Source organism: Enterobacter hormaechei subsp. hoffmannii, from assembly GCF_001729745.1.
Taxonomy (GTDB): domain Bacteria; phylum Pseudomonadota; class Gammaproteobacteria; order Enterobacterales; family Enterobacteriaceae; genus Enterobacter; species Enterobacter intestinihominis.
In genome coordinates, this window is sequence record NZ_CP017186.1 from 170912 (window position 1) to 228302 (window position 57391).

55 protein-coding genes and 1 tRNA gene (1 of these 56 only partly in view) are annotated in these 57391 nt (G+C 56.2%); 37 read left to right on the plus strand and 19 right to left on the minus strand.

Annotation, left to right across the window (positions count from 1 at the left end; translation table 11 throughout):
* The 3 genes in view from hemX to hemC are tightly spaced (at most 20 nt apart) and all read right to left on the minus strand, a layout consistent with a single transcriptional unit that may run on beyond the window.
* Positions 1-687 carry the 5' portion of a uroporphyrinogen-III C-methyltransferase gene (gene hemX / locus BFV65_RS00835; RefSeq protein WP_022646657.1) on the minus strand. 507 nt of this gene lie to the left of the window's left edge, so only the first 687 of its 1194 coding nucleotides appear in the window; the start codon lies at positions 685-687; its stop codon lies off the left edge, out of view.
* Positions 688-707: 20 nt separating this feature from the next.
* A complete protein-coding gene (gene hemD, locus BFV65_RS00840; protein WP_023299041.1) occupies positions 708-1448 on the minus strand; it encodes a uroporphyrinogen-III synthase in 741 nt (246 codons plus the stop codon).
* A complete protein-coding gene (gene hemC / locus BFV65_RS00845) occupies positions 1445-2386 on the minus strand; it encodes a hydroxymethylbilane synthase (protein ID WP_058646809.1) in 942 nt (313 codons plus the stop codon). The genes hemD and hemC overlap by 4 nt, the downstream gene beginning before the upstream one ends.
* A 350-nt stretch (positions 2387-2736) precedes the next feature.
* On the opposite strand from hemC, the gene cyaA reads away from it, so the two are divergent.
* Positions 2737-5280 (plus strand): class I adenylate cyclase, encoded by a 2544-nt coding sequence (cyaA, locus tag BFV65_RS00850; protein ID WP_022646660.1) that lies wholly within the window; start codon positions 2737-2739, stop codon positions 5278-5280.
* 91 nt (positions 5281-5371) lie between these two features.
* Here the strand turns inward: cyaA and cyaY are convergent, their stop codons facing one another.
* Complete coding sequence (gene cyaY / locus BFV65_RS00855) at positions 5372-5692, minus strand: iron donor protein CyaY (protein ID WP_006812374.1); 321 nt, start codon at positions 5690-5692, stop codon at positions 5372-5374.
* Positions 5693-5827: 135 nt separating this feature from the next.
* On the opposite strand from cyaY, the gene lptM reads away from it, so the two are divergent.
* The 8 genes from lptM to corA all read left to right on the plus strand — a co-directional run bounded on the left by lptM (position 5828) and on the right by corA (position 12759).
* Positions 5828-6031: an LPS translocon maturation chaperone LptM gene (gene lptM, locus BFV65_RS00860; RefSeq protein WP_006812373.1), complete on the plus strand. Its 204-nt coding sequence runs from the start codon at positions 5828-5830 to the stop codon at positions 6029-6031.
* 35 nt (positions 6032-6066) lie between these two features.
* On the plus strand, positions 6067-6891 hold the full coding sequence (gene dapF, locus BFV65_RS00865) for a diaminopimelate epimerase (protein ID WP_022646661.1): 825 nt from the start codon (positions 6067-6069) through the stop codon (positions 6889-6891).
* Positions 6888-7595: a DUF484 domain-containing protein gene (locus tag BFV65_RS00870; RefSeq protein WP_023295731.1), complete on the plus strand. Its 708-nt coding sequence runs from the start codon at positions 6888-6890 to the stop codon at positions 7593-7595. Before dapF ends, BFV65_RS00870 begins: the two co-directional genes overlap by 4 nt.
* Positions 7592-8494: a tyrosine recombinase XerC gene (xerC, locus tag BFV65_RS00875; RefSeq protein ID WP_069596133.1), complete on the plus strand. Its 903-nt coding sequence runs from the start codon at positions 7592-7594 to the stop codon at positions 8492-8494. The genes BFV65_RS00870 and xerC overlap by 4 nt, the downstream gene beginning before the upstream one ends.
* Complete coding sequence (yigB, locus tag BFV65_RS00880) at positions 8494-9210, plus strand: 5-amino-6-(5-phospho-D-ribitylamino)uracil phosphatase YigB (RefSeq protein ID WP_022646664.1); 717 nt, start codon at positions 8494-8496, stop codon at positions 9208-9210. The genes xerC and yigB overlap by 1 nt, the downstream gene beginning before the upstream one ends.
* A gap of 79 nt (positions 9211-9289) precedes the next feature.
* Positions 9290-11452: a DNA helicase II gene (uvrD, locus tag BFV65_RS00885; RefSeq protein ID WP_017383586.1), complete on the plus strand. Its 2163-nt coding sequence runs from the start codon at positions 9290-9292 to the stop codon at positions 11450-11452.
* A gap of 149 nt (positions 11453-11601) precedes the next feature.
* Positions 11602-11658 carry a YsgD/CorL family protein gene (gene ysgD, locus BFV65_RS23340; RefSeq protein ID WP_212743980.1) on the plus strand — a complete coding sequence of 19 codons (57 nt, stop codon included), beginning with the start codon at positions 11602-11604 and terminating at the stop codon, positions 11656-11658.
* 150 nt (positions 11659-11808) lie between these two features.
* Positions 11809-12759, plus strand: coding sequence for a magnesium/cobalt transporter CorA (gene corA / locus BFV65_RS00890; RefSeq protein ID WP_003860807.1), 951 nt, complete (start codon positions 11809-11811; stop codon positions 12757-12759).
* A gap of 43 nt (positions 12760-12802) precedes the next feature.
* Here corA and rarD read toward each other — a convergent pair whose 3' ends face one another.
* Both rarD and yigI read right to left on the minus strand, forming a co-directional pair.
* Positions 12803-13699 (minus strand): EamA family transporter RarD, encoded by an 897-nt coding sequence (gene rarD, locus BFV65_RS00895; RefSeq protein ID WP_023299047.1) that lies wholly within the window; start codon positions 13697-13699, stop codon positions 12803-12805.
* A gap of 51 nt (positions 13700-13750) precedes the next feature.
* On the minus strand, positions 13751-14218 hold the full coding sequence (gene yigI, locus BFV65_RS00900) for an acyl-CoA thioesterase YigI (protein ID WP_006812366.1): 468 nt from the start codon (positions 14216-14218) through the stop codon (positions 13751-13753).
* A 160-nt stretch (positions 14219-14378) separates the two neighbouring features.
* Between yigI and pldA the strand changes: the two genes are divergently transcribed.
* The 3 genes from pldA to rhtC all read left to right on the plus strand — a co-directional run bounded on the left by pldA (position 14379) and on the right by rhtC (position 17850).
* The gene (pldA, locus tag BFV65_RS00905) at positions 14379-15248 is read left to right on the plus strand and encodes a phospholipase A (RefSeq protein WP_022646666.1); all 870 of its coding nucleotides are present in this window, start codon (positions 14379-14381) and stop codon (positions 15246-15248) included.
* A 90-nt stretch (positions 15249-15338) separates the two neighbouring features.
* Positions 15339-17168: an ATP-dependent DNA helicase RecQ gene (gene recQ / locus BFV65_RS00910; protein ID WP_032626543.1), complete on the plus strand. Its 1830-nt coding sequence runs from the start codon at positions 15339-15341 to the stop codon at positions 17166-17168.
* 61 nt (positions 17169-17229) lie between these two features.
* Positions 17230-17850 carry a threonine export protein RhtC gene (gene rhtC, locus BFV65_RS00915; protein WP_006179256.1) on the plus strand — a complete coding sequence of 207 codons (621 nt, stop codon included), beginning with the start codon at positions 17230-17232 and terminating at the stop codon, positions 17848-17850.
* On the opposite strand, the gene rhtB is transcribed toward rhtC, so the two are convergent.
* Positions 17847-18467, minus strand: coding sequence for a homoserine/homoserine lactone efflux protein (gene rhtB / locus BFV65_RS00920; RefSeq protein ID WP_038415047.1), 621 nt, complete (start codon positions 18465-18467; stop codon positions 17847-17849). The genes rhtC and rhtB overlap by 4 nt on opposite strands.
* Positions 18468-18578: 111 nt before the next feature.
* On the opposite strand from rhtB, the gene pldB reads away from it, so the two are divergent.
* The 3 genes from pldB (at position 18579) to BFV65_RS00935 (ending at position 21385) form a co-directional block, all read left to right on the plus strand.
* Positions 18579-19571, plus strand: a complete 993-nt coding sequence (pldB, locus tag BFV65_RS00925) for a lysophospholipase L2 (protein WP_022646668.1) — start codon at positions 18579-18581, stop codon at positions 19569-19571.
* Between the two features lie 31 nt (positions 19572-19602).
* Positions 19603-20403 (plus strand): sugar/pyridoxal phosphate phosphatase YigL, encoded by an 801-nt coding sequence (yigL, locus tag BFV65_RS00930; protein WP_023299050.1) that lies wholly within the window; start codon positions 19603-19605, stop codon positions 20401-20403.
* 82 nt (positions 20404-20485) lie between these two features.
* Positions 20486-21385: a carboxylate/amino acid/amine transporter gene (locus BFV65_RS00935; protein WP_003860795.1), complete on the plus strand. Its 900-nt coding sequence runs from the start codon at positions 20486-20488 to the stop codon at positions 21383-21385.
* Here BFV65_RS00935 and metR read toward each other — a convergent pair.
* Complete coding sequence (gene metR, locus BFV65_RS00940) at positions 21273-22226, minus strand: HTH-type transcriptional regulator MetR (protein WP_015570000.1); 954 nt, start codon at positions 22224-22226, stop codon at positions 21273-21275. The two genes, BFV65_RS00935 and metR, sit on opposite strands and share 113 nt — an antisense overlap.
* Before the next feature lie 115 nt (positions 22227-22341).
* Between metR and metE the strand changes: the two genes are divergently transcribed.
* On the plus strand, positions 22342-24603 hold the full coding sequence (metE, locus tag BFV65_RS00945; protein WP_069596134.1) for a 5-methyltetrahydropteroyltriglutamate--homocysteine S-methyltransferase: 2262 nt from the start codon (positions 22342-22344) through the stop codon (positions 24601-24603).
* A gap of 47 nt (positions 24604-24650) precedes the next feature.
* On the opposite strand, the gene BFV65_RS00950 is transcribed toward metE, so the two are convergent.
* Positions 24651-25457: a dienelactone hydrolase family protein gene (locus tag BFV65_RS00950; RefSeq protein ID WP_023299052.1), complete on the minus strand. Its 807-nt coding sequence runs from the start codon at positions 25455-25457 to the stop codon at positions 24651-24653.
* Between the two features lie 259 nt (positions 25458-25716).
* On the opposite strand from BFV65_RS00950, the gene udp reads away from it, so the two are divergent.
* The 9 genes from udp (at position 25717) to tatD (ending at position 33627) form a co-directional block, all read left to right on the plus strand.
* Positions 25717-26478, plus strand: coding sequence for a uridine phosphorylase (gene udp, locus BFV65_RS00955; protein ID WP_003860792.1), 762 nt, complete (start codon positions 25717-25719; stop codon positions 26476-26478).
* A gap of 139 nt (positions 26479-26617) precedes the next feature.
* A complete protein-coding gene (gene rmuC, locus BFV65_RS00960) occupies positions 26618-28075 on the plus strand; it encodes a DNA recombination protein RmuC (protein ID WP_023299053.1) in 1458 nt (485 codons plus the stop codon).
* A gap of 66 nt (positions 28076-28141) precedes the next feature.
* Positions 28142-28897 carry a bifunctional demethylmenaquinone methyltransferase/2-methoxy-6-polyprenyl-1,4-benzoquinol methylase UbiE gene (ubiE, locus tag BFV65_RS00965; protein ID WP_022646673.1) on the plus strand — a complete coding sequence of 252 codons (756 nt, stop codon included), beginning with the start codon at positions 28142-28144 and terminating at the stop codon, positions 28895-28897.
* Between the two features lie 13 nt (positions 28898-28910).
* Positions 28911-29516, plus strand: a complete 606-nt coding sequence (ubiJ, locus tag BFV65_RS00970) for a ubiquinone biosynthesis protein UbiJ (protein ID WP_022646674.1) — start codon at positions 28911-28913, stop codon at positions 29514-29516.
* A complete protein-coding gene (gene ubiB / locus BFV65_RS00975; protein WP_022646675.1) occupies positions 29513-31153 on the plus strand; it encodes a ubiquinone biosynthesis regulatory protein kinase UbiB in 1641 nt (546 codons plus the stop codon). The genes ubiJ and ubiB overlap by 4 nt, the downstream gene beginning before the upstream one ends.
* A 76-nt stretch (positions 31154-31229) precedes the next feature.
* Positions 31230-31484, plus strand: a complete 255-nt coding sequence (gene tatA / locus BFV65_RS00980) for a Sec-independent protein translocase subunit TatA (RefSeq protein WP_022646676.1) — start codon at positions 31230-31232, stop codon at positions 31482-31484.
* Positions 31485-31487: 3 nt separating this feature from the next.
* A complete protein-coding gene (gene tatB, locus BFV65_RS00985) occupies positions 31488-32030 on the plus strand; it encodes a Sec-independent protein translocase protein TatB (RefSeq protein WP_038415050.1) in 543 nt (180 codons plus the stop codon).
* Positions 32031-32032: 2 nt separating this feature from the next.
* Positions 32033-32803: a Sec-independent protein translocase subunit TatC gene (gene tatC, locus BFV65_RS00990; protein WP_022646678.1), complete on the plus strand. Its 771-nt coding sequence runs from the start codon at positions 32033-32035 to the stop codon at positions 32801-32803.
* 41 nt (positions 32804-32844) lie between these two features.
* Positions 32845-33627 carry a 3'-5' ssDNA/RNA exonuclease TatD gene (tatD, locus tag BFV65_RS00995; protein WP_069596135.1) on the plus strand — a complete coding sequence of 261 codons (783 nt, stop codon included), beginning with the start codon at positions 32845-32847 and terminating at the stop codon, positions 33625-33627.
* Here the strand turns inward: tatD and rfaH are convergent.
* Positions 33624-34115 (minus strand): transcription/translation regulatory transformer protein RfaH, encoded by a 492-nt coding sequence (gene rfaH, locus BFV65_RS01000; protein WP_032626529.1) that lies wholly within the window; start codon positions 34113-34115, stop codon positions 33624-33626. The genes tatD and rfaH overlap by 4 nt on opposite strands.
* A 172-nt stretch (positions 34116-34287) precedes the next feature.
* On the opposite strand from rfaH, the gene ubiD reads away from it, so the two are divergent.
* From ubiD to BFV65_RS01015, 3 genes are all read left to right on the plus strand, one after another.
* On the plus strand, positions 34288-35781 hold the full coding sequence (gene ubiD / locus BFV65_RS01005; RefSeq protein ID WP_088581798.1) for a 4-hydroxy-3-polyprenylbenzoate decarboxylase: 1494 nt from the start codon (positions 34288-34290) through the stop codon (positions 35779-35781).
* A 39-nt stretch (positions 35782-35820) separates the two neighbouring features.
* Positions 35821-36522, plus strand: a complete 702-nt coding sequence (fre, locus tag BFV65_RS01010; RefSeq protein WP_003860778.1) for an NAD(P)H-flavin reductase — start codon at positions 35821-35823, stop codon at positions 36520-36522.
* A gap of 217 nt (positions 36523-36739) precedes the next feature.
* Positions 36740-38359: an ABC-F family ATP-binding cassette domain-containing protein gene (locus BFV65_RS01015; RefSeq protein ID WP_069596136.1), complete on the plus strand. Its 1620-nt coding sequence runs from the start codon at positions 36740-36742 to the stop codon at positions 38357-38359.
* A gap of 38 nt (positions 38360-38397) precedes the next feature.
* Here BFV65_RS01015 and BFV65_RS01020 read toward each other — a convergent pair whose 3' ends face one another.
* Positions 38398-38685: an HTH-type transcriptional regulator gene (locus BFV65_RS01020; RefSeq protein ID WP_003860776.1), complete on the minus strand. Its 288-nt coding sequence runs from the start codon at positions 38683-38685 to the stop codon at positions 38398-38400.
* A 330-nt stretch (positions 38686-39015) separates the two neighbouring features.
* Between BFV65_RS01020 and BFV65_RS01030 the strand changes: the two genes are divergently transcribed.
* Both BFV65_RS01030 and cspE read left to right on the plus strand, forming a co-directional pair.
* Positions 39016-39726: a DUF3053 domain-containing protein gene (locus tag BFV65_RS01030; protein WP_023299059.1), complete on the plus strand. Its 711-nt coding sequence runs from the start codon at positions 39016-39018 to the stop codon at positions 39724-39726.
* A gap of 243 nt (positions 39727-39969) precedes the next feature.
* The gene (gene cspE / locus BFV65_RS01035; protein ID WP_003860775.1) at positions 39970-40182 is read left to right on the plus strand and encodes a transcription antiterminator/RNA stability regulator CspE; all 213 of its coding nucleotides are present in this window, start codon (positions 39970-39972) and stop codon (positions 40180-40182) included.
* Between the two features lie 58 nt (positions 40183-40240).
* On the opposite strand, the gene ghrB is transcribed toward cspE, so the two are convergent.
* The 6 genes from ghrB to BFV65_RS01065 all read right to left on the minus strand — a co-directional run bounded on the left by ghrB (position 40241) and on the right by BFV65_RS01065 (position 46270).
* Positions 40241-41215 (minus strand): glyoxylate/hydroxypyruvate reductase GhrB, encoded by a 975-nt coding sequence (gene ghrB / locus BFV65_RS01040; protein ID WP_022646684.1) that lies wholly within the window; start codon positions 41213-41215, stop codon positions 40241-40243.
* Between the two features lie 26 nt (positions 41216-41241).
* A complete protein-coding gene (locus tag BFV65_RS01045) occupies positions 41242-42522 on the minus strand; it encodes an MFS transporter (protein WP_001089079.1) in 1281 nt (426 codons plus the stop codon).
* 117 nt (positions 42523-42639) lie between these two features.
* Positions 42640-43578 carry a sugar kinase gene (locus tag BFV65_RS01050; protein WP_069596137.1) on the minus strand — a complete coding sequence of 313 codons (939 nt, stop codon included), beginning with the start codon at positions 43576-43578 and terminating at the stop codon, positions 42640-42642.
* Positions 43579-43581: 3 nt separating this feature from the next.
* Positions 43582-44331: a sugar phosphate isomerase/epimerase family protein gene (locus tag BFV65_RS01055; protein ID WP_023305240.1), complete on the minus strand. Its 750-nt coding sequence runs from the start codon at positions 44329-44331 to the stop codon at positions 43582-43584.
* A gap of 102 nt (positions 44332-44433) precedes the next feature.
* Positions 44434-45450, minus strand: coding sequence for a LacI family DNA-binding transcriptional regulator (locus BFV65_RS01060; protein WP_032626516.1), 1017 nt, complete (start codon positions 45448-45450; stop codon positions 44434-44436).
* 157 nt (positions 45451-45607) lie between these two features.
* On the minus strand, positions 45608-46270 hold the full coding sequence (locus tag BFV65_RS01065) for an OmpA family lipoprotein (RefSeq protein ID WP_022646688.1): 663 nt from the start codon (positions 46268-46270) through the stop codon (positions 45608-45610).
* Between the two features lie 122 nt (positions 46271-46392).
* On the opposite strand from BFV65_RS01065, the gene BFV65_RS01070 reads away from it, so the two are divergent.
* Positions 46393-48762 carry a molybdopterin guanine dinucleotide-containing S/N-oxide reductase gene (locus BFV65_RS01070; RefSeq protein WP_069596138.1) on the plus strand — a complete coding sequence of 790 codons (2370 nt, stop codon included), beginning with the start codon at positions 46393-46395 and terminating at the stop codon, positions 48760-48762.
* On the opposite strand, the gene BFV65_RS01075 is transcribed toward BFV65_RS01070, so the two are convergent.
* Both BFV65_RS01075 and tag read right to left on the minus strand, forming a co-directional pair.
* Entirely contained in the window at positions 48731-49171 is a 441-nt protein-coding gene (locus BFV65_RS01075; protein WP_045621357.1) for an N-acetyltransferase, read from the minus strand. The genes BFV65_RS01070 and BFV65_RS01075 overlap by 32 nt on opposite strands.
* Entirely contained in the window at positions 49149-49730 is a 582-nt protein-coding gene (gene tag, locus BFV65_RS01080) for a DNA-3-methyladenine glycosylase I (RefSeq protein ID WP_045621359.1), read from the minus strand. The genes BFV65_RS01075 and tag overlap by 23 nt, the downstream gene beginning before the upstream one ends.
* Positions 49731-49890: 160 nt before the next feature.
* Between tag and BFV65_RS01085 the strand changes: the two genes are divergently transcribed.
* The 6 genes from BFV65_RS01085 (at position 49891) to dppB (ending at position 57384) form a co-directional block, all read left to right on the plus strand.
* The gene (locus BFV65_RS01085; protein ID WP_023299064.1) at positions 49891-50433 is read left to right on the plus strand and encodes a lipase; all 543 of its coding nucleotides are present in this window, start codon (positions 49891-49893) and stop codon (positions 50431-50433) included.
* Between the two features lie 236 nt (positions 50434-50669).
* Positions 50670-51872 (plus strand): L-lactate MFS transporter, encoded by a 1203-nt coding sequence (locus tag BFV65_RS01090; RefSeq protein WP_023299065.1) that lies wholly within the window; start codon positions 50670-50672, stop codon positions 51870-51872.
* A gap of 239 nt (positions 51873-52111) precedes the next feature.
* Positions 52112-53806: a kdo(2)-lipid A phosphoethanolamine 7''-transferase gene (gene eptB, locus BFV65_RS01095; RefSeq protein ID WP_022646694.1), complete on the plus strand. Its 1695-nt coding sequence runs from the start codon at positions 52112-52114 to the stop codon at positions 53804-53806.
* 91 nt (positions 53807-53897) lie between these two features.
* A tRNA-Pro gene (locus tag BFV65_RS01100) sits at positions 53898-53974 on the plus strand.
* 621 nt (positions 53975-54595) lie between these two features.
* Positions 54596-56203: a dipeptide ABC transporter periplasmic-binding protein DppA gene (gene dppA / locus BFV65_RS01105; protein ID WP_022646695.1), complete on the plus strand. Its 1608-nt coding sequence runs from the start codon at positions 54596-54598 to the stop codon at positions 56201-56203.
* 161 nt (positions 56204-56364) lie between these two features.
* Positions 56365-57384 carry a dipeptide ABC transporter permease DppB gene (gene dppB, locus BFV65_RS01110; RefSeq protein WP_022646696.1) on the plus strand — a complete coding sequence of 340 codons (1020 nt, stop codon included), beginning with the start codon at positions 56365-56367 and terminating at the stop codon, positions 57382-57384.
* Positions 57385-57391: the final 7 nt, after the last annotated feature.

Consider the following 57391-nt stretch of genomic DNA (forward strand, 5'->3'; position numbering starts at 1 on the left):
ATCGTCGTTGTTATCGGCCAGCTGAAGGTTATCAATCTGATTGGAGAGCTGATTTACCTTAAGGATGATACCGTCGTAGTCGACCTGAGAAACCGCAGACAGGCTGGCGATATCTTCCGTAATAGCGCGGCGTGCGTTGATGAGGCTCGGATCGTTCATATCGGCCAGGCTTGCGTCGGCGCTTTTCAGCAGCGCGGCGGCGGTGGTGACATCCTGATCGCTCCAGAGCTTGCGCCCGGCCAGCTTCACCAGAAAATCGGCCTGTGAGAGCAGCCAGGTTTTGGCATCGGTTCCCGAAATCGTGGCGACTTTCTCCTGCACTTCGCTCAGCTGTTTGGTCAACTCTTCACGTTTGCTGTTCGCGTCGGCGAGGGCGGCAGCCTGCTGTTTGATCACGCCTTCCAGCTCAGCTTTTTGCGTCTCCTGCGCTTTCTGTAGGGCGGTGATTTGGTTAACCAGCGCGTCGCTGGTGGCCGTCTGGTTGGTGCCTTGTTTCTTCACCAGTCCGTAGAGACCCACGCCTGCGGCCAGCGCAATCGCGATGGCAATCACGCTCAGCGTGAGGCTGGTTTTATTGCTGCCGTTTTTCTTCTCAACGGTTTTGTCTGTCGTCTCTGGCTGTGACGTGGTGTCCACAGTCTCCCTGGTCTCTTCAACCACGGCGGAGGATTTTTCGTGTTCCGTCATTATGGCTTCCCATTTGAGAGTTATTGTAATGCGCGCAGCAGCGCATCGTTGTCGGCGTTATCAGCGATCCGAATATCCTGCCAGCCCAGTTCCCGGGCGTGGTTCGCCAGACGCTCGCTGACGACCAGAAGCCGACAGCGGAGTAACCAGTTTTCGCGATACCAAAGCGGAATCAGCGACCAAAGCTGTTGTAACATTTCACCGCTGGTAACCACCAGCGTATTAATGCCGCGCGCATGCCAGCGCATGGCTTCTTCCGCGCCATCATAGTGTTTCGCACAGCGCTGATAGCACTCCACAAACGTCACGTCTGCGCCGCGTTCGCGCAGCGTCTCGCCCAGCAGTTCGCGGCCACCGTTGCCGCGCAAAATGAGCGCACGCTTTCCGGCAATAGTTTGTAATTCAGGTAATTGTAGCAAGACTTCGCTGATTTCCCGATCTAACGGGTAACGAACATCGATTCCGCTCGCGGTATGTAAGGCCAGCGCCGTGGTGCGCCCGATGGCGAAATAGCGGGGTGCGTGGGGCCAGTTAACGCCCTGCTGTTGTAGCTGCGCATGGGCAAATTCCACGGCATGCTGCGATAGCGCAAAGAGCAGATCACCTTCCTGCAAGGCACGCATCTGGTCAGCGAGCGTAGGCAGCTCGCGACCGGGGGAGAATTCAATCAACGGAAAACTCCAGGCCACCTGCCCCAGTGCGCGCAGACGGCTCACTAACTGCTCTCCTGCGGGAGAAGGGCGGGTGACAAGTATGCTCATGCAGGGGGCTCTCCGTTATAGACCTCAGCCAGAATTTCACGCGCGCCGTTACTCAGCAGCTCTTCCGCCAGCGATACGCCAAGCGCCTCGGCATCCCGCGGCTTGCCGCGACGTTCACCGCGAACCATCTGCGAGCCGTCCGGCGCGCCAACCAGCGCACGCAGCCACAGCTCACCGTCAGTTAATTCAGCATAGCTGCCAATTGGCACCTGACAGCCTCCTTCGAGGCGAGTATTCATCGCGCGCTCGGCTTTTACGCGAACGGCGGTATCGTCATGATTCAGCGGCGCGAGCAGTGCCTGAGTACGCGCATCATCCAGACGACACTCAATGCCGACGGCACCCTGGCCGACGGCGGGGAGCGACAGCTCCGGCGGCAACGCCACGCGAATACGTTCTTCCAGCCCCAGGCGTTTCAGGCCCGCAACCGCAAGAATAATGGCATCGTAGTCGCCGTTATCCAGCTTGCCAAGGCGTGTGCCGACGTTCCCACGCAGCGAGCGAATCACCAGATCCGGGCGACGTTCAGCCAGCTGACACTGGCGGCGTAAACTTGACGTGCCGACCACGCTGCCTGCCGGCAACGCATCAAGCGAGTCATAGCGATTAGAGACAAACGCATCGCGCGGATCCTCGCGCTCGCAGATGGTCACCAGCCCCAGCCCTTCCGGGAACTCAACGGGCACATCCTTCATCGAATGCACGGCGATATCGGCGCGGTTCTCAAGCAATGCCAGCTCCAGCTCTTTGACAAACAGACCCTTTCCGCCCACTTTGGCCAGCGGCGTATCAAGAATGACATCGCCACGCGTGACCATTGGCACCAGCTCAACGCGTAATCCGGTGTGGCAGGCTTCCAGGCGCTGCTTAACATAATGTGCCTGCCAGAGCGCAAGAGGACTTTGGCGTGTGGCAATTCTCAAAACATTGTCTAACATGCTTGTTACCGTCATTATCAATCGCTAACCATCCTAACATTGTTGACACTCGGATGGCAGTTTTACGGTTGATGAAGAGTGAGAGGGACAGGGCGGCGTTCGCGTCAGCCACCGCCGTATTCAGGAATTTACACGTACAGAACGGTGCTACACTTGTATGTAGCGCATCTTTCTTTACGGTCAACCGGCAAGGTGTTAAATTGATCACGTTTTAGACCATTTTTTCGGCTGTACCACCAGAAAAGCAAAAGGCGAAAAAAGGGTAACGGTTATTTTTTGAAATACTGCGGGTCCGCTGCTTTTTCTGTTCTGACTGGCATGCGACACCCGGAAACATCAGGCGATACGTCTTGTACCTCTATATTGAGACTCTGAAACAGAGACTGGATGCCATCAATCAATTGCGCGTGGATCGCGCGCTTGCTGCCATGGGCCCTGCTTTCCAGCAGGTATACAGTCTTCTGCCGACATTGTTGCACTATCACCATCCGCTAATGCCGGGTTACCTTGATGGTAACGTTCCCCAGGGCATTTGCCTCTTCACGCCTGATGAAACCCAACAGCATTACCTGACTGAACTTGAACTTTACCGTGGTATGCCGCCGCAGGTTTCGCCGAAAGGCGAGCTGCCGATTACCGGGGTTTACTCCATGGGCAGCACGTCATCGGTTGGGCAAAGTTGTTCTTCTGACCTGGATATCTGGGTCTGCCATCAGTCCTGGCTCGACAATGAAGAGCGCCAGCTGTTGCAGCGTAAATGCAGTCTGCTGGAGAGCTGGGCGGCGTCGCTCGGCGTGGAAGTGAGCTTCTTCCTGATTGATGAAAACCGTTTCCGCCATAACGAAAGCGGCAGTCTGGGTGGTGAAGACTGCGGCTCGACTCAGCATATTCTGTTGCTGGATGAGTTTTACCGTACAGCGGTTCGCCTGGCCGGAAAACGTATTCTGTGGAATATGGTGCCGTGCGATGAAGAAGAGAATTATGACGACTACGTCATGTCGCTTTACTCGCAGGGCGTACTGACGCCAAACGAGTGGCTGGATCTGGGCGGTCTGAGCTCCCTGTCCGCCGAAGAGTACTTTGGTGCAAGCCTCTGGCAGCTCTATAAGAGCATTGATTCACCGTACAAAGCGGTGCTGAAAACCCTGCTGCTGGAAGCCTACTCCTGGGAATACCCCACCCCGCGTCTGCTGGCGAAAGATATTAAGCAGCGTCTGCACGATGGGGAGATCGTCTCCTACGGGCTTGATGCCTACTGCATGATGCTGGAACGCGTCACCGAATACCTGACGGCCATTGATGACGCCACGCGTCTTGACCTGGTGCGTCGATGTTTCTATCTCAAAGTCTGTGAAAAACTGAGCCGCGAGCGCGCCTGCGTTGGCTGGCGCCGTGAAGTGGTCAGCCAGTTAGTCAAAGAGTGGGGATGGGACGAAGCGCGTCTCGCCATGCTCGACAACCGCGCCAACTGGAAAATCGATCAGGTGCGCGAGGCGCACAACGAGCTGCTTGATGCGATGATGCAGAGCTACCGCAACCTGATCCGCTTTGCCCGCCGTAACAACCTTAGCGTTTCTGCCAGCCCACAGGATATCGGGGTGCTGACCCGTAAACTGTACGCCGCGTTTGAAGCGTTGCCGGGCAAGGTAACGCTGGTGAACCCACAGATTTCGCCTGACCTGTCTGAACCGAATCTGACCTTTATCTACGTGCCGCCGGGCCGCGCAAACCGCACCGGGTGGTATCTGTACAACCGTGCGCCAAGCATGGATTCGATCATCAGCCATCAGCCGCTGGAGTATAACCGCTACCTTAACAAGCTGGTGGCCTGGGCCTGGTTTAACGGCCTTCTCACCTCACGCACCCGGTTGTTTATCAAGGGCAACGAGGTGGTCGATTTAGCCAAGTTGCAGGAGATGGTGGCTGATGTCTCGCACCACTTCCCACTGCGTCTGCCTGCGCCGACGCCAAAAGCGCTCTACAGCCCGTGTGAGATTCGCCATCTGGCGATCATCGTCAACCTGGAATACGACCCGACGGCGGCCTTCCGCAATCAGGTGGTTCACTTTGACTTCCGTAAGCTGGACGTCTTTAGCTTCGGTGAGCAGCAAAACTGCCTGGTGGGCAGCGTGGATCTGCTGTACCGCAACTCGTGGAACGAAGTGCGTACCCTGCACTTTAACGGCGAGCAGGCGATGATCGAGGCGCTGAAAACGATCCTCGGCAAGATGCACCAGGACGCCGCGCCGCCGGACAGCGTGGAGGTGTTCTGCTACAGCCAGCACCTTCGCGGCCTGATTCGTACCCGCGTGCAGCAGCTGGTGTCTGAGTGCATCGAATTGCGTCTTTCCAGCACCCGGAATGAAACCGGACGCTTTAAAGCGCTGCGCGTCTCCGGCCAGACCTGGGGGCTGTTCTTTGAGCGCCTGAACGTGTCGGTGCAGAAGCTGGAGAACGCCATTGAATTCTACGGCGCGATTTCACACAACAAACTGCATGGCCTGTCGGTTCAGGTGGAAACCAACCACGTTAAGCTGCCGCAGGTGGTGGATGGCTTTGCGAGTGAAGGGATTATTCAGTTCTTCTTCGAGGAGTCGGGCGATAACGCCGGGTTTAATATCTACATTCTGGATGAAACCAACCGTGCCGAGGTGTATCACCACTGTGAAGGCAGCAAAGAGGAGCTGGTGCGCGACGTCAGCCGGTTCTATTCATCCTCGCACGATCGCTTTACCTACGGCTCAAGCTTTATCAACTTCAACCTGCCGCAGTTCTACCAGATTGTGAATGTGGATGGACGAGCGCAGGTGATCCCGTTCCGTACGCAGGCGATTACCCCTGCGGTGCCCGCTAACCAGGAAACTGCGCCGCTGTTGCAGCAGTATTTCTCCTGACCCTTTTCGCCGGTTGGCGCTCACGCTTACCCGGACTATGGTTCGAGCCGTTGTAGGCCCGGTAAGGCGTAGCCGCCACCGGGCAACAAAACTACCTGAAACTCACTGCCTCGCCCGCCTGCGCGGTCGCCGCCTGCTCCAGCAGATCCCAGAACGTTTCGCCGCTGCGGTCGCAGACCCACTCGTCACCTTTCAGATCAAAGTGATAGCCGCCCTGTTTCGCCGCCAGCCACACCTGGTGAAGCGGCTCCTGACGGTTAATAATAATCTTGCTGCCGTTTTCGAAGCTTAAGGTCAGGATCCCTCCGTTGATTTCACAATCGATATCGCTGTCGCCGTCCCAGTCGTCGATACGCTCTTCGATGGTCATCCACAGGGTATCGGCAAGGCGATGAAATTCACTGTCGTTCATGGTTTTATTCCTGTTTTTCGTGATGGCGGCAGTATAACGCTAAATAATTCCCGTTGCAGGAAAGCGGCAAACTCTTGCTTTTGTGTCTTCTCCTGCGATGATAGAAACAGATTTGAACTTACGGGCAACCTCTACATGAAAAACGTCTTTCGAACGCTTGCCGTTCTTGTCACTCTGTTTAGCCTGACCGGCTGTGGACTGAAGGGACCACTGTACTTCCCGCCAGAGGATAAAAACGCACCACCGCCGACAAAACCAGTGCAAAGTGGTATCGAGTCATCTACGCCGGATACCAACGATCGCGGCAATAACGGCGGCCCGACTCAGGTCAATCTCTGACAATTACGTTCTGTACCCGCGCAATGGAGCAAATGATGCAGTTCTCTAAAATGCATGGCCTTGGCAACGACTTTATGGTCGTCGACGCGGTAACGCAGAATGTCTTTTTCTCCCCGGAACTGATCCGTCGTCTGGCGGATCGGCACGTGGGCGTGGGGTTTGACCAGCTGCTGGTGGTGGAGCCGCCTTACGATCCTGACCTGGACTTCCACTATCGCATTTTTAACGCCGACGGCAGCGAAGTTTCCCAGTGCGGCAATGGCGCACGCTGTTTTGCCCGCTTTGTTCGGCTGAAAGGGCTGACCAACAAGCGCGATATCCGCGTCAGCACCGCCAATGGCCGGATGGTGCTCAGCGTCACCGACGACGAACTGGTGCGCGTGAACATGGGCGAGCCGAACTTCGAACCCTCTGCCGTGCCGTTTCGCGCCAACAAAGCGGAAAAGACCTATATTATGCGTGCCGCCGAGCAGACAGTATTGTGCGGCGTCGTCTCGATGGGTAACCCGCACTGCGTGATTCAGGTAGATGATGTGCAAACCGCGGCGGTTGAAACGCTCGGCCCGGTGCTGGAAAGCCACGAGCGCTTCCCGGAGCGGGCGAACATCGGTTTCATGCAGGTGGTGAAGCGTGAACACATTCGCCTGCGGGTTTACGAGCGCGGCGCGGGCGAAACCCAGGCCTGCGGAAGCGGTGCCTGTGCGGCGGTGGCCGTCGGTATCTCGCAGGGGTTACTGGCGGAAGAGGTTCGCGTGGAATTACCGGGCGGGCGTCTTGATATCGCCTGGAAAGGAGCGGGTCATCCACTGTACATGACTGGCCCGGCGACACATGTTTATGACGGGTTTATCCATCTATGAAGCAACCAGGGGAAGAACTGCGGGAACCTGTAACGGAGCTGGATGACAGCGCTGTTGTGGATTACCTGCTGCACAATCCTGAGTTTTTTATCCGCAATGCACGCGTCGTCGAAAGGATGCGCGTGCCGCATCCGGTTCGCGAGACCGTGTCGCTGGTCGAATGGCACATGGCGCGCTCGCGCAACCACATCAATCAGCTCGAAGAGAACATGACGCTGCTGATGGAGCAGGCCAGCAATAACGAAAGCCTGTTCTATCGTCTTCTGCACCTTCAGGCGCGTCTGGCTTCCGCGCACAGTCTCGAAGAGTTCCTCAACCGCTTCCACCGCTGGGCGCGCGAGCTGGGGCTGGCAGGCGCGACGATCCGTCTCTTTCCCGACCGCTGGCGCATTGGCGCGCCGTCCGGGTTTACCCATCTGGCGCTGAGCCGTCAGGCGTTTGAGCCGCTGCGCATTCAGCGTCTGGGCCATGAGCACCACTATCTGGGGCCGCTTAACGGGCCAGAACTGCTGGTGGTGCTGCCGGAAGCCAAAGCTATCGGCTCGGTGGCGATGTCGCTGATGGGGCGCGATGGTGACCTGGGTGTGATGTTATTTACCAGCCGCGACGCGCATCATTATGAACAGGGGCAGGGCACGCAACTGTTGCAGGAGATCGCCCTGATGCTGCCTGAGCTGCTGGAGCGCTGGATTGAGCGCGTATGACGGACGGACTGCTCGCCACTGACGTCACCCGTTTTCTGCGCTATCTTGGCGTAGAACGCCAGCTTAGCCCTATTACGCTGCTCAACTATCAGCGTCAGCTTGATGCCATCATGCAGATTGCCGATGAAATCGGTCTTAAAAGCTGGCAACAATGTGACGCCGCCACGGTTCGCGGCTTCGTTGTGCGTAGCCGTAAAAAAAACTTAAGCCCGGCGAGCCTGGCGCTCCGGCTCTCAGCCCTGCGCAGTTTCTTCGACTGGCTGGTCAGCCAGGGCGGTCTGAAAGCCAACCCGGCAAAAGGGATCGCCACGCCAAAGGCCCCGCGTCATCTGCCGAAAAATATCGACGTCGACGACGTAAATCGCCTGCTGGATATCGATCTCAACGATCCGCTGGCCGTGCGCGACCGCGCGATGCTGGAGGTGATGTACGGCGCGGGCCTGCGTCTATCTGAGCTGGTGAACCTCGACTTAAAGCACCTCGATCTGGAATCTGGCGAAGTGTGGGTGATGGGCAAAGGCAGCAAAGAGCGCCGCCTGCCGATCGGCCGCAATGCGGTTTCCTGGATTGAGCACTGGCTGGATCTGCGCGGTCTGTTTGGCGCGGAAGAGGATGCGCTGTTCCTGTCGAAGCTCGGCAAGCGGATCTCGGCGCGTAACGTGCAGAAGCGCTTTGCGGAGTGGGGCATTAAGCAGGGGCTGAACAGCCACGTTCACCCGCATAAGCTGCGCCACTCTTTTGCGACGCACATGCTGGAATCAAGCGGCGACCTGCGCGGCGTACAGGAGCTGCTTGGTCACGCGAATCTGTCGACCACCCAAATCTATACCCACTTAGACTTCCAACACCTTACCTCGGTGTATGACGCGGCGCATCCACGCGCCAAACGGGGGAAATAATGCGTTTTTACCGCCCACTCGGTCAGATCTCAGCCCTGACGTTTGATCTTGATGACACCCTTTACGACAACCGCCCAGTGATCCTGCGTACCGAGCAGGAGTCGCTGGCGTTTGTGCAAAACTACCATCCTGCGCTGAAAGCGATCCAGAACAAAGAGTTCCAGAAGCTGCGTCAGTCCCTGCGGGAAACCGAGCCGGAAATTTACCATGACGTGACCGAATGGCGCCGCCGTGCGGTTGAGCAGGCGATGCTCAATGCCGGCCTGAGCGCGCAGGACGCGGCCATGGGTGCTGAAGCGGCCATGGAAAACTTCGCCAAATGGCGCAGTCGCATCGATGTGCCGCAGGAGACCCACGACACGCTGGCGAAGCTCGCCGAAAAGTGGCCGCTGGTCGCCATCACCAACGGCAACGCTCAGCCTGAACTGTTTGGTCTGGGGAACTATTTTCAGTTCGTGCTGCGCGCGGGCCCGCACGGACGCTCGAAGCCGTTCAACGATATGTATCATCTGGCGGCGGAAAAACTGGATTTGCCGCTCGGTGAGATCCTGCACGTGGGCGACGACCTGACCACGGACGTCGCCGGGGCGATCCGCTGCGGCATGCAGGCCTGCTGGATCAAGCCGGAAAATGCCGATCTGATGACTACCCCGGATAGCCGTCTTCTGCCGCACGTGGAAATTTCACGGTTGGCATCCCTCACGACGCTGATATAATCATCAATTGTTCTGTATAAATTAACAGGGTTTTGGCGAATGGAAACATTTGCCCGCCCGACATGACGTGACGGTGCCAATGGACGTTTCTTACCTGCTCGACAGCCTTAATGACAAACAGCGTGACGCGGTTGCCGCCTCGCGTACAAACCTGCTGGTACTGGCTGGAGCGGGCAGTGGTAAGACGCGCGTGCTGGTTCACCGTATCGCCTGGCTACAGAGCGTGGAGAACTGCTCGCCGTACTCGATTATGGCCGTGACGTTCACCAACAAGGCGGCGGCGGAGATGCGCCACCGTATCGCACAGCTGATGGGCACCAGCCAGGGCGGCATGTGGGTTGGCACCTTCCACGGCCTGGCGCACCGTCTGCTGCGCGCGCACCATATGGACGCTAACCTGCCGCAGGATTTCCAGATCCTCGACAGCGAAGATCAGCTGCGCTTACTGAAACGTCTGATCAAGGCGATGAACCTCGACGAGAAGCAGTGGCCGCCGCGTCAGGCGATGTGGTACATCAACGGTCAGAAAGACGAAGGGCTGCGTCCGCACCACATTCAAAGCTTCGGTAACCCGGTTGAGCAGACCTGGCAGAACGTCTACAAGGCCTATCAGGAAGCGTGCGATCGCGCCGGTCTGGTGGATTTCGCCGAACTGCTGCTGCGCGCCCACGAGCTGTGGCTCAACAAACCACATATCCTGCAACACTACCGTGAACGCTTCACCAACATTCTGGTGGACGAATTCCAGGATACCAACAACATTCAGTACGCGTGGATCCGCCTGCTGGCCGGGGATACCGGCAAGGTGATGATCGTGGGCGATGACGACCAGTCTATCTACGGCTGGCGCGGCGCGCAGGTGGAGAACATCCAGCGCTTTCTCAACGATTTCCCCGGCGCGCAAACCATCCGTCTGGAGCAGAACTACCGTTCTACCAGCAACATACTGAGCGCGGCCAACGCCCTGATTGAGAACAACAACGGGCGACTGGGTAAAAAGCTGTGGACCGATGGCGTCGACGGCGAACCGATTTCGATTTACTGCGCCTTCAACGAGCTCGACGAAGCCCGCTTCGTGGTGAACCGCATTAAAACCTGGCAGGAGAACGGCGGTGCGCTGGAGCAGTGTGCCATTCTCTATCGCAGCAACGCCCAGTCGCGCGTGCTGGAAGAGGCGCTGTTGCAGGTGAGCATGCCGTACCGCATTTATGGCGGTATGCGCTTCTTCGAACGTCAGGAGATCAAAGATGCGCTCTCGTATTTGCGTCTGATTGCCAACCGTAACGACGATGCGGCGTTTGAGCGCGTGGTGAACACGCCGACGCGCGGCATCGGCGATCGTACGCTGGACGTGGTGCGTCAGGCCTCGCGCGATCGTCAGCTCACGCTATGGCAGGCATGCCGCGAGCTGTTACAGGAAAAAGCCCTCGCCGGGCGCGCCGCCAGCGCATTGCAACGCTTCCTGGAGTTAATCGACGCGCTGGCGCAGGAAACGGCCGACATGCCGCTGCACGTCCAGACCGACCGGGTGATCAAAGATTCCGGCCTGCGCACCATGTACGAGCAGGAAAAAGGCGAGAAGGGCCAGACCCGTATTGAGAACTTAGAGGAGCTGGTGACGGCAACGCGCCAGTTCAGCTACAACGAAGAAGACGAAGACCTGATGCCGTTGCAGGCATTTCTCTCTCACGCCGCGCTGGAGGCGGGTGAAGGGCAGGCCGATACCTGGCAGGATGCGGTTCAGCTGATGACCCTGCACTCCGCGAAAGGTCTGGAGTTCCCGCAGGTGTTCATCGTCGGGATGGAAGAGGGGATGTTCCCGAGCCAGATGTCGCTGGATGAAGGCGGGCGTCTGGAAGAGGAACGTCGTCTGGCCTACGTGGGCGTGACCCGTGCGATGCAGAAACTGACCCTGACCTACGCGGAAACCCGCCGCCTGTACGGGAAAGAGGTGTATCACCGTCCGTCGCGCTTTATCGGCGAACTACCGGAAGAGTGTGTGGAAGAGGTGCGCCTGCGCGCAAGCATCAGCCGTCCGGTCAGTCATCAGCGTATGGGCTCGCCAATCTCGGAAACCGATACCGGATACAAGCTGGGCCAGCGCGTGCGCCACTCGAAGTTTGGCGAAGGCACCATCGTCAATCTGGAAGGCAGCGGCGAGCACAGCCGTTTGCAGGTCGCGTTCCAGGGGCAGGGGATCAAATGGCTGGTGGCAGCCTATGCCAAGCTGGAAAGTGTGTAACTTTCAGAAAAATATCACTATTTTGTAATAATCTGCTAGCCTTATACGTTGAAGGTCAATTAATGCCCTTCAGCGTTCCGTTGCGTGTTGACGCCACAGTTATTGCTGGCGTAACATGCGCGCACGATTACGCTAAGAGGACATTCGCCTTGGACACACCCAGTAGATACTGGCTCAATTCCCTGTCATCCAGGAACAACTCCTAAGGCTATCTCCTCTTGCTGATGGCCTTAGTGGTTGTCAGCGACTGCATCATTCCCGTCGCGCTGAGTCAGGCTGTTTAATGGTCTGAAACCCAATTTGTTTCTGTGTGCCCACCGAACTGTCCGATATTTTTTGCATTGGGAGTCCCGGTCATGTTGAGCGCATTTCAACTCGAAAATAACCGACTGACTCGGCTTGAAGCCGAAGAGTCACAGCCCCTCATTGATGCCGTATGGGTGGATCTGGTCGAGCCGGACGACGATGAGCGCCTTCGCGTACAATCTGAACTGGGGCAAAGCCTGGCGACACGCCCGGAACTGGAAGACATCGAAGCATCCGCCCGTTTTTTTGAAGACGAAGACGGCCTGCACATTCACTCCTTCTTCTTCTTCGAAGATGCCGAAGACCACGCGGGGAACTCCACTGTGGCGTTCACCATCCGCGATGGCCGCCTGTTCACCCTGCGCGAGCGCGAACTGCCTGCGTTTCGTCTCTACCGCATGCGCGCCCGCAGCCAGGCGATGATGGACGGTAACGCCTATGAGCTGCTGCTGGATCTGTTCGAAACCAAAATCGAACAGCTGGCGGATGAAATCGAAAACATCTACAGCGACCTGGAAAAGCTGAGCCGCGTGATCATGGAAGGCCATCAGGGCGATGAGTACGACGAAGCGTTGTCCACGCTTGCAGAGCTGGAAGATATCGGCTGGAAGGTGCGTTTGTGTCTGATGGATACCCAGCGCGCGCTGAACTTCCTGGTGCGCAAGGCGCGTCTGCCGGGCGGTCAGCTGGAGCAGGCGCGTGAGATCTTACGCGATATTGAATCCCTGCTGCCGCACAACGAATCCCTGTTCCAGAAGGTCAACTTCCTGATGCAGGCGGCAATGGGCTTTATCAACATCGAGCAGAACCGCATCATCAAGATCTTCTCGGTGGTTTCCGTGGTGTTCCTGCCGCCGACGCTGGTGGCATCCAGCTACGGGATGAACTTTGAGTTTATGCCGGAGCTGAAGTGGAGCTTTGGCTACCCGGGGGCGATTATCTTTATGATCCTCGCCGGGCTGGCGCCGTACCTGTACTTCAAGCGGAAGAACTGGTTGTAAAAATCAGGCGGGTGGCGCTGCGCTTACCCGCCCTACAAAGCACCTAAATTCCTCTGCGAGTCCTGCGCTGGGTATAAATTGCATCCGCAACGAAAATCGCCAGCGCCACCCAGATAAAGGCAAACGTCACCATCTTATCCGCACCCGGCACCTCGCCGTAAAACACCACCGCCAGCAGGAACATCAGCGTCGGGCCGATGTACTGGAAGAAGCCAAGCGTCGAGAGACGCAGACGCGTTGCCGCGCCGGTGAAGCACAGCAGGGGAATCGTCGTGACCACGCCCGCCGCCATCAGCATCAGGTTCAGCGACCATGGGTTGCTGCCCATGTGGCTGGTGGCGCTGTCGGCAATACCGAACAGGTAGATCGCGGCGACAGGCAGCAGCCACAGGGTTTCAAACAGCATTCCCGTCTGCGCTTCCACGGCGATTTTTTTACGCACCAGGCCGTAGAAGGCAAAGCTGAACGCCAGCCCCAGGGCGATAACCGGCAGTGAACCGAAGGTCCACAGCTGCACCAGCACGCCGCAGAGGGCCAGAATCACCGCCACCCACTGCATCCGGCGGAAACGTTCGCCGAGGAAAATCATCCCCAGCACGATGTTCACCAGCGGGTTAATGAAGTAGCCCAGGCTGGCTTCGAGCATGTGATGGTTATTCACCGCCCAGATAAACAGCAGCCAGTTTCCGCCAATCAGCACCGCAGAGAGGGCAAGCAGGAAGACCTTCTTCGGGGTTTTTAGCAGCGTTTTGACGCCTGACCACTGACGGCTGATGCTCATCAGCGCGATCATAAAGAAAAACGACCAGATGACGCGGTGAGTGAGGATCTCGTCCGCCGGGACATAGGCGATAAGCTTGAAGTACGCCGGCGCGATACCCCAAATAAAATAAGCGGCAAGAGCGAGTAAAACGCCCTGCCGCGTCTGTTTAGCATCCATCGGGAAAATCCGTTACAAAAAAGTGAAGTAATTTTACCCGAATTTGCCGCCTCAACCCACCATATAAGTGGCGGTTGCGCTGGCGATATAAACCTGCTCCTCGTTATGCAGCTCAACGCGGGCGACGGCAACTTTATTCCCGGCGCGCAGCAGGCTGCTGGTGCAGGTGAAGCGGTTTCCGCGTCCCGGTCGCAGATAGTCGACGCGTAAATCGATGGTGCCCATGCGCGACAGGCGCTGGCGTAATTCATCTTCGTTGATGGTGTCGTGGCGCGTCAGCGTGCTACCCACGCACACCAGACCGGCCGCCACGTCCAGCGCAGAGGCAATCACCCCGCCGTGCAAAATGCTTTGCGCCCAGTTACCGACCATCATTGGCTGATTATTGAAACTCAGCTGAGCGAAGTCTTTTTCGTATCGCTCCAGCTCAAGACCCAGTGCACGGTTGAATGGCATGTGATACACAAAAATCTCGCCCACGAGCTTTAAGGTTTCTTCGGCGGTGAGTGTGGCTGACATCTGACGTGGCATCCTTGTTGTTAACAAAATGTTGATTTTATGCTTCAGGATAAAGGAATGCCACTTTAAGAAACGAGGAAGCGGAAGTTATCGCAGAAGTCTGTAGAATGCCCGGACAAAACTATTCATTAAATGTCACAATTTCAGGAGAACACCACCGATGCGGACGTATCTGGGTTGGTTACTGGCGGCGGTTGCGCTGCCCCTCACAGCATATGCGCAGGAAGCGACGATCAAAGAAGTGCATGATAAACCTGCCGTTCAGGGCAGCATCATCGCCAATATGCTTCAGGAGCATGACAATCCGTTCACGCTCTACCCCTATGACACAAACTACGTGATCTATACCCAGACCAGCGATCTCAACAAAGAGGCGATAAGCTCCTATAACTGGTCTGACAATGCGCGTAAAGATGAGGTGAAGTTCCAGCTCAGCCTGGCCTTCCCGTTATGGCGCGGCATCCTGGGGCCGAACTCGGTGCTTGGTGCATCTTACACGCAGAAGTCATGGTGGCAGCTCTCCAACAGCGGGGAATCTTCACCGTTCCGCGAAACCAACTATGAACCGCAGCTGTTCCTCGGTTTCGCCACTGATTATGAGTTTGCAGGCTGGACGCTGCGAGACGTGGAGGTGGGCTATAACCACGATTCAAACGGTCGTTCCGACCCAACCTCACGCAGCTGGAATCGCGTCTATACGCGTCTGATGGCGCAGAACGGCAATTTCATGGTGGAAGTGAAGCCGTGGTACGTGGTGGGCAGCACCGATGACAACCCGGATATCACCAAATACATGGGCTATTATCAGCTTAAAGTGGGCTATCAGCTGGGTGACGCGGTGCTGAGCGCCAAAGGGCAGTACAACTGGAATACCGGCTACGGCGGCGCAGAGCTGGGCCTGAGCTACCCGGTGACGAAACACGTTCGTCTCTATACCCAGGTGTATAGCGGTTATGGCGAATCGCTGATCGACTATAACTTCAACCAGACCCGCGTTGGTGTGGGCGTCATGCTGAACGATATTTTCTAAGCTGCTCGAATGTTTTTGCGTTAAACGTTGAAGTTTCTCTCTCAGGCGCTGAAAATAGCGCCTGTTTCATTTCTGGCATATGGGGTTAACGTGGCGCAGGCGGAAGTATTGAATCAGGAATCGCTGGCTAAACAGGTTTTGCATGAAACCTTTGGCTACCAGCAGTTCCGTCCTGGCCAGGAAACCATCATTGAAACCGTGCTGGAAGGCCGCGATTGCCTGGTGGTCATGCCGACCGGCGGCGGAAAATCGCTCTGCTATCAGGTGCCCGCGCTGGTACTTAATGGCCTGACGGTTGTGGTCTCCCCCCTTATTTCCCTGATGAAAGACCAGGTCGACCAGCTGCTTGCCAACGGCGTGGCGGCGGCCTGTCTTAACTCGACGCAAACCCGCGAGCAGCAGCAAGAGGTGATGGCCGGGTGCCGCACCGGGCAGATCCGCCTGCTGTATATCGCGCCAGAGCGCCTGATGCTGGACAACTTCCTCGATCACCTGGCGCACTGGAACCCGGTGCTGCTGGCGGTGGATGAAGCGCACTGTATCTCCCAGTGGGGGCACGATTTCCGCCCGGAATATGCCGCCCTCGGCCAGCTGCGTCAGCGCTTCCCTGAGCTGCCGTTTATGGCGCTTACCGCCACGGCGGATGACACCACGCGTCAGGACATCGTTCGCCTGCTGGGGCTGAAAGACCCCTATATTCAGGTCAGCAGCTTCGACCGGCCGAACATCCGCTATATGCTGATGGAAAAATTCAAGCCGCTGGATCAGCTCCTGCGCTACGTGCAGGAGCAGCGCGGCAAGTCCGGCATCATCTACTGCAACAGCCGCGCGAAGGTGGAAGACACCGCTGCGCGTCTGCAAAATCGCGGCTTTAGCGCGGCGGCATACCATGCCGGGTTAGAAAACCACATCCGCGCCGACGTACAGGAAAAATTCCAGCGCGACGACCTGCAAATCGTGGTCGCAACGGTGGCGTTCGGGATGGGGATCAACAAGCCCAACGTGCGCTTTGTGGTGCACTTTGATATCCCGCGCAATATCGAATCCTATTATCAGGAAACCGGCCGCGCCGGGCGTGATGGCCTGCCTGCGGAAGCGATGCTGTTTTACGATCCGGCGGATATGGCGTGGCTGCGCCGCTGTCTCGAGGAGAAACCGCAAGGGCAGTTGCAGGATATCGAACGCCACAAGCTTAACGCGATGGGTGCCTTCGCCGAAGCGCAAACCTGCCGCCGTCTGGTGCTGCTCAACTACTTTGGTGAAGGGCGACAGGCGCCGTGCGGCAACTGCGATATCTGCCTCGACCCGCCGAAGCAGTACGACGGTCTGATGGACGCGCGCAAAGCGCTCTCGACTATCGGACGCGTGAACCAGCGCTTTGGGATGGGCTACGTCGTCGAAGTGCTGCGTGGGGCTAACAACCAGCGTATCCGCGACATGGGGCACGACAAGCTGCCGGTTTACGGCATCGGGAAAGACCAGAGCCACGAGCACTGGGTAAGCATCATCCGCCAGCTGATCCATCTCGGCTTTGCCACGCAAAATATTGCTCAGCACTCTGCGCTTCAGCTTACCGAAGCGGCGCGACCGGTCCTGCGCGGTGAGGTTGAACTGAAGCTCGCCGTTCCGCGCGTCGTCGCCCTGAAGCCGCGCGTGATGCAGAAATCCTACGGCGGCAACTACGATCGCAAGCTGTTCGCCAAGCTGCGCAAGCTGCGTAAAGCCATTGCCGATGAAGAGAACATCCCGCCATACGTGGTGTTCAATGACGCGACGCTGATCGAGATGGCCGAGCAAATGCCACTCAGCGCCAGCGAGATGCTCAGCGTCAACGGCGTCGGCACGCGCAAGCTGGAGCGCTTTGGTAAAGAGTTTATGGCGCTTATCCGTTCCCACGCTGATGGTGATGATGAGGAGTAGTCAGCCGGGCGAAAAAGTGCCAGGATGATGACTCACTACATTATTTCCCCGCGAGCTAATTATGTTAATGCTATTTCTCACCGTGGCGTTAGTGCACATCGTTGCGCTGATGAGCCCTGGCCCTGACTTCTTCTTCGTGTCACAAACGGCCGTCAGCCGCTCCCGCAAAGAGGCGATGATGGGTGTGCTCGGTATCACCATGGGCGTTATGGTCTGGGCGGCGGTTGCGCTGCTTGGTCTGAACCTGATCCTGGCGAAAATGGCGTGGCTGCATAACATCATCATGGTTGGCGGCGGTCTGTACCTGTGCTGGATGGGCTACCAGATGCTGCGCGGGGCGCTGAAGAAAGAAGAGAAAAAGCCGGAAGAGCCAAAGGTTGAGCTGGCAACGGGCGGCCGTAGCTTTGTGAAAGGGCTGCTGACTAACCTGGCGAACCCGAAAGCGATTATTTACTTCGGCTCTGTGTTCTCGCTGTTTGTAGGGGATAACGTCGGTGCGGGCGCGCGCTGGGGGATCTTCCTGCTAATCGTTGTTGAGACGTTCGCCTGGTTTACCGTTGTGGCAAGCCTGTTTGCTTTACCGGCGATGCGTCGCGGCTACCAGCGCATCGCGAAGTGGATCGACGGCTTTGCCGGCGCACTGTTCGCCGGCTTCGGCATTCATCTCATCATTTCTCGCTAAGCATGACGCGCTGACGCAAGCAGCGCGCCAACCAGCATAAACAGCGAACCAAAGACTTTGTTCAGGGCCTTCATCTGCTTAGGCCCTTTGATCCACGCCGCAATTCGCTGCGCCAGCGTCGCGTAACCAATCATCACAATGATATCGACAATAATGGTGGTCGCGCCCAGCACCACGTACTGCATCACCTGGGGCTGATGCGGCACGATAAACTGCGGGAACAGGGCGGCGAGGAACACAATGCTTTTCGGGTTGGTCAGGTTAACGAATACCGCGCGCTTAAACAGGTGGCCGCGTGATTGCGTCCGGGAGAGCGTATGCAGATCAATCGAGCCTGCGGCGCGCCACTGTTGAATACCCAGCCAGATAAGATACGCTGCGCCAGCCCATTTCAGCACCTCGAAGGCCAGCACCGAACGGGAGAACAGCGTGCCCAGACCAATCCCCACCAGCACAATGTGAATGCCAAGCCCTGTCTGTAAACCGGCAATTGACGCCGCCGCGCCGCGATAGCCGTGATTAATGGAGGTGGTCATGGTGTTGATTGCGCCCGAGCCAGGTGAAAGGCTGAGGATGATGGATGTCAGCAGGTAAGCGAACCACCACTCGAAGGTCATTTGAAACTCCCGGATCGTCTGTTTTTATGCCACAATACGCTATTGTTGAGTCATTTTGTGACCGGTGACGAAAAAAACGATATTCCCTGAATTACGGGGGGTGGAAACCCAATGTTTCAGCAGAAAAAGGACTGGGAAACACGAGAAAACGCATTTGCTGCTTTCTCCATGGGGCCGCTGACCGATTTCTGGCGCCAGCGTGAGGAAGATGAGTTTATGGGCGTCGGGGATATCCCGGTACGCTTCGTTCGTTTCCATGATGAAAAAAATGACCGGGTGATTGTGGTTTGCCCCGGGCGCATCGAAAGCTATATCAAATATGCCGAGCTGGCGTATGACCTGTTCCATCTGGGCTTTGATGTGTTAATTATCGACCATCGCGGGCAGGGGCTTTCCGGCCGGATGCTGCCGGATACCCATCGCGGTCACGTGGATAACTTCAGCGATTACGTCGACGATCTGGCCGCGTTCTGGCAGCAGGAAGTGCAGCCCGGACCGTGGCGCAAGCGTTATATTCTTGCCCACTCCATGGGGGGCGCGATCTCGACGTTGTTTTTGCAGCGCCATAAGCACCAGTGCGACGCCATTGCGCTGACCGCGCCGATGTACGGCATTGTGATACGTTTTCCTGACTGGATGGTGCGCCATCTTCTCGACTGGGCTGAGGGCCATCAGCGCATTCGTGAAGGCTATGCCATAGGAACAGGACGCTGGCGGGCGTTGCCGTTTGCCATCAACGTGTTAACCCACAGTCGGCAGCGTTATCGCCGCAACCTGCGTTTTTATGCCGATGAACCGCGTCTGCGGGTCGGCGGCCCCACCTGGCACTGGGTGCGGGAAGGTATTCATGCCGGTGAGCAGGTGCTGGCGGGCGTAGGCGATGATGACACGCCGACGCTCCTGATCCAGGCGGAAGAAGAGCGTGTGGTGGATAACCGCATGCATGACCGCTATTGTGAACTTCGCGCCGCGGCGGGCCATCCCTGTGAAGGGGGTAAACCGCTGGTCATCAACGGTGCGTACCATGAGATCCTTTTTGAAAAGGACGCTATGCGCTCAGTCGCGCTCAACGCCATTGTTGAATTTTTCAACAGGCATAACTGATTATTGTTTTCCACCAGAGGTTGAAATCCCTATGTACCAGGTTGTTGCATCTGATTTAGATGGCACGCTGCTTTCCCCCGACCACACACTGTCGCCTTATGCGAAAGAGACCTTAAAACTCCTGACTGCCCGTGGCGTGAACTTTGTGTTCGCCACCGGCCGCCACCACGTGGACGTGGGGCAGATCCGCGATAACCTGGAGATCAAGTCGTACATGATCACCTCCAACGGTGCGCGCGTACACGACACGGACGGCAACCTGATTTTTACCCACAATCTCGATCGCGACATCGCCACTGATTTGTTCGGCATTGTGCATAACAACCCGGATATCGTCACTAACGTTTACCGCGACGACGAGTGGTTTATGAACCGTCATCGCCCGGACGAAATGCGTTTCTTCAAGGAAGCCGTCTTCAACTACTCCCTGTATGAACCGGGTTTGCTGGATCCTGAAGGGATCAGCAAGGTGTTCTTTACCTGCGAAAGTCACGAAGCGCTGCTTCCGCTGGAGCAGGCGATCAACGCCCGCTGGGGAGACCGCGTGAACGTGAGCTTCTCCACGCTGACTTGTCTGGAAGTGATGGCGGGCGGGGTGTCCAAAGGTCACGCGCTGGAAGCGGTCGCGAAGCGTCTGGGCTTTGATCTGAAAGACTGCATCGCGTTCGGCGATGGCATGAACGATGCCGAGATGCTCTCCATGGCGGGCAAAGGCTGCATCATGCAGAACGCGCACCAGCGCCTGAAAGATCTGCACCCGGAGCTGGAAGTGATTGGCACCAACGCAGACAACGCGGTACCTAAGTATTTGCGCAAACTGTTCCTTGAATAATCTTCATTTGATTATTTATTGTTCAGATGTCAACTAAAGAGTTCGCTACAATGCCTCTCCTTCTTTCTGAGAGACAAGCATTGTGGCGCTACTCATTATCACCACTATCCTGTGGGCCTTCTCCTTTAGCCTGATTGGCGAATACCTTGCCGGATCGGTCGACAGCTACTTTTCGGTGCTGATGCGTGTGGGGCTGGCGGCGCTGGTGTTCCTGCCGTTCCTGCGTACCCGCGGGCAATCGCTGAAAACCATTCTGCTGTATATGCTGGTGGGCGCGATGCAGCTCGGCATCATGTACCTGTTCAGCTTCCGGGCTTACGTCTACCTCTCCGTCTCGGAATTTCTGCTCTTTACCGTGCTCACGCCGCTCTATATCACGCTGATTTACGACCTGCTCAGCAGGCGCCGCCTGCGCTGGGGATATCTGCTGAGCGCGGCGCTGGCAGTCATTGGCGCGGCGATAATTCGCTATGACAAGGTGAGCGATCACTTCTGGACCGGGCTGATGTTCGTCCAGCTCGCCAATATCAGCTTCGCCATCGGGATGGTGGGCTACAAACGCCTCATGGAGACCCGCCCGATGCCGCAGCATAACGCGTTTGCGTGGTTCTATATGGGCGCGGCGATTGTCGCGATTGCGGCATGGTTTATGCTCGGCAACCCGCAAAAGCTGCCGACCACCCCCGTGCAGTGGAGCGTTCTGGTCTGGCTGGGCGTGGTGGCCTCGGGGCTGGGCTACTTTATGTGGAACTACGGCGCGACGCAGGTAGACGCCGGAACGCTGGGGATCATGAACAACGTGCACGTGCCGGCGGGGCTACTGGTGAACCTCGCCATCTGGCAGGAACAGCCGCACTGGCCGAGTTTCCTTATTGGGGGAACGGTGATCCTGGCTTCGCTGTGGGTACATCGCCGCTGGGTCGCTCCGCGCTCCGCACAAACGGAAGATGGTCGCACGCGTGGTTCCGCGCTGAGCGAATAAACGCTTCCGTAATCGGCTGACGCTGCTCGCCGTCGCGCACGGCGGCGTACAGCCGGCTCCACAGTCCTTCACCCAGGGTTTTGGTAACCACCAGACCCTGGCGTTCAACCGTCTCGACCACCCAGTGCGGCAGCGCCGCAATTCCCATTCTGGCCGCCACCATCTGAATTAACAGCAGCGTGTTATCCACGCTCTTCAGCTGTGGGCTGATGCCTGCGGGTTGCAGGAAATGGCGCCAGATATCCAGACGACTGCGCTGTACCGGGTAAATCAGCAGCGTCTCCGTTGCCAGATCTTCCGGCGTGATGCGCGTTTTGGCGGCCAGCGGATGGTCCGGGGCCAGCACCAGACGTACCTCAAAATCAAACATTGGCGAATAGTGCAGACCGCTGCGCGGCAGAATATCTGAGGTCATCACCAGATCCAGCTCACCCTGCTGAAGCGACGGCTGCGGATCAAACGTGACGCCGGACTTGAAGTCCATCTCCACCTGCGGCCACTTCTGGCGGAAGTTCTCAAGCGCGGGGGTCAGCCACTGAATACAGCTGTGACACTCAATGGCGATGCGCAGGGTGGTCTGCTGCGGCTCGTTGCAGGACTGCAACGCGCTGGCAATCTGCGGCAGCACCTGGTTCGCCAGCTGAAGCAAAATTTCGCCCTGCGGCGTAAAGCGCAAAGGCTGGCTCTTACGCACAAAAAGACGAAAGCCGAGGCGTTGTTCCAGATCGCTGAACTGGTGAGAAAGGGCAGACTGAGTCTGGTGCAGCGTGGCCGCTGCCGCCGCAAGAGAACCGCAGTTCCGCAACGCTTGTAGCGTTTTCAGGTGTTTTATCTCGATCATGAAAGTCCTTCACTTCGCCATGAACATTTTGCGCTTGAGGAATATACAGTACCTGCCAATTATAGATGTGTAAACATCTGGACGTCTAAATAACGAATTTCACAAGGGGCATACCATGACAATCCGCACTCACACTCTCGGTTTCCCTCGCGTTGGCCTGCGTCGCGAGCTAAAAAAAGCGCAAGAAAGCTACTGGGCAGGTAACGCCACCCGTGAAGAACTGCTGGCGGTGGGACGTGAGCTGCGCGCGCGTCACTGGGATCAGCAAAAACAGGCGGGCATTGACCTGCTGCCGGTGGGCGATTTCGCCTGGTACGACCATGTTCTGACCACCAGCCTGCTGCTTGGCAACGTGCCGGCTCGTCATCAGAACAACGATGGATCGGTGGATATCGATACCCTGTTCCGCATCGGCCGTGGCCGCGCGCCAACGGGTGAGCCAGCGGCGGCGGCGGAAATGACCAAGTGGTTCAACACCAACTATCACTATATGGTGCCGGAGTTCGTTAAAGGCCAGCAGTTCAAACTGACCTGGACCCAGCTTCTGGATGAAGTGGACGAAGCGCTGGCGCTGGGTCACCAGGTGAAACCCGTGCTGCTGGGGCCGATAACCTACCTGTGGCTGGGCAAAGTGAAAGGCGAACAGTTCGACCGCCTCAGCCTGCTGAACGACATTCTGCCGGTTTATAAGCATGTGCTGATTGAGCTGGGCAAACGCGGCATTCAGTGGGTGCAAATCGATGAACCGGCGCTGGTGCTTGAGCTGCCGCAGGCGTGGCTGGACGCCTTCAAACCGGCGTATAACGCGCTCACCGGGCAGGTGAAGCTGCTGCTGACCACCTACTTCGAAGGCGTCACGCCGAACCTGAAAACCATTACCGCGCTGCCGGTTCAGGGTCTGCACGTTGACCTCGTTCACGGCAAAGACGATGTAGCAGAGTTGCACAAGCGTCTGCCAGTGGACTGGCTGCTCTCTGCCGGTCTGGTGAATGGTCGTAACGTCTGGCGTGCCGATCTCACCGAGAAATATGCACAAATTAAAGACATAGTCGGTAAACGTGAATTGTGGGTGGCTTCTTCCTGTTCCCTGCTGCATAGCCCGATTGACCTGAGCGTGGAGACCCGACTCGACCCTGAGGTGAAAAGCTGGTTTGCCTTCGCCCTGCAAAAGTGTGAGGAGCTGGCTCTGCTGCGCGACGCGTTGAACAGCGGCGACACGGCAGCGATTAGCGACTGGAGCGCTCCGATCCAGGCGCGCCGTCACTCGACGCGCGTGCATAACCCGGCAGTGGAAAAACGTCTGGCGGCCATCACCGCCCGGGACAGCCAGCGCCAGAGCCCGTATGAAGTGCGCGCCGAAGCCCAGCGTGCGCGCTTTAACCTGCCCGCGTGGCCGACCACGACAATCGGCTCCTTCCCGCAGACTACCGAGATCCGCAGCCTGCGCCTGGACTTCAAAAAGGGCAATCTGGATGCGAATCACTACCGCACCGGTATTGCGGAACACATCAAACAGGCGATTGTCGAGCAGGAACGTTTAGGTCTGGACGTGCTGGTGCACGGTGAAGCCGAGCGTAACGACATGGTGGAATACTTCGGTGAGCACCTGGACGGGTTTGTCTTTACCCAGAACGGTTGGGTGCAGAGCTACGGCTCCCGCTGCGTGAAGCCGCCGGTGGTAATCGGCGACGTCAGCCGCCCGGAAGCGATTACCGTGGAGTGGGCGAAGTATGCCCAGTCTCTGACCGACAAACCGGTAAAAGGCATGCTGACGGGTCCGGTGACCATTCTCTGCTGGTCGTTCCCGCGTGAAGACGTAACCCGGGAAACCATCGCCAAACAGATCGCCCTGGCGCTGCGCGATGAAGTTGCGGATCTGGAAGCGGCCGGGATTGGCATCATTCAGATCGACGAACCTGCGCTGCGTGAAGGTTTGCCGCTGCGTCGCAGCGACTGGGATGCTTACTTACAGTGGGGCGTGGAGGCGTTCCGCCTCAACGCGGCTGTCGCGAAGGACGATACGCAGATCCACACCCACATGTGTTACTGCGAATTTAACGACATCATGGACTCCATTGCCGCGCTCGACGCCGATGTGATCACCATCGAGACCTCGCGTTCAGACATGGAGCTGCTGGAGTCGTTCGAAGAGTTCGACTACCCGAACGAAATCGGGCCGGGCGTGTACGACATTCACTCCCCGAATGTGCCAAGCGTGGAGTGGATTGAATCGCTGCTGCAAAAAGCGGCCCAGCGCATCCCGGCGGAACGTCTTTGGGTAAACCCGGACTGCGGCCTGAAAACCCGTGGCTGGCCTGAAACCCGCGCGGCGCTGGCGAACATGGTGCAGGCGGCGCAGAATTTGCGTCAGGCTTGATGAAATGTAGGCCCGGTCAGGCGTAGCCGCCACCGGGCTTTTTGCTTTTACGCTTTTTTCCCGCCGTACTGGCTAAACCATGTCAGCATCCGCTGCCAGCCATCTTTCGCCGATTCCGCATGATAGCTCGGACGATAATCGGCATTAAAGGCGTGCCCGGCTTCCGGATACACCACAATTTCCGCCTTCGCGTTTGCTGCGCGCAACGCATGGCGCATGGTCTCGACCGTATCAAGCGGGATCCCGGTATCCTGACCGCCATAGAGCCCCAACACAGGCGCATTTAAATCCGTCGCAATATCAACAGGTTGCTTCGGTGAATTCAGCGTTTTTTCACCCACCAGCTTGCCGTACCAGGCCACGGCCGCTTTTAGCTGCGGGTTATGCGCGGCGTACAACCAGCTAATGCGTCCGCCCCAACAGAAGCCAGTCACCATCAGACGATGCGCATCGCCACCGTTGCGCGCTGCCCAGCTGGCAACGTGGTCGAGATCGGCCAGCACCTGCGCGTCCGGCACTTTGCTGACCAGGTTGCTGAACAGCGTCGGGATGTCGCTGTAATCATTCGGATCGCCCTGACGGAAATAGAGTTCCGGCGCAACGGCCAGGTAACCCTCCAGCGCCAGACGGCGGCAGAGGTCGCGAATATGTTCATGAACGCCAAATATTTCCTGCACCACGATCACGATGGGCAGCGGGCCATCGGCGGATTTTGGCCGCGCGTGGTACGCTGGCATGTTCTCTCCCTGGGAGGGAATGGAGGTCTCGCCTGCGGTAATGGCCTCTTCAGGGGTTGAGACGATGGTTGAAGCATGCGGGGCCGCAGCAGGTGCAAAACCGGTTTTTTCAGTCATGGCATTCTCCGTACCAATGAATGGATTAGCGCAAAGATAAATATAGACACCAGGTTAACAACCCACAGTGCCTTATAGCGTCTATCTTTTGTGCAGCACCCGGCGATATAACTTGTTAATGTGATGTGAATCACCATTTTATGGAAATTAACTGCAATCATTTTCATTCATGGTGAGGTGTGTCACGAAATAATGCACATTGCTTCTGTAAAGTACCGTTTTACTTCTTCTGACAAACCGACCCACAGAGGAGTCACCTATGTCTAAGTCTGATGTTTTTCATCTCGGCCTCACTAAAAACGATTTACAAGGGGCTACGCTTGCTATCGTCCCTGGCGATCCTGAGCGTGTGGAAAAGATCGCCGCGCTGATGGATAAGCCGGTTAAGCTGGCAGCGCATCGCGAATTCACCACCTGGCGCGCAGAGCTGGACGGTAAAGCGGTGATCGTGTGCTCTACCGGTATCGGTGGCCCGTCTACCTCTATCGCCGTTGAAGAGCTGGCACAGCTGGGCATTCGTACTTTCCTGCGCATTGGCACCACAGGCGCCATTCAGCCGCACATCAACGTGGGCGACGTGCTGGTTACCACCGCATCCGTGCGTCTGGACGGGGCAAGCCTGCACTTTGCACCGATGGAATTCCCGGCAGTGGCTGATTTCGAATGCACCACCGCACTGGTTGAAGCGGCGAAATCCGTGGGCGCCACCACCCATGTGGGCGTCACGGCATCATCCGATACCTTCTACCCGGGCCAGGAGCGTTACGACACCTTCTCTGGTCGCGTGGTGAGCCGTTTCAAAGGCTCAATGGAAGAGTGGCAGTCGATGGGCGTCATGAACTACGAAATGGAATCTGCGACGCTGCTGACCATGTGCGCAAGCCAGGGTCTGCGTGCCGGTATGGTGGCGGGCGTTATCGTCAACCGTACCCAGCAGGAGATCCCGAACGCTGAAACCATGAAGCAGACTGAAAGCCATGCGGTGAAAATCGTGGTTGAAGCGGCGCGCCGTCTGATCTAATTCTCTCTTCAGTGCTAAAAGGCCGACATGCTCGGCCTTTCTTTTTTGCGTAACGCCTCGCAGGAAAACCCTTTCAAACTGGACGTTCATACAGCACAATTCTATTTTGTGCGGGTTACACGTGGATGCAGGGGGCATTGTGGATATCTCAATCCTGGTTTATGCGGTAGTTGCGCTGGTGAGCGTGGGGATTGGCTGGCTCATTTGCGGCTACCAACATGCTCAGCAGAAAGCCGATCAGCTGGCAGAGCGCGAAGAGATCGTCGCCGAACTCAGCGCGACGAAACAACAGCTTGCGCTGTGTGACCACTGGCGCGATGAGTGTGAACTGCTCAATAACGAACTGCGCAATCTTCGCGACATTAACACCTCGCTGGAGGCCGATCTCCGGGAAGTGACCACCCGCCTTGAATCCACCCAACTGCACGCCGAAGACAAAATCCGTCAGATGATCAACAGCGAGCAGCGTCTTAGCGAGCAGTTTGAGAACCTCGCGAACCGCATTTTTGAGCACAGCAATCGCCGCGTGGATGAGCAGAACCGCCAGAGCCTGAACAGCCTTCTGACGCCGCTGCGTGAACAGCTGGACGGCTTTCGCCGTCAGGTGCAGGACAGCTTTGGTCAGGAGGCTCGCGAGCGCCACACGCTGGCGCATGAGATCCGTAATCTCCAGCAGCTGAATGCGCAGATGGCTCAGGAGGCGGTTAACCTGACGCGCGCACTGAAAGGTGATAACAAAGCGCAGGGAAACTGGGGCGAAGTGGTCATGACGCGCGTGCTGGAGGCCTCTGGCCTGCGTGAAGGATACGAATACGAAACGCAGGTCAGCATTGAAAACGATGCGCGCTCGCGGATGCAGCCGGATGTCATTGTTCGTCTGCCGCAGGGCAAAGATGTGGTTATCGACGCCAAAATGACGCTGGTGGCCTATGAGCGCTACTTCAACGCGGAAGATGACTATACCCGCGAAACAGCGTTGCAGGAGCATATCGCCTCCGTGCGTAACCATATCCGTCTGCTGGGCAGAAAAGATTATCAACAATTGCCGGGGCTGCGATCGCTGGATTATGTGCTGATGTTCATTCCGGTTGAGCCAGCCTTCCTGCTGGCGCTCGACAGACAGCCCGAACTGATCACCGAAGCGCTGAAAAATAACATTATGCTGGTCAGCCCCACCACGCTGCTGGTGGCGTTACGTACCATTGCCAACCTGTGGCGTTATGAGCACCAAAGCCGAAACGCGCAGCAGATTGCCGATCGCGCCAGCAAGCTGTACGACAAAATGCGGCTGTTTGTGGACGATATGTCCTCGGTGGGGCAAAGCCTGGATCGCGCGCAGGATAACTACCGCCAGGCAATGAAAAAACTCTCCTCCGGGCGCGGCAATTTGCTGGCGCAGGCGGAGGCGTTTCGCAGCCTGGGGGTGGAAGTTAAACGCGAGATTAATCCGGAACTGGTGGAGCAGGCTACGGCTCAGGACGAAGAGTTTCGTCTGCGTGAAGGCGATGGTGAGCAAAATAGCCGCAATGAAGACAATGGGTTAGCGGCGAGTTTATCCCCCGAAGCGCAGTCGGCGCGTTTCTTTCACGGTGGTTGAAACGTAGGGCAAATGCGCCCAATCTGTTACACTTCACGAACATTTGACTGATTAGCAGGCTCTGAGATGGTTGACGATTCACAAGACACAACGCACTTTGGCTTTCAGACTGTCGCCAAAGCGCAGAAAGCTGACATGGTGGCCCACGTATTTCATTCCGTGGCGGCGAAGTACGATGTGATGAATGATTTGATGTCGTTTGGCATTCATCGCTTGTGGAAGCGCTTCACTATTGATTGCAGCGGCGTGCGCCGTGGACAAAAGGTACTGGATTTAGCCGGCGGCACAGGGGATCTGACCGCTAAATTCTCCCGTCTGGTTGGCGAAACCGGTCGCGTGGTGCTGGCAGATATCAACGACTCCATGCTGAAAATGGGACGCGAAAAGCTGCGTAACATCGGCGTGGTAGGCAACGTTGAATATGTTCAGGCCAACGCCGAAGCGCTGCCGTTCCCGGACAATACGTTCGACTGCATCACCATCTCCTTCGGCCTGCGTAACGTGACCGATAAAGATAAAGCGCTGCGCTCTATGTACCGCGTGCTGAAGCCGGGCGGCCGACTGCTGGTACTCGAGTTTTCTAAACCGATTATCGACCCGCTGAGCAAAGCTTACGATGCCTATTCCTTCCACGTTCTGCCGCGCATCGGCGAGCTGGTGGCAAACGATGCAGAAAGTTACCGTTATCTGGCCGAATCCATCCGAATGCACCCGGATCAGGACACGCTGAAAGCGATGATGCAGGATGCGGAGTTTGAAAACGTGGAATACTTCAATATGACGGCGGGTGTCGTCGCGCTGCATCGTGGTTACAAGTTCTGAGTGGAGGTTTCCCGTGCCCATTAAACCCTTAGTCACCGCAGGCATCGAGAATGTACTGAATGCCTTTCTGTATCGCGCCCCGGCGCTGAAAACCGCACGTCAGCGGCTTAACGGAAAGGTGCTGCGTATCGTTTTAAAAGAGTTCTCGACGCCGCTTGTGCTGGTCTTCAGCGAACGCCAGCTTGACGTTCTGGGGGAGTGGGAAGGCGAGGCTGACTGCTCGGTGATTACGCACATGAGCGTATTGCCAAAACTGCGTGACCGTCAGCAGATGACGGCGCTTATTCGCAGCGGTGAGCTGGAGGTCGAGGGCGATATTCAGGTGGTACAGAACTTCGTTGCACTCAGCGATCAGGCTGAATTTGACCCCGCGGAACTGCTGGCGCCCTATATCGGCGACATCGCGGCTGAAGGGATAAGCAAAACGCTGCGCACGGGTTCCACTTTCCTGCGTAAAGGCCTGCTCCGTCAACAGCGCTATGCTGCCGAGGTGCTGACCGAAGAGTGGCGTATGGCGCCTGGGCCTTTAGAAGTCGCCTGGTTTGCAGAAGAGACCGCGGCAGTTGAGCGCGCAGTTGATGCGTTAACCAAACGGCTGGAAAAACTGGAGGGCAAATGACGCCTGGTGAAATTCGGCGCCTCTATTTTATCGTTCGCACCTTTTTGAGCTACGGGCTCGACGAGCTTATCCCCAGAATGCGTATCACCCTGCCGCTTCGGCTTTGGCGTCGCACGCTGTTCTGGATGCCGAATCGCCATAAGGATCAGGAGCTGGGCGCACGCCTGCGTCTTGCGTTGCAGGAGCTGGGACCGGTCTGGATCAAGTTTGGGCAGATGCTCTCAACGCGTCGCGACCTTTTCCCGCCGCAGATTGCCGATCAGCTCGCGCTATTGCAGGACCGCGTCGCTCCGTTTGACGGAGAGAGAGCGAAGAAACAAATCGAAGAAGCGATGGGCAATATCCCCATCGAGACCTGGTTTGATGATTTCGACATTCAGCCTCTGGCCTCTGCCTCTATTGCGCAGGTTCACACCGCGCGCCTGAAGGAGAATGGCAAAGAGGTGGTCATTAAGGTGATTCGCCCGGATATCCTGCCGGTTATCAGAGCGGACATGAAGCTGATCTATCGCCTGGCTCGCTGGGTGCCGCGTCTGCTGCCGGATGGCCGCCGTCTGCGTCCGCTGGAAGTGGTACGGGAATACGAAAAAACGCTCATCGATGAACTTAACCTGCTGCGTGAATCGGCGAACGCCATTCAGCTGCGTCGAAACTTTGAAGACAGCCCGATGCTGTATGTTCCTGAAGTCTATTCTGACTATTGCAGTCAGAACATGATGGTGATGGAACGTATCTACGGCATCCCGGTCTCGGACGTGGTAGCGCTGGAAAAACAGGGCACCAACATGAAGCTGCTGGCCGAGCGCGGCGTGCAGGTCTTCTTTACTCAGGTTTTCCGCGACAGCTTCTTCCATGCTGACATGCATCCGGGCAACATTTTCGTCAGCTATGAGCACCCGGAAGACCCGAAATACATCGGCATCGACTGCGGTATTGTCGGCTCGCTGAATAAAGAGGATAAGCGTTATCTCGCCGAGAACTTTATCGCTTTCTTCAATCGCGACTACCGTAAGGTGGCCGAACTGCACGTGGATTCAGGCTGGGTTCCGCCAGATACCAACGTGGAAGAGTTTGAATTTGCGATCCGTACCGTCTGTGAGCCAATTTTTGAAAAGCCGCTCTCAGAGATCTCTTTCGGGCATGTTCTGCTCAACCTGTTCAACACCGCACGCCGTTTTAATATGGAAGTGCAGCCACAATTAGTTTTACTTCAGAAAACATTACTTTACGTTGAGGGCGTAGGCCGCCAGCTCTATCCTCAGTTAGACTTGTGGAAAACCGCGAAACCGTTCCTCGAATCCTGGATTAAGGATCAGGTCGGTATTCCAGCCCTGGTTCGCTCGCTTAAAGAGAAAGGCCCGTTCTGGATTGAAAAAATGCCAGAAATTCCTGAACTGGTTTACGACAGTTTGCGTCAGAGCAAGAACCTTCAGCACAGCATGGATAAAATCGCGCACGAGCTTCAATCCAGTCGCGTGCGTCAGGGGCAGTCCCGCTATCTCTTCGGAATTGGCGCGACGCTGCTGATAAGCGGCACGTTGCTGTTGATCAATCGTCCGGACTGGGAAATGATGCCAGCCTGGATTATGGCTGCCGGTGTGGTTGTCTGGCTTGCTGGCTGGCAAAAAACACGCTGAATTAGCGTCGCTATCGAGGGATTGCATACGTATAATGCGATCTGACTAATTAATCATCTATCACTGGGGAACACGCATGGGTGGTATCAGTATCTGGCAGTTAGTGATCATTGCCGTCATCGTTGTGCTGCTGTTCGGCACGAAAAAACTCGGATCAATTGGTTCCGACCTGGGCGCGTCAATCAAAGGCTTCAAGAAAGCCATGAGCGATGATGAGAATAAGCAGGAAAAAAGCGGTCAGGACGCTGATTTTACCGCTAAATCTATCGCCGATAAGCAGGACGAAGCCAAAAAGGAAGAGGCCAAACGTCACGATAAAGAGCAGGTGTAATTCGTGTTCGACATAGGTTTTGGTGAGTTACTGCTGGTCTTTGTGATTGGTTTGATTGTGCTGGGGCCGCAGCGTTTACCCGTTGCGGTAAAAACTGTCGTGGGCTGGGTGCGTGCGCTCCGTTCGCTGGCAACGACCGTGCAGAACGAGCTGGCGCAGGAACTGAAGCTTCAGGAATTTCAGGACAGCCTGAAAAAGGTTGAAAAGGCGAGCATGGATAACCTGACGCCGGAGCTGAAAGCATCCATGGATGAGTTGCGCGAAGCGGCTGAATCCATGAAGCGCTCATACAGCGTTAACGATCCTGAGAAGGCGAGTGATGAAGCAAACACCATCCATAATCCGGTGGTGAAGGGCAGCGAAGAGCAGCGCGAGGGTGTGACGCCTTCCAGCGCGGAGCATCAGGCTGCTTCGCCAGAGCAATCGCCGCAGAAGCCCGAAGTGAAAAAGCAGGTGCCGCCGGAAGAGCCCGTGGTCAAAACGGCTGAGGTAAAACCCGCCGCGCCCGTTTCCGAATCATCCCCCTCGTCGAGTGATAAAGCGTAAACATGGCAGTAGATGATACTCAACCGCTGATTACGCACCTCATTGAGCTGCGTAAGCGTCTGTTAAACTGCATTATTGCGGTTTTCCTCATTTTTTTATGTCTGGTCTATTTTGCCAACGATATCTATCAGGTGGTTTCCGCACCGCTGATTAAGCAGATGCCGCTGGGCGCAACGATGATTGCAACGGACGTTGCCTCGCCGTTCTTTACCCCGATCAAGCTGACCTTCTGGGTGTCGTTGATTGCCTCTGCGCCGGTCATTTTGTATCAGGTCTGGGCATTTGTGGCACCCGCGCTGTACAGGCATGAACGCAAGCTGGTTATTCCGCTGCTGGTGTCCAGTTCGCTGCTGTTTTATATCGGTATGGCGTTCGCCTACTTCGTTGTCTTCCCGCTGGCCTTCGGCTTCCTGACGCATACCGCGCCGGAAGGGGTACAGGTGTCGACGGACATCGCCAGCTACCTCAGCTTCGTTATGGCGCTGTTTATGGCCTTTGGTGTCGCCTTCGAGGTGCCCGTCGCGATTGTCCTGCTCTGCTGGGTGGGGGTGACCACGCCTGACGATCTGCGTAAGAAGCGCCCGTACATCCTGGTGGGGGCATTTGTCGTAGGTATGCTGTTAACGCCACCGGACGTCTTCTCGCAAACCTTACTGGCGATACCCATGTACTGCCTGTTTGAAGTCGGCGTATTCTTCGCTCGTTTCTACGTCGGAAAGGGGCGTACCCGGGACGAAGAAGACGAGCCGTCTGAAGAGACCACTAAAGAATAAAACCAACCGCCCGTCAGGGCGGTTGTCATATGGGGATACGTATGTTTGATATCGGGCTTAACCTGACCAGCGCCCAGTTTGCGAAAGACCGCGATGAGGTGGTGGCGCGCGCCTTTGCCGCCGGCGTGAACGGGCTGTTACTGACGGGAACGAACCTGTATGACAGCGAGCAGGCACAGCTGCTGGCGCAACGCTATCAACACTGCTGGTCCACCGCAGGCGTGCATCCTCATGACAGCAGCCAGTGGACGCATGAAAGCGCTGAGGCGCTTCATCGTCTGGCGGCTACGCCAGAAGTGGTTGCCATTGGCGAATGCGGGCTTGATTTCAACCGTAATTTCTCGACGCCTGAAGAGCAGGAGAAGGCATTTACCGCCCAGCTCGCGCTGGCTGCAGAGCTGGGGATGCCGGTGTTTATGCACTGTCGCGATGCGCATGAACGTTTTCTGGCGCTACTGGACCCCTGGCTGGAGAAACTGCCAGGCGCGGTGTTGCACTGCTTTACGGGCTCCCGTCAGGAAGCGCTGGATTGCCTGAACCGAGGGCTTTACTTGGGTATCACGGGCTGGGTGTGCGATGAGCGTCGTGGGCTGGAGCTGCGCGAGCTGTTATCCGTAATCCCGGCCGAGCGTTTGTTGCTGGAAACGGATGCGCCGTATCTGTTGCCCCGGGATATGCAGCCCAAACCGGCATCACGACGTAACGAACCGGCTTATCTGGGACACATTGCTGAGCGAGTGGCGTACTGGCGCGGGGAAGATGCGCAGTGGCTGGCAGCCCAAACCGATGACAACGTGCGTCGTCTGTTCGGCGTGCAGTTCTAAACTTTGCGGAAATCGGTGTTTTTAACGCTTTGCAACACCTCTTTGTTCAGCAGGTTGAGCAGCAGCATAGAACGCGCTTCACCGTCTGGTTCAGCGAAGATGGCCTGTAACCCTTCAAAAGCGCCTTCGGTGATCACCACGCTGTCCCCGGCATAAGGGGTTTCCGGATCGGTAATATCTTCAGGCTGCTGGTAGACAGAGAGCTGATGAATAACCGATGACGGTACTCTTGCCGGATGGGCGCCAAAACGTACAAAATGGCTGACGCCGCGCGTGGCGCTGATCGTCGTGGTGTGGATCACTTCGGGGTCGAACTCAACGAACAGATAGTTCGGGAACAGAGGCTCACTGACGGTCGTGCGTTTTCCACGCTGCATTTTTTCAAGCGTGATCACGGGCGTCAGGCAGTTAACAGACTGACGTTCAAGATGTTCCTGTGCGCGCTGAAGTTGCCCGCGTTTGCAATACAGTAAATACCAGGCCTGCATAATCACTCTTCCCATTGTTCGGGGCGCAAGCATACCAAAACCCTGGCGGGATCGCTAAGGTGATTATAATGGCGAAAAAGAGAGTAAGTCGTGGAAGTTCACGCTAATTTAACAAAATTACAGCATCACGCGGTCTTACGCCGTATAATGAAGCGCTTACAGAGAGGCCATGATTAACTGCATGAAATACCACGATCTACGCGACTTCCTGGCGCTGCTGGAAAAGCAGGGCGAACTCAAACGCATTACGCTTCCTGTTGATCCGTATCTGGAAATGACAGAAATCGCTGACCGCACCCTGCGCGCGGGCGGCCCGGCGTTGCTGTTTGAAAACCCAAAAGGCTACGCTATGCCGGTACTGTGCAACCTGTTTGGCACACCTCGCCGCGTGGCGATGGGCATGGGGCAGGAAGATGTCACGGCGCTGCGTGAAGTGGGCAAACTGCTGGCCTTTCTGAAAGAGCCGGAGCCGCCAAAAGGGTTCCGCGACCTGTTCGACAAGCTGCCGCAGTTTAAGCAGGTGTTGAATATGCCCACCAAACGCCTGCGCGGCGCGCCATGCCAGCAAAAAGTGCTGGAAGGCGATGCAGTTGATCTGACCAAAATTCCCATCATGCAGTGCTGGCCTGAAGATGCCGCACCGCTGATTACCTGGGGCCTCACCGTGACGCGTGGGCCGCATAAAGAGCGTCAAAACCTCGGCATTTATCGCCAGCAGCTGATTGGCAAAAACAAGCTCATCATGCGCTGGTTGTCCCATCGCGGCGGGGCGCTGGATTTCCAGGAGTGGTGCGCGGCCCATCCGGGCGAACGCTTCCCGGTTTCCGTCGCGCTGGGTGCCGATCCGGCAACCATTCTGGGCGCGGTGACGCCTGTTCCTGATACGCTGTCTGAATATGCCTTTGCAGGGCTGCTGCGCGGCACCAAAACCGAAGTGGTGAAGTGCATCTCCAATGACCTGGAAGTGCCAGCCAGCGCAGAGATCGTGCTGGAAGGTTACATTGAACAGGGCGAGCTGGCACCCGAAGGACCGTACGGCGACCACACCGGCTATTACAACGAAGTGGATAACTTCCCGGTATTCACCGTCACGCACATTACCCAGCGTGAAGATGCCATCTATCACTCTACCTACACCGGCCGTCCACCGGATGAACCGGCGGTACTTGGCGTGGCGCTGAACGAAGTGTTCGTGCCGATCCTGCAAAAGCAGTTCCCGGAAATTGTTGATTTTTATCTGCCGCCGGAAGGGTGTTCGTATCGCCTGGCGGTGGTGACGATGAAGAAGCAGTATGCCGGTCACGCTAAGCGCGTGATGATGGGCGTATGGTCTTTCCTGCGCCAGTTTATGTATACCAAGTTTGTGATTGTCTGCGATGATGACGTCAATGCCCGCGACTGGAATGACGTCATCTGGGCCATCACCACGCGTATGGATCCGGCGCGTGATACGGTGTTAGTGGAAAACACGCCGATTGATTATCTGGACTTTGCCTCGCCGGTTTCCGGCCTTGGTTCAAAAATGGGACTGGATGCCACGAACAAATGGCCTGGCGAAACCGACCGTGAATGGGGTCGCCCGATCGAAAAAGATCCTGCCGTGACCGCGCGAATTGACGCGATCTGGGACGAGCTGGCCATAATGAATAACGGTAAGGCAGAATAAGACCGTTTAGCCCTATAGACTTCCCGACAGAGAGAGCGAATGACAACCTTAAGCTGTAAAGTGACGTCGGTAGATGCTATTACCGACACCGTATATCGCGTCCGTTTGGTTCCTGAAGCGGCATTCTCATTCCGTGCCGGTCAGTACCTGATGGTCGTGATGGACGAGCGTGATAAGCGTCCTTTCTCTATGGCCTCAACGCCAGCAGAGAAGGAATTTATTGAGCTGCATATTGGTGCGTCTGAGCTTAACCTGTACGCGATGGCCGTGATGGATCGCATCCTGAAAGAGCGTGAAATCGTGGTCGATATTCCTCATGGCGAGGCCTGGCTGCGTGAAGACGAAGACCGTCCGCTGATCCTGATTGCCGGTGGTACAGGCTTCTCCTATGTCCGCTCTATTCTGTTGACGGCGCTGGCGCGTAATCCAAATCGCGATATCACCATCTACTGGGGCGGCCGTGAAGAGAAGCACCTTTACGATCTGTCTGAGCTGGAAGCGCTGAGCGTCAATCATCCAAACCTGCGCATCGAGCCGGTCGTCGAGCAGCCGGAAGAGGGCTGGCGCGGGCGCAGCGGCACGGTGCTGACTGCGGTATTGCAGGATCACGGAACGCTGGCCGGGCACGATATCTACATTGCCGGTCGCTTTGAAATGGCGAAAATTGCCCGCGACCTGTTCTGCAACGAGCGTGACGCGCGGGAAGATCGTCTGTTTGGCGATGCGTTTGCGTTTATCTGATTGTGAGACCCGCTTCGGCGGGTTTTTTACGCTCGGGCAATAGCGCTGGTGAAAATTTAACCTTGAAATGGGCGGCGCATTGCCGTTATTCTTGTTCCCGTTAAATTTCGCCCTCAGGAGCGCCCCCCAAAAATGAACAAACACGACTGATGAATTTCGATCCTTGCTCAACGCATCGCGTCGGCAGGGGATGTTTTGATTTCATTCAGGAGTGCTTATGGCTCATTTTGCGCAATCCCCCTCTTTTATTTTGCATCAGGTCACCTGTCAGTTTGCGACGGGCGATATCCTTTTTGGTCCACTGAATCTTTCTCTGGATGCGTCAGTGTGCGCGCTGGTCGGCCGCAACGGCAGCGGTAAAACACGCCTTCTGCGTCTGCTGGCAGGGGTTGATGAACCCGCCAGCGGTCACGTTGAGCGCTTTGGTACACACGTCTATGTGGCGCAGCAGCAGGATATTTCTGCGGATACGACTCTTGCCGGACTGCTTGGTTACGACGCGATCTTTGCGGCGCGCGCGCGCATCGACGGCGGTCATTATAAACCCGACGATCTCGACACGCTCGATGGTTACTGGGATCTGGCTGAACGGCTAAGCCAGGCTTTTATCGCTGCAAAACTTCCCTCTTTTGAGCCGAACAAACGCGCGGCAGAGCTAAGCGGCGGCGAGCGCATTCGTGCCTTGCTGTGCGGCGCATTCACCGCGGATGCTGATTACCTGCTGCTGGACGAACCGACCAACCACCTCGACAGGCAAGGCCGCGTTTGGTTCTACGAGCAGCTTTCCCGGTATCATGGCGGGGTGCTGGTGGCCTCTCACGACCGTGAGTTGCTGGCCCAGGTACCGCGTATCCTTGAACTGAGCGCGTTGGGCTTGCGCAGCTACGGCGGGAATTATGCTGACTATCGAACCCAGCGTAATGCTGAGCAGCTGGCTGCCCGCGCCGCGCTGGAGCATGCTGCCACCGAACGCAAGCGTACCCGCGCCCGTATGCATAAAGAGCATGACGACAGCCAGCGTCGTTCGGCCAAAACGCTTCGCACGGTCGACAGCCTTAACATCGCCTCGTTTGAACGGGTCAAATACAAAGGGGCGGCGAAAGAGCGGATTGGTTCCTGGAAAAAAAAGCATAGCGATCAAAATCATGCCCTGAACGCTGCGGTTAACCAGGCACGCGAGCGGGTTGAAGAGGATAACGCGGTGATGTTTACCCTGCCGGGCAGTGAAATCCCGGAGGGAAAACAGGTGCTGGTGCTGGAAGAACTGGTGCTTCCGCACGTGCCTGTCTCCCCGATAAACTGGCGAATGGATGGCCCGATGCGCGTGGCGCTACGCGGGCCGAACGGCTGTGGGAAATCCACGCTGTTGAAAGTGATGTTGGGCGAAACCGCCCCTGTTACGGGAACCTGTAAGGTCTCCGTCAGATGTGCTTATCTCGATCAGCATCTTTCCCGGCTGGATCTGTCGCAGTCGGTGATGACACACCTTAGCCTGGGCAATACGCCGCTCGAAGAGGGGGCGCTGCGTACCCGTTTAGCGCAGGTTCAGCTGGGCGCAGAGAAAGTGACACTTCCACTGGCCGATCTAAGCGGCGGCGAGCGCCTGAAGGCCGCGCTGGCCTGCGTATTGTGGCGTGAAGCGGCAACGCAGCTGTTGCTTCTGGATGAGCCGACCAACCACCTCGATCTGGCTTCCGTTCAGGCCATTGAAGCGGCCCTGGCCGATTATCCCGGCGCGCTGCTGGTGGTGTCGCACGATGAAGCGTTTTTAGCAGGATTAAAGCTGACGCATGAGCTGGTGTGGGAAGAGTCGGGATGGCGATGTGAAAGCTTCTAAACACAAGCCCCCGCAAGGGCGGGGGCAAACAAACTTTATCAGGCTAACTGCTTGCGAAGGTCAGGGTTTGCCTGGATCAGGCGCATCAGCTTTAGCTCGGCTGGGGTAGGTTTTTCACGCTTTGACTCCCACTCCAGCACCATCGCTACGCTGACACCCATCGCTCTTGCGAATTCATCTGTTTTCAGGCCCGACCCTTTGCGTAAACGCTCAAATTCACTAAAAGGATTGGACTTTTGATTCAGGGTAACCGTCGGCGGTACATCTTTAAAAATAATCTGTTCCAGGCTGCTCAGCAGCTCAAACTCAGGATCTTTTAATTCCATTGAGAACTCCTCATAAATCACACATCGGGATCATGAACATCAGAGAGCATGTTAAGAATAGTCCCTAAACCAAACACAGGATCGTCACGGTTGTGATTAATTGTGCGATAACGATCGCTTTACCCGTTTCAGCTATATGGATAGTTATGCTAATTACCTGATTAATCATATGTAGGGATGCACAGGTATTTTTTTGTAAATAGTCAGTACAAAAACGGCAATACCCGTTTTGCATGAAAACTCTATCTTGCAAGGCTGACCTGGACTATCCTTGTCAGCGTTGGGCACGCGTGTGCCGGTGTGCGCTTTTTGGGTGAAAGGAGTAATAAAATGGCGACAGGAAAGTCCTGCTCTCGCTGGTTTGCGCCTATTGCGGCGTTGTTGATGGTTGTTAGCCTGAGTGGGTGTTTCGATAAAGAAGGCGATCAGCGCAAAGCGTTTATCGATTTTTTACAGAATACAGTGATGCGTAGCGGCGAGCGTTTACCAACGCTGACTGCGGATCAGAAAAAACAGTTTGGTCCATTCGTGTCGGATTACGCCATTCTGTATGGCTATTCACAGCAGGTAAGCCAGGCGATGGATTCGGGCATTCGCCCGGTCGTGGATAGCGTCAATGCCATTCGCGTTCCACAGGATTATATGACCCAGCGCGAACCGCTGCGCCAGTCCAACGGCGCCCTTGGGGTGCTGAGCCAGCAGTTGCAAAATGCCAAAATGCAGGCTGATGCGTCGCGCTCCGCGTTGAAGCAGGACGAGGATCTCAAGCCGGTTTATGACCAGGTGTATGAGAAAGTCGTGACCAAGCCGTCAAACGCCTTGCAACCACTGATCCCGGCGGCGCAGGTCTTTACTCAGCAGCTGGTTCAGGTGGGTGACTTTATTAATGAGCAGGGTACGCAGGTGAGCTTCGTCTCTAACGGTATCCAGTTCCCGACCTCCCAGCAGGCGAGTCAGTACAATACGCTGATAGGGCCGCTGGCGTCCCAGCATCAGGCCTTTAGCCAGGCCTGGAGCGCAGCGGTCGCTGCAACGGAATAAGAAAAACCCCCGCTTCGGCGGGGTTTTTTTATGCATGATGAAAATAACGCTTGTCATTCTTCTACCATATCGGTATAACTATCTTCGTCGGTTTGTTACACAGACCTAAAGCAGTTTAGTAAAGCAGTCCAGATTGTTATCCATAGATACCCTTCGTAGTGACCCTTCCTTCATCGCTTAAAAATCTGTAACGCAATCCATCAAGCCGGAAGGCACAATATATTTGTTAATAAGGTAATTTCTATGTCTGCTAAAATGACTGGTCTGGTAAAATGGTTCAACGCTGATAAAGGTTTCGGCTTCATCACTCCTGACGATGGCTCTAAAGACGTGTTCGTACACTTCTCTGCTATCCAGAACGATGGCTACAAATCTCTGGATGAAGGTCAGAAAGTTTCCTTCACCATCGAAAGCGGCGCTAAAGGCCCAGCAGCTGGTAACGTTGTAAGCCTGTAAGCTTCCAACCCAGTAGCACAAAATTCAAAAACCCGCCTTCTGGCGGGTTTTTTCGTTTCTACTGTTGTATCTGCGGGTTAACGCAGTTCTTATCCACTTTACCGCCGAGCGCGGCAATCAGATTATCCACGGCGGTCGCCGCCATGTTGTAGCGTGTTTCATGAGTTGCAGAGCCGATGTGGGGCAGGGCGACGACGTTTGGCATGTTCAGTAGCGGAGAATCCACCGGCAGTGGCTCCTGTTCAAACACGTCCAGACCGGCGGCGTGGATCTCACCGTTTTGCAGTGCCTCAATCAGCGCCTTCTCATCGACCACCGGGCCGCGACCTGCGTTGATGAAAATGGCCGACTTCTTCATCTTTTCAAACGCCGCCCTGCCGATGAGATGACGCGTTTCATCCGTCAGCGGCAGGATCAGGCAGACAAAGTCGGCTTCCTGCAACAACGTATCAAGCTCGCAGTAACGGGCGTTGAAACGTTCTTCAGCTTCAGCGTGATGACGGCGGGCATTATACAGAATGGGCATGTTGAAGCCGAAATGGGCGCGCTGTGCCAGCGCCAGACCGATACGGCCCATCCCAACAATCCCCAGCGTTTTGCCATGTACGTCCACGCCGAACCAGTCCGGGCCAATGCTTTTGGTCCATTCGCCCGCTTTCACGCGCTCAGCCACCTCCACCACGCGACGAGCAGTGCTGAGCACCAGCGCCATCAGCGTGTCGGCGACGGTTTCCGTCAGAGCATGTGGCGTGTGCATCAGCAGGATGTTGCGCGCGTTAAGCGCATCCACGTCGAAATTGTCGTAGCCCACAGAAACGGTTGAGGTTGCACGAAGCTTCGGCATTTTCTCCAGCAGCGCTGCATCCACCTTTTCGCTTGAACCCAGCAGGCCCTCGGCGCAGGCAAACGCGTCGGCGTGCTGTGCCACGGTTTGCGGGCTGAGGTTCTTTACCCGGGTAACGGTAAAGTGTTCCTCCAGGCGTTTTTGCAGATCTTCAGGCAGTGCTTTGTACAAAATGACGGACGGCTTCATGCTAATCTCCGTTGATTTAAAAGGATTCAGGCGTGGCGTGCGCCGACGGGTAGCTGTTGATTATTAGCAGGCTTAACGATCAGAGTAAGCCATACCGAGGCAAAAAGCGCCACCCCCATAAAGATGTAAGAAGCTGAAGGGCTGCCGGTGGCGCCGTTCAGATAGCCCACAAACCACGAGCCAAAGAACGAACCCAGCGCACCCATACTGTTGATCAGCGCCATCGCGCCCCCTGCGACGTTACGCGGCAGCATTTCCGGGATGATGGCAAAGAACGGACCATAGGGGGCATACATGGCCGCACCCGCAATCACCAGCAGCGTATACGAGGCCCAGAAGTGGTTCGCGCCTACGGCCCAGGAACCAATGAAGGCAAAAGCAGCGATCAGCAGGAGTGGCCAGACGAACAGCTTACGGTTTTGCAGCTTGTCCGATGCCCAGGAGACGATAATCATCGCGATGGTTGCAGCCAGGTAAGGCACTGATGACAGCCAGCCCACTTCCACCATGCCAAGGTTTTCACCGCCGCTGCGGATAATCGACGGCAGCCACAGAACAAAGCCGTACACGCCAATACTCCAGGTAAAATACTGTGCGCATAGCAGAATAACGTTCCGGGAGCGGAAGGCTTCGCCGTAGTTACGCACCGCTTTCAGCCCCTGCTGCTCTTTATCCAGCTGCGCCTGGAGTGCGGCTTTTTCGTCTTCAGAAAGCCATTTTGCCTGGGCTGGCTTATCTTTCACCAGCACCCACCAGCAGAAGGCCCAGATAATCGCGGGAACCCCTTCGATGATGAACATCTCGCGCCAGCCGAAGGACTGGATCAGATAGCCGGAAACCACCGACATCCACAGCACGGTGACCGGGTTACCGAGTATCAGGAACGTATTGGCACGTGAACGCTCAGATTTTGTGAACCAGTTGCTGATGTAAATCAGCATTGCTGGCATGACGGCCGCCTCAACCACGCCGAGAATAAAGCGAATAGCCGCCAGAGCAGGAATGTTATTCACCACGCCAGTAAGCGATGCACAGGCACCCCATAAGATCAGGCAGATGAAAATGAGCTTTCGCACGCTGCGGCGTTCAGCGTAAATCGCGCCGGGGATCTGGAAGAAGAAATAACCCAGGAAGAAGAGGGCGCCCAGCAGGGAGGAGACCCCTTTGGTGATCCCGAGGTCTTCGTTGATCCCGGCGGCGGATGCAAAACTGAAGTTGGCACGATCCAGGTACGCCAGGCTGTACGTGATAAACACGATTGGCATGATGTACCACCAGCGTTTTACTGCATTGGTCGAACTGTTCATAGGCTTGCCTCTGTTGTTGAGGTTGTTGCCGCCGTTGTCTGTAGGGTACACGGTGGCTTAATTATCTGGTGCGGATTGCTGCCCTCACCCTGGCCCTCTCCCTGTGGGAGAGAGAATTTAGATTCCGAGCTCTGCTCGTGTTGGTAATCCTTCGCTGTCGCCCTGCACCTGAATCGCCAGCGAACCAATTTTGTTGCCTCGCGCCACGGCCTGCGACAGCGGTTTGCCCTCCAGCAGGGCGCTGATGATCCCGACGGCAAACCCATCGCCCGCACCCACGGTATCGACCACGTTGTCGACTTTTACCGCAGCGACGGCGCCTTGCTCGCCGTCGGCAGTTTTGAACCATGCACCGTCAGCACCGGTTTTCAGCACCACGGCTTTTACTCCTTTGTTGAGGTAAAAATCAGCAATGCCTTCCGGCGTGCTCTCGCCAGTGAGGATCATTCCCTCTTTTACCCCCGGCAGTATCCAGTCCGCCTGAAACGCCAGTCGGTTGAGTTTCTCAACCATCTCCGCTTCGCTTTTCCACAGCACCGGACGCAGGTTTGGATCAAAGGAGATCGTTTTGCCCTGCGCTTTCATTGCCGAAGCGGCATGATCGAGTAAATCGTACGAACTGGCCGAGAGCGCCGCCGCCACGCCGCTCAGGTGCAGGTGGCGCGCGGAGGAGAAATACGCGGCGTGATAATCATCCACGGAGAGATGGCTTGCCGCTGAGCCTTTACGGAAATACTCCACGATGGGATCGGTTCCATTTTCAACTTTAGATTTCAGCTGAAAGCCCGTCGGGAAGCGTCCGTCGAGAGTCACGCCTGCGGCATCAATGCCCTCTTTTTTCAGCGAGTCGAGTACGAAATGGCCAAAGCTGTCATTTCCCACGCGGCTTACCCAGCCAACATTCAGCCCCAGCCGCGCAAGGCCGGTAGCAACATTCAGCTCAGCACCTGCAACGCGTTTGATAAAGTGCTCCACTGCGTTCAGCTCGCCTGTTTCGGTGGCGACAAACATCGCCATGGCCTCGCCGATGGTGATGACATCCAGCGTCTTGTGCATGGTTTACTCCTCGCGCAGCAGGTTGACGTAATGGCGGGTGACGGCGGTGAGATCCGTCCCTTCCAGCGGAAATTCGATACCGCGTGGCGCATCGGCAGGCAGTTGATTAAGCAGATCCCGCCAGCGAGAATCGGTCTGATCCGGCGCGACGGCGCGGAATTGCGCCTTATGCGGGACCGCGGCCTTCACATGAATGTAGCTCACGGCGGGAGCCAACTGACGTGCAGCCTCTTCCGGGGAGTCGCCAACCCACAGCCAGTTGCCCATATCGAACGTCAGCGTGACCGGCAGCGCCATTACCCGGCAGGCGGCTTTGAAGCGCTGCATCGGAGCGAGCTGACCGCAGTCGGTCTGGTCGTTTTCCACCACCAGCGTCATGCCGCTTTCATCCAGCAGTACGCGCAGGGCTTCAAGCGGTTGTTTGTCGCTGAAATGGCCCAGCGAGACTTTAAGCCACAGGGCGTTCAGGGTGCTGGCTTCGCTAAGGTAGCGCGGAAGATCCGGGTTGAGGGTTCCATCGGGCATAAACAGGGGGGCCGGGGCGGAGTAGCACGCCAGTAAACCCAGCAGTTCAATGGACTCGCCGAGCGCAGGCAGGGCCATTAACTCGTCGCTGCTGAAGAGCTCGCGGCGGATTTCAACGCCATCAGCCCCTGCGCCGGCAATAACGGGAAGCATCGCCCGTTGACCGCCTGCTTGTCGCACCTGATCCGCGCCATACGCGGCGGTGACCACCATAATTTTCCTGCTCATTTCCTGACTCCAGGGCGTAATCGATAGTATTACGCTAGATGGAACCGGTTCCAAAGAAAAGATCGGGATGCTGAATTTATGATCGCTGTCACGAAGGGGAAATTAACGGGCAGTAGAGCCGCGAACGATCAGCTCGCCAGAAAAAACCTGCTCGCGTACGGCGTCGCGGGTGCCTTCAATGCGGCGAACCACTTGTTCAACCGCGGCATAGCCGATCTGCCAGGTGGGTTGTTTGAGGGTGGTAATGCCTACGCCAGCAAGTTCAGCCCACTCCAGTTCATCAAAGCCGAGTAAGCCGATGTCGCTGCCCCAGTGCAGGCCAATGCGTTTAAGCGAGCGGGCAACCTGAAGCGTCAGCGCCCCGTTCGCGGAGATCACCGCTTTGCGCATACCCCGATGGCGGGTATGGAACTGGCGCAGGGTATTATCCAGCTGACCGGCTTCATGGAGGGGGATTTCGGCATTTTCGGCGATCACACCGGGATAACGCGCCAGCGTGGCACGAAATGCAGCCAGGCGGTCGCGGCGGGTGTTAACCATACCCAGCGGTTCGCTCAGGAACAAAATGGCTTCGAAACCCTGTTCAATCAGATGTTCGGTGGCAGTGGTGGCCGCCTGGGTGTTATCCAGCCCGACCACATCGCAGGCAAATTCCGGGATTTTGCGGTCAATAAGCACCATCGGCAGCGACGATTGTTGCAGGCGATTTAGTCCCTCTTCGCGCATCCCGACGGCATTGACCACGATCCCTTCCACCTGATAGCTGCGCAGCAGATCGAGGTAGTGCAACTCCTGATCAACTTCGTTATTGGTGTTACAGACCAGCGGGGTAAAGCCTTTCTCACGGCACGCCGCCTCAATGCCGCTGAGGACGTTAACGGAGTAAGGGTTGGTGATATCGGCGATGATGAGGCCAATCAGACGGGTACGACCCCGCTTGAGGCCGCGCGCCATCAGGCTGGGACGGTAGTCGAGATCGGCAATGGCCTGTTCAATTCGCGCCAGCAGCGCATCGGAAAGCAGGTGTTTCTCGCCGTTGAGGTAGCGCGAAATGCTGGTTTTACCGGTTTTGGCGGCTTTCGCCACGTCGCTGATGGTGGCCCGGGTTGGTTTGCTCATCGCTGATTTTCCTGAATTTAGTGAGAATACCTTAACGGGAAAATCTGGCGAATCAAGCAATTTGCCAGGTGGCGGTCTGATGCCCTCACCCCAACCCTCTCCCACGGGAGAGGGCGCAAACACTAAAACGGCAACAGGGTTGCCGTTTTGCTTTTACCTACTGCACAGGGCTCAACGTAATCTCAACGCGGCGGTTCTGCGCTTTGCCTTCCGCCGTGCTGTTGCTGGCGATCGGGTTAGCCGGCCCCATGCCGCTGGTGCGGATGCGGTTCGCTTCTACGCCCTGGGTGATCAGCGAGCTGGCCACGGAATCGGCACGCTGCTGCGACAGACGCATGTTCAGATCCTGGCTGCCGGTACTGTCGGTGTAGCCAATCACGTTCACGGCAGTTTTGTTGTACTCTTTCAGCACCGCGGCCACGCCGGTCAGGGTGTTCGCGCCTGCGGGTTTCAGCGTCGCGCTGCTGCTGTCAAAGGTCACGTTGTTTGGCATGTTCAGGATGATGTTGTCACCGCTGCGCGTCACGCTCACGCCTGTACCTTTCATTTTGTCACGGAGTTTTGCTTCCTGCACATCCATGTAATAACCCACGCCGCCGCCCAGGGCTGCGCCTGCCGCTGCGCCAATCAGCGCACCTTTACCGCGATCTTTCTTGGAGGAGGAGAGTGCGCCAACGCCAGCGCCCACCAGGGAACCAATACCCGCGCCAATGCCGGATTTACCCGCTTCGCGTTCGCCGGTGTAAGGGTTGGTTGTGCAGCCTGAAACAGCCAGTGCACCGCTCACCAGAGCGGCAATAACGAGTACGCGTTTTTTCATCTTATTTCCTTAATCCTTTTTATTCTTTGCCACGACGGACGTGGCAGTGGATTATGACGTCCGAATACGGAGAAAATTCAGTGTATAACTCTGAAATTTGTCACAAACGATAAACTGCCTCAATGAAAGGCCGTCATACCTGCACGCAACCAGGAGCGCACGCTTTGAGCACCTCAACAAAAACCATTCTGACCGCCGCCCACTGGGGGCCGATGCTGGTCGAAACCGATGGCGACACCGTGCTGTCGTCTCGCGGGGCTTTGCCTTCGCGCCATCTCAACTCTTTACAGACCGTCGTTCGCGATCAGGTACATAGCAAAACCCGCGTACGCTGGCCGATGGTGCGTAAAGGCTTTCTGGCGTCACCGGATAAACCGCAAGGTATTCGCGGGCAGGATGAGTTCGTGCGCGTGAGCTGGGACGATGCCCTGGCGCTGATCCATACGCAGCATAAACGCATCCGCGACAGCTATGGCCCGTCGTCCATTTTTGCCGGCTCCTATGGCTGGCGCTCAAACGGCGTGCTGCATAAGGCCGCAACCCTGCTGCAACGCTATATGAGCCTGGCCGGAGGATATACCGGCCATCTGGGTGATTACTCGACCGGCGCGGCGCAGGCGATCATGCCGTATGTCGTGGGCGGGAATGAGGTTTATCAGCAACAGACCAGCTGGCCGCTGGTGCTGGAGCATACAGAGGTGGTGGTGCTGTGGAGCGCCAACCCGCTCAATACCCTTAAAATTGCCTGGAATGCGTCCGACGAGCAGGGCGTTTCCTACTTCGATGCGCTGCGCAAAAGCGGCAAGCGCATCATCTGTATCGATCCGATGCGTTCTGAAACGCTTGATTTCTTCGGCGACAGCGCCGAGTGGATCGCGCCGCATATGGGCACCGACGTGGCGATGATGCTGGGTATCGCCCACACCCTGGTGGAGAACGGCTGGCACGACACGGAATTTCTGACGCGCTGCACAACGGGGTTCGATAAATTTGCCGACTATCTGACGGGCAAAACCGACGGTATCGCCAAAACCGCAGAGTGGGCTGCGGCGATTTGCGGCGTTGATGCCGCTAAAATCCGCGAACTGGCAGCGTTATTCCATAGCCATGTCACGATGCTCATGTCCGGATGGGGGATGCAGCGCCAGCAGTTTGGCGAGCAGAAGCACTGGATGCTGGTGACGCTCGCCGCGATGCTTGGGCAGATTGGCACACCCGGCGGCGGTTTTGGCCTTTCCTATCACTTTGCCAACGGCGGCAACCCGACGCGTAAAGCGGCGGTGCTGGCGTCCATGCAGGGCTCGGTGCAGGGTGGCGTGGACGCTGTGGATAAAATTCCGGTGGCACGCATTGTTGAAGCTCTGGAGAACCCCGGCGGGTTTTATCAGCACAACGGTCAGGATCGCCATTTCCCGGATATTAAGTTTGTCTGGTGGGCGGGTGGGGCCAACTTCACCCATCACCAGGATACCAACCGCCTGATCCGCGCCTGGCAGAAACCGGAGCTGGTGGTGATCTCGGAGTGCTTCTGGACCGCGTCAGCGAAACATGCCGATATCGTTTTGCCCGCCACGACCTCGTTCGAGCGTAACGATCTCACCATGACGGGGGATTACAGCAACCAGCATATGGTGCCGATGAAGCGCGTCGTGGCTCCCCGGGATGAAGCGCGGGATGATTTTGACGTCTTTGCTGACCTGAGTGAATTATGGGAAGCGGGCGGACGGGAGCGTTTCACCGAGGGCAAAACGGATCTGCAATGGCTGGAAACGTTTTACCAGATTGCCTGCCAGCGCGGGGCTGCGCAGGGCGTGACGCTGCCGCCATTTGCTGAATTCTGGGAGGCGAATCAACTCTTCGAAATGCCGGAAAGCGAGCAGAACGCGCGGTTTGTGCGCTTTGCTGACTTCCGTCGCGATCCGGAGAATCACCCGTTAAAAACCGAAAGCGGGAAGATTGTGATCCACAGCGAGCGCATCGCCAGCTTTGGCTACGCGGACTGCCCGCCGCACCCGGCGTGGCTGGAGCCGGACGAATGGCATGGCAATGCGCAGCCGGGGCAGCTTCAGCTGCTGTCTGCCCATCCTGCCCATCGTCTGCACAGCCAGCTCAACTATTCGGCTCTGCGCGAGCAGTATGCGGTGGCGGGTCGTGAGCCGATCGCGCTGAATAGCGACGATGCAAAGGCGCGGGGGATTAACGACGGCGATCTCGTTCGCGTCTGGAACGCACGCGGGCAGGTGCTGGCTGGCGCCGTGGTGAGTGACGGGATCCGCCCAGGCGTGTTCTGCATTCATCAGGGAGCATGGCCGGATCTGGCGCTGGACGAGGGCGGTATTTGTAAGAACGGCGCCGTAAACGTGCTGACCAAAGATCTCCCCAGCTCGAAGCTGGGGAATGGCTGTGCGGGGAATACGGCGCTGGCATGGGTGGAGAAATATGAGGGGCCGGCGCTTCCCCTTACGGCATTTGATCCGCCTGCCAGCTCATGATCCACGTCGGGTGTTGGGTATCATCCTGCCAGGCGCTGTCTTCGATGCGAAAACCCTGAGCATGATAGAAATTCACCGCCCGCACGTTTTTCTGATACACCTCCAGGGTTAAATATGGGTAGTGCTGCTGAACATAGTTCAGCAGCGTACGCCCGATCCCCCTTCCGATGAACGCCGGGGCGACAAACAACGCCCCCACGAACTGGAACTGCATGACGCTGATAAAACCGCACAGGGTACCGTTTTCCTCCCAGACCCAGGTCTCGGCGGCGGGAAGGTAATCATCCCGCACTACCGCTTCATTCGCTTGCCAGTAACTTGCGTCGATAAACGGATGCGCCTCGGTGGTGCTCTCCAGCCACAGACTCAAAAGCGGAGCGGTATCCTCACTTTGCCATTTGCGGATCATGGTGGCCCTCCGGGTGGCAGAAGCAGCCCTTAATGTGGTCATTGACCAGCCCGCAGGCCTGCATAAAGGAGTAACAGATGGTGGTGCCCACAAACTTAAAGCCGCGTTTTTTCAGTGCTTTTGACAGGGCATCTGAGGCGGGGGTCGACGTTGGGATCTCTGCAAGCGTGGCGGCCTGCGTCACCTTCGGCTCGTTATCCACAAACGACCAGACAAAAGCTGAGAAGGGTTCGCCGTTTTGCTCCATCGCCAGATAAGCACGCGCGTTACCAATCATGGCCTGAATTTTACCGCGATGGCGGATGATACCGGTATCCAGAACCAGCCTTTCCACGTCTTCGTCGGTCATGGCGGCCACCGCAACCGGATCGAAATGGTGGAAGGCCTTGCGATAGTTCTCACGCTTTTTCAGAACGGTGATCCACGACAGCCCGGCCTGCTGGCCTTCAAGGCAAATCATTTCAAACAGTTTTTTACCGTCGGTTTCCGGCACGCCCCATTCCTTGTCGTGATAATCGATATAAAGCTGATCCTGGCTTACCCAGCCGCAACGTTGCATAGGTCATCTCCCTTCCTGATACGGTAAACGCAAAAATTTCAATCTGCCCGGCTTGACGTGTTTGCTAAAGAGACAATAGTTAATACAGGGCTATACGCCCTAATACCTCTTCGAACAATGACATATATCGCCGAACTCGGCTCTTTCTGGAGTCGCTTTGATGATGTTAAAAAAAATCAGTGGTCGCCATGCTGCTTCTGGCCTGGTGGGTGTCTCAGCCTGCCTGCTTATATGTAACACCGCTTTTGCGTGGCAACAGGAATATATCGTTTCAGATGCACAAAGTAATACGACGGAACGCTATACATGGGACGCCGATCACCAACCTCGTTATGAAGATATTCTCGCGGAGCGTATCAACCATTCGCAGAATGCTGCGGGCTTTGCCCTGAACGACCCATCCGGTTCAGATGCGGAAACCGTTCTGAGCGTTGGCTGGAATTTTCCCGTGGCGGGACATTTTACCACCGGCCCCGTCATGGCGTGGCGCACTGATGGCGCTCCCCCTGCAACGGTGAATGCATTTGGTGAGGTAACTACCACGCAGCCGCTTACCGATCCCCTCTGGCATGCCAGCGTGAACTCGTTGGGGTGGCGCGTTGATACGCAGTATGGTGATTTACATCCCTGGGCGAAGATCAGCTACAACCAGCAGTCGGAGGAAGAATATTTGTACACCCTGGGCTTAAGCGCCAAATTTTAGGATTGTTACTTTTTTAAACGCTGCGGTAACATATTTAATACAATAACGGCGCGGGCTGTGGTGATAGTGGTCACTCACCTTTAAGCGTTTTTTTTTCCGGCAAGGTCATTCATTCCCGCTTCCAGGCATTTCATTCCGTATCTCCTGCATTTCGTGCCGTTTTACCCCTGGCGTTTTGGGGTTTTGTTTATCGTGTCCTCAGCGAACTTCCTTAATTTCTCTTGCAGGACACTGCCATGAACACATCAACTTATAACCGCACGCGTTGGCTGACGCTTTTCGGCACCATCGTTACCCAGTTCGCACTGGGCTCGGTCTATACCTGGAGCCTGTTTAACAGCGCCCTGTCCGATAAGCTCGGCGCACCGATAAGCCAGGTGGCATTCTCCTTCGGCTTGCTGAGCCTTGGATTAGCGATTTCCTCTTCCGTGGCGGGCAAACTTCAGGAGCGCTTCGGCGTGAAGCGCGTAACCATGGCCTCCGGGATCCTGCTGGGCGTGGGCTTCTTCCTGACGGCACATTCAAACAACCTGATGATGCTGTGGCTAAGCGCCGGGGTGCTGGTAGGTCTGGCGGACGGCGCAGGTTATCTGCTGACGCTGTCTAACTGCGTGAAGTGGTTCCCGGAGCGTAAAGGGCTTATTTCCGCGTTTGCCATTGGTTCATATGGCCTGGGCAGCCTGGGGTTCAAATTCATTGACTCCCATCTGCTGGCCTCGGTGGGGCTTGAGAAAACCTTTATGATCTGGGGCGTGATTGTGCTGGTAATGATCCTCTTCGGCGCCACGCTGATGAAAGATGCGCCGCAGCAGGAAGTGAAAACCGTTAACGGCGTGGTGGAGAACGATTTCACCCTCGCTCAGTCCATGCGTAAGCCGCAGTACTGGATGCTGGCGGTGATGTTCCTGACGGCCTGCATGAGCGGTCTGTATGTCATCGGTGTGGCGAAAGATATCGCGCAGGGGATGGTAAAACTGGACGCGGCGACGGCGGCAAACGCGGTAACGGTCATCTCCATCGCTAACCTCTCGGGTCGTCTGGTACTGGGTATCCTGTCTGACAAAATCGCCCGTATCCGTGTGATTACGCTGGGGCAGGTCATCTCCCTGGTGGGTATGGCAGCACTGCTGTTCGCTCCGCTGAACGAGGCGACATTCTTTGCAGCAATTGCCTGCGTAGCCTTTAACTTTGGCGGCACTATTACCGTCTTCCCGTCACTGGTGAGCGAGTTCTTCGGCCTGAACAACCTGGCGAAAAACTACGGCGTAATTTATCTCGGCTTCGGTATCGGCAGTATTTGCGGTTCACTGATTGCCTCGCTGTTTGGCGGCTTCTACGTGACCTTCTGCGTGATATTCGCTTTGCTGATTATTTCGCTGGCGCTGTCCACCACGATCCGTCAGCCGCAGCGCGAACTGTATAAAGAAGCGCATGTATGATGCGATGAAAAGAGGCCGCAGGGCCTCTTTTATTTATTTCTAAATCGCTTCCGGACTTGCTATTTTGTAAAAATCTTCATCGATTCACATTCTCTGCTGCCACTTTTCTTCCCTGCTGTGGTCTACTTATCGCGCTTGTAGACGTTTCTGATAACGGTTTCTCTCGCATCTACTTACTCTGTCAGCTTTCTCACTGAGATTCGGCGGGTTTTTATACCCCTTCCCCCAGGGTTGTTTGCATGAAATATATTAGGTCTCTTACCCAGCAAAGATTGTGTCTGATGCTGGCTGTCTATATCGGTTTGTTTCTGAATGGCGCGGTGCTGTTCAGACGAGTGGAAGGTTATTTCGAACACCTCACTGTAAGAAATGGAATTTTTGCCGCGATTGAAGTGTTTGGCTCAATTCTGGCGACCTTCTTCCTGTTACGCCTGCTCTCTCTCTTTGGCCGTCGTACATGGCAAATTCTGGCCTCGCTGGTGGTGATTATCTCCGCCGCCGCAAGCTATTACATGACATTCATGAACGTGGTCATTGGCTACGGTATTGTGGCCTCGGTGATGACCACGGACATCGACCTCTCGAAAGAGGTGGTGGGTCAAGGGTTCATCCTGTGGACGATTCTGACCTGCCTGATCCCGCTCTTCTTTATCTGGAGTAACACCTGTCGCTACACCCTGTTACGCCAGCTGCGTACCCGGGGACAGCGCATCCGCAACGTCGCCGTCGTTCTTCTGGCGGGTCTGCTGGTATGGGCGCCTATTCGCCTGATGGAAAAGCAGCAAAAACGGATCGAAAAAGCGACAGGCGTGGATATGCCAAGCTACGGCGGCGTGGTGGCTAACTCGTACCTGCCGTCTAACTGGCTGTCGGCGTTAGGTCTTTATGCCTGGGCTCAGGCGGACGAATCCAGCGATGTGAAATCGCTGATTAACCCAACCAAAAAGTTCACCTACCAGGCTCCGGCTGACGGGCTGGATGATACTTACGTGGTCTTCGTTATCGGCGAAACGACGCGCTGGGATCATATGGGCATTCTCGGTTATGACCGCGATACCACCCCGAAACTGGCGCAGGAAAAGAATCTGGTGGCATACCGCGGCTACTCCTGCGATACCGCCACGAAGCTCTCGTTGCGCTGTATGTTTGTTCGCGAGGGCGGTGCGAGTGATAACCCTCAGCGCACTCTCAAAGAGCAAAACGTGTTTGCTGTTCTGAAGCAGCTTGGATTTAGCTCCGATCTGTTCGCCATGCAAAGTGAGATGTGGTTCTACACCAACACCATGGCGGATAACATCGCCTACCGCGAGCAGATTGGCGCCGAGCCGCGTAACCGCGGAAAGAACGTTGATGACATGCTGCTGCTCTCTGAGATGGAACAGTCGCTGAAAAACCATCCGCAGGGTAAGCACCTTATTGTTCTGCATACCAAAGGGTCACACTACAGCTACTATCAGCGTTACACGCGCGATTTCGCCAAATGGACGCCTGAGTGCGTCGGCATTAACAAGAACTGTAGCAAGCAGGAGTTGATCAATGCCTATGATAACTCGATTCTGTATGTGGATACCTTCCTCAGCCGGGTGATTGACCAGCTTCGCGATAAGAAAGCGATTGTGATCTACGCGGCCGACCACGGCGAGTCCATCAACGAGAAAGAGCATTTACACGGTACGCCGCGTAAGCTGGCGCCACCAGAGCAGTTCCGCGTGCCGATGATCATGTGGATGTCGGACAAGTATCTGGAAAACCCGGACAAAGCCAAAATGTTTGCCCACCTGAAACAGCAGGCAGAGATTAAGGTACCGCGCCGTCACGTTGAGCTGTACGACACTATTATGGGCTGTCTCGGCTATACCTCACCGAACGGTGGGATTAACGAAAACAACAACTGGTGTAAACTCCCTGATAACACCACAAAAGCCGCGCAGTAGCTGGTCTGGCGAGAATATCGCCAGTTGAATGGCTTTTTGAAAATAAGGGATTGACGAGGGCGCACCTCAGCAGTAAGATGCGCTCCGCATTCGGCGAGTAGCGCAGCTTGGTAGCGCAACTGGTTTGGGACCAGTGGGTCGGAGGTTCGAATCCTCTCTCGCCGACCACATTCTAAAAAGGGCTAACCGCAAGGTTAGCCCTTTTTGCATTAACGCGTTACCCCACCCGAGTCCTCAAAATACCCCTTAGCCCTGCTTCCCCCTGCCTGCATGCGGTTTTGTGACATAATCCATTGTATTTTTTTATATATAGTTTGATCTTTTTTCGCGTTGCTTATGGATAACCTCAGCATTTTTCGCTGTGCGTTTTAACGTTCGCGGTATTTAGTGCTCAGATAATCACCATTCTGTAAGAAAATTTACCCATTCTGAATAAAACTTAATCACTGGGTGTTGCGAAATAGGGAGGGGTTTGTGCTGCAACATGGCGAGTAGCATAAATTTCTCTGCTGAAAACTGGCATTCAGAGTTTTTTTAATCTTTGTTTGCGGTTTCTCACACTCCACGTAAATCCCCGCCACCTGTATTGACGTTTTCACATTCTGTTGACAGATTGTAGGGCACGAGGGGCATTTCAGGGAGGATCTGCGCTGCAACTCAAACGCTCTTCTGAAAGGATTCTCTATCCCTTTTAACGCCCTCGGGCATCACCGACCGGACCGGGTAAAAAATAAATAAAGGTCAGGCGGCGTAACACAACAAAGCAAAACATCACATTGGAGCACAATAATGAGTATTTCCTTGAAGAAGTCAGGGATGCTGAAGCTTGGTCTGAGCCTGGTGGCCATGACCGTCGCAGCAAGCGTACAGGCAAAAACCCTGGTTTACTGTTCTGAAGGCTCTCCGGAAGGCTTTAACCCACAGCTCTTTACCTCTGGTACGACTTACGACGCAAGCTCTGTACCGATCTATAACCGTCTGGTTGAATTTAAAACCGGTACCACGGAAGTGATTCCTGGCCTGGCTGAAAAGTGGGATATCAGCGAAGACGGTAAAACCTATACCTTCCACCTGCGTCAGGGCGTGAAGTGGCAGGACAGCAAAGAATTCAAACCTACGCGCGACTTTAACGCCGACGACGTAGTGTTCTCCTTCGACCGTCAAAAAAATGCCCAGAACCCGTACCATAAAGTGTCTGGCGGCAGCTATGAATACTTCGAAGGGATGGGTCTGCCAGACCTGATTGCTGAAGTGAAAAAAGTGGACGATAAAACCGTTCAGTTCGTGCTGACGCGTCCGGAAGCGCCATTCCTCGCTGACCTGGCGATGGACTTCGCCTCTATTCTCTCTAAAGAGTACGCGGACAACATGCTGAAAGCCGGCACGCCGGAAAAAGTGGACCTGAACCCAATCGGTACCGGCCCGTTCCAGCTGCTTCAGTACCAGAAAGATTCCCGTATTCTGTATAAAGCCTTCCCGGGCTACTGGGGCACCAAGCCGCAGATCGACCGTCTGGTCTTCTCCATCACGCCTGACGCATCCGTGCGTTACGCAAAATTGCAGAAAAACGAATGTCAGGTGATGCCGTATCCAAACCCGGCTGACATCGCGCGCATGAAGCAGGATAAAAATATCAACCTGATGGAGCAGGCGGGCCTGAACGTGGGTTATCTCTCCTTCAACACCGAGAAGAAACCGTTCGATGACGTGAAAGTGCGTCAGGCGCTGACCTACGCGGTGAACAAAGAAGCGATCATCAAAGCCGTTTACCAGGGCGCTGGCGTTGCGGCCAAGAACCTGATCCCACCAACCATGTGGGGCTATAACGACGACATTAAGGACTACACCTACGATCCTGAGAAAGCGAAAGCGCTGCTGAAAGAAGCGGGCCAGGATAAAGGTTTCACCGTTGAGCTGTGGGCGATGCCGGTACAGCGTCCTTACAACCCGAACGCACGTCGTATGGCGGAAATGGTTCAGGCTGACTGGGCGAAGATTGGCGTACAGGCCAAAATTGTGACCTACGAGTGGGGCGAGTACCTGAAACGCGCCAAAGCGGGCGAACACCAGGCGGTCATGATGGGCTGGACCGGCGACAACGGGGATCCGGACAACTTCTTCGCGACCCTGTTCAGCTGTGCGGCAGCGAAAGACGGTTCCAACTACTCTCGCTGGTGCTACAAGCCGTTTGAAGACCTGATCCAGCCGGCGCGTGCGACCGATGATCACAACAAACGTATCGAACTGTACAAGCAAGCGCAGGTTGTCATGCACGATCAGGCTCCGGCGCTGATTGTTGCTCACTCCACCGTGTACGAGCCAGTGCGTAAAGAAGTGAAGGGCTACGTGGTCGATCCACTGGGCAAACACCACTTCGAAAACGTGTCTGTTGAATAATAAGTAGGGTGTTCTCCCTCTCCCTGTGGGAGAGGGCAGGGGTGAGGGGCGTGCATGCATCCCCTCACCCTAACCCTCTCCCGAAGGGAGAGGGAATTTACATTTGTGAGCAATACAGACGTCACGCTACTGAGCGTGCGTCATCAGAGAGAATCCGGGTTATGTTGCAGTTCATCCTCCGACGTCTGGGACTGGTTATCCCGACGTTTATCGGTATCACCCTTCTCACTTTTGCCTTCGTCCATATGATCCCGGGTGATCCGGTGATGATTATGGCGGGCGAGCGTGGTATCTCCCCTGAACGTCATGCGCAACTGCTGGCTGAACTCGGCCTTGATAAGCCGATGTGGCAGCAGTACCTCCACTACATCTGGGGCGTATTACACGGCGATTTAGGGATTTCACTGAAAAGCCGTCTTCCGGTGTGGGACGAGTTCGTGCCGCGTTTCCAGGCGACGCTGGAACTCGGCATCTGCGCCATGATCTTCGCGACCGCGGTGGGGATTCCCGTCGGCGTGCTGGCTGCCGTTAAGCGTGGCTCTATTTTCGACCACACCGCCGTTGGCCTGGCACTGACCGGCTACTCCATGCCTATCTTCTGGTGGGGCATGATGCTGATCATGCTGGTCTCGGTGCAGTGGAACCTGACGCCGGTCTCCGGACGTGTCAGCGATATGGTTTTCCTTGACGACACCAACCCGTTAACCGGCTTTATGCTGATTGATACGGCGATCTGGGGCGAAGAGGGCAACTTCATTGATGCGGTTGCGCACATGATCCTGCCTGCAATGGTGCTGGGCACTATCCCACTTGCGGTGATCGTGCGTATGACTCGTTCCTCCATGCTGGAAGTGCTGGGCGAAGATTATATTCGTACTGCCCGCGCTAAAGGTCTGACCCGTATGCGCGTCATCATCATTCATGCCCTGCGTAACGCCATGCTGCCGGTGGTGACCGTTATCGGTTTGCAGGTCGGTACGCTGCTGGCCGGGGCGATCCTGACCGAAACCATCTTCTCCTGGCCAGGCCTTGGACGCTGGCTGATTGATGCACTGCAACGCCGTGACTATCCGGTTGTGCAGGGCGGTGTATTGCTGGTCGCGACGATGATTATCCTCGTCAACCTGCTGGTCGATTTGCTGTACGGCGTGGTGAACCCGCGTATTCGTCATAAGAAGTAAGGGGCCA

Coding starts and splice junctions, on each gene's coding strand:
- dppA (WP_022646695.1), top strand. CDS start 54,596: ATGAGTATTTCCTTGAAGAAGTCAGGGATGCTGAAGCTTGGTCTGAGC.
- ghrB (WP_022646684.1), bottom strand. CDS start 41,215: ATGAAGCCGTCCGTCATTTTGTACAAAGCACTGCCTGAAGATCTGCAA.
- rhtB (WP_038415047.1), bottom strand. CDS start 18,467: ATGACCTTCGAGTGGTGGTTCGCTTACCTGCTGACATCCATCATCCTC.
- cspE (WP_003860775.1), top strand. CDS start 39,970: ATGTCTGCTAAAATGACTGGTCTGGTAAAATGGTTCAACGCTGATAAA.
- ubiE (WP_022646673.1), top strand. CDS start 28,142: ATGGTTGACGATTCACAAGACACAACGCACTTTGGCTTTCAGACTGTC.
- xerC (WP_069596133.1), top strand. CDS start 7,592: ATGACGGACGGACTGCTCGCCACTGACGTCACCCGTTTTCTGCGCTAT.
- yigB (WP_022646664.1), top strand. CDS start 8,494: ATGCGTTTTTACCGCCCACTCGGTCAGATCTCAGCCCTGACGTTTGAT.
- hemD (WP_023299041.1), bottom strand. CDS start 1,448: ATGAGCATACTTGTCACCCGCCCTTCTCCCGCAGGAGAGCAGTTAGTG.
- BFV65_RS01060 (WP_032626516.1), bottom strand. CDS start 45,450: ATGAGCAAACCAACCCGGGCCACCATCAGCGACGTGGCGAAAGCCGCC.
- hemC (WP_058646809.1), bottom strand. CDS start 2,386: ATGTTAGACAATGTTTTGAGAATTGCCACACGCCAAAGTCCTCTTGCG.
- tatD (WP_069596135.1), top strand. CDS start 32,845: ATGTTTGATATCGGGCTTAACCTGACCAGCGCCCAGTTTGCGAAAGAC.
- BFV65_RS01045 (WP_001089079.1), bottom strand. CDS start 42,522: ATGAACAGTTCGACCAATGCAGTAAAACGCTGGTGGTACATCATGCCA.
- udp (WP_003860792.1), top strand. CDS start 25,717: ATGTCTAAGTCTGATGTTTTTCATCTCGGCCTCACTAAAAACGATTTA.
- rfaH (WP_032626529.1), bottom strand. CDS start 34,115: ATGCAGGCCTGGTATTTACTGTATTGCAAACGCGGGCAACTTCAGCGC.
- BFV65_RS00870 (WP_023295731.1), top strand. CDS start 6,888: ATGAAGCAACCAGGGGAAGAACTGCGGGAACCTGTAACGGAGCTGGAT.
- BFV65_RS01030 (WP_023299059.1), top strand. CDS start 39,016: ATGGCGACAGGAAAGTCCTGCTCTCGCTGGTTTGCGCCTATTGCGGCG.
- metR (WP_015570000.1), bottom strand. CDS start 22,226: ATGATCGAGATAAAACACCTGAAAACGCTACAAGCGTTGCGGAACTGC.
- pldB (WP_022646668.1), top strand. CDS start 18,579: ATGTTTCAGCAGAAAAAGGACTGGGAAACACGAGAAAACGCATTTGCT.
- BFV65_RS01085 (WP_023299064.1), top strand. CDS start 49,891: ATGATGTTAAAAAAAATCAGTGGTCGCCATGCTGCTTCTGGCCTGGTG.
- BFV65_RS00950 (WP_023299052.1), bottom strand. CDS start 25,457: ATGACTGAAAAAACCGGTTTTGCACCTGCTGCGGCCCCGCATGCTTCA.
- uvrD (WP_017383586.1), top strand. CDS start 9,290: ATGGACGTTTCTTACCTGCTCGACAGCCTTAATGACAAACAGCGTGAC.
- lptM (WP_006812373.1), top strand. CDS start 5,828: ATGAAAAACGTCTTTCGAACGCTTGCCGTTCTTGTCACTCTGTTTAGC.
- BFV65_RS01070 (WP_069596138.1), top strand. CDS start 46,393: ATGAAAGGCCGTCATACCTGCACGCAACCAGGAGCGCACGCTTTGAGC.
- tatC (WP_022646678.1), top strand. CDS start 32,033: ATGGCAGTAGATGATACTCAACCGCTGATTACGCACCTCATTGAGCTG.
- BFV65_RS01075 (WP_045621357.1), bottom strand. CDS start 49,171: ATGATCCGCAAATGGCAAAGTGAGGATACCGCTCCGCTTTTGAGTCTG.
- eptB (WP_022646694.1), top strand. CDS start 52,112: ATGAAATATATTAGGTCTCTTACCCAGCAAAGATTGTGTCTGATGCTG.
- BFV65_RS01055 (WP_023305240.1), bottom strand. CDS start 44,331: ATGAGCAGGAAAATTATGGTGGTCACCGCCGCGTATGGCGCGGATCAG.
- yigI (WP_006812366.1), bottom strand. CDS start 14,218: ATGTCAGCCACACTCACCGCCGAAGAAACCTTAAAGCTCGTGGGCGAG.
- BFV65_RS01050 (WP_069596137.1), bottom strand. CDS start 43,578: ATGCACAAGACGCTGGATGTCATCACCATCGGCGAGGCCATGGCGATG.
- rarD (WP_023299047.1), bottom strand. CDS start 13,699: ATGGATGCTAAACAGACGCGGCAGGGCGTTTTACTCGCTCTTGCCGCT.
- rhtC (WP_006179256.1), top strand. CDS start 17,230: ATGTTAATGCTATTTCTCACCGTGGCGTTAGTGCACATCGTTGCGCTG.
- tatA (WP_022646676.1), top strand. CDS start 31,230: ATGGGTGGTATCAGTATCTGGCAGTTAGTGATCATTGCCGTCATCGTT.
- metE (WP_069596134.1), top strand. CDS start 22,342: ATGACAATCCGCACTCACACTCTCGGTTTCCCTCGCGTTGGCCTGCGT.
- dppB (WP_022646696.1), top strand. CDS start 56,365: ATGTTGCAGTTCATCCTCCGACGTCTGGGACTGGTTATCCCGACGTTT.
- BFV65_RS01020 (WP_003860776.1), bottom strand. CDS start 38,685: ATGGAATTAAAAGATCCTGAGTTTGAGCTGCTGAGCAGCCTGGAACAG.
- BFV65_RS01015 (WP_069596136.1), top strand. CDS start 36,740: ATGGCTCATTTTGCGCAATCCCCCTCTTTTATTTTGCATCAGGTCACC.
- BFV65_RS01065 (WP_022646688.1), bottom strand. CDS start 46,270: ATGAAAAAACGCGTACTCGTTATTGCCGCTCTGGTGAGCGGTGCACTG.
- yigL (WP_023299050.1), top strand. CDS start 19,603: ATGTACCAGGTTGTTGCATCTGATTTAGATGGCACGCTGCTTTCCCCC.
- ubiB (WP_022646675.1), top strand. CDS start 29,513: ATGACGCCTGGTGAAATTCGGCGCCTCTATTTTATCGTTCGCACCTTT.
- corA (WP_003860807.1), top strand. CDS start 11,809: ATGTTGAGCGCATTTCAACTCGAAAATAACCGACTGACTCGGCTTGAA.
- pldA (WP_022646666.1), top strand. CDS start 14,379: ATGCGGACGTATCTGGGTTGGTTACTGGCGGCGGTTGCGCTGCCCCTC.
- cyaY (WP_006812374.1), bottom strand. CDS start 5,692: ATGAACGACAGTGAATTTCATCGCCTTGCCGATACCCTGTGGATGACC.
- BFV65_RS01090 (WP_023299065.1), top strand. CDS start 50,670: ATGAACACATCAACTTATAACCGCACGCGTTGGCTGACGCTTTTCGGC.
- fre (WP_003860778.1), top strand. CDS start 35,821: ATGACAACCTTAAGCTGTAAAGTGACGTCGGTAGATGCTATTACCGAC.
- tag (WP_045621359.1), bottom strand. CDS start 49,730: ATGCAACGTTGCGGCTGGGTAAGCCAGGATCAGCTTTATATCGATTAT.
- dapF (WP_022646661.1), top strand. CDS start 6,067: ATGCAGTTCTCTAAAATGCATGGCCTTGGCAACGACTTTATGGTCGTC.